Genomic DNA, 57,671 nt, shown 5'->3' with positions numbered 1-57,671 from the left:
CTCGAGCATAAAAAGGAGTGCCCCCTTGGCTAACGATCTCTTGAAAGAAATACGCGAGGCCGAAAGACAAGCGGCGGAGATGATAAAGACCGCCGAAGAAAAAAACGAGAACCAGATGAAGGAGTTTGCCGAGCGCTCCGAGAGGGAACTTCAGTCACTCTCTCAAGAGCGCGACAAGGCTCTGGATGATGCGCGGAAGCGGTCGGAGGAAGAGGCAAAAGAGGAAGCCCTGAGAATCAAAAAAGACGCCGAAAAGGAAGCGGAGGAACTCAAGAAACGTGCATCTAAAAATCTCTCGGAAGCCGCCGAGTACGTTACCGAAAAAGTTTGTGAGTTGTGGGAACAGCAAAGGTAGAAAAAGTCCTCATTGCGACTCATATAGAGGAACGTGAAGCACTTCTTAAAACGCTCCAGGAAGAGGGCATACTTCATATCTCGGAAACATCGAGCTTAACAGAGGAAGGCGAGGAGGGCAAGGAAGGCTTAGAGCGCACTACGGAGGATAAGCAATCCGAAGAGGTCAAGGACACCCTTACAAGGCTTAGCCAGGCAATAACTTTTCTTACGAATTACGCGGGAAAGCGTAAAGGCGGAGGATTGTTTTCCCAAAAACCGCAACTGCCTCTCGACGAGTTCAACATCCGTGTCACAGAACTTGACATTCCCCGAAAGATAAGGCGTGTTGGAGAACTTACCGAGATGTCTTCGGCTCTTGAGAAGGAGGAGCGCACACTAAGGACAGAACTCGAACTCCTGGAACCGTGGACCGGTCTCAAGAATGCTCCTGCAGATTATACGAATCTCAAGAAAACGTCTGCAAGATTCGTTCACGCTACCACAAAGGATGAATTCTTAACATTTATGAGAATGCTCGAAGCGACCGCGGCGGATGTGGAGAGTGTTGACGAGTCCAGGGGAATGCACGTCGTTCTCTTCCATACTCAAGAAACAGAAAGGGTCGAGGACGCCATCAAATCGGCAGGACTCAAGACTTTTCAGCTTGAAAGATTCGCGAAACCAATCAGGGAGGAGATAGAACACCGCCGCTCAAGGATGGGAAACATCAAGGAGAGACGGGAAGGACTGATCACAGAGGCGCGCCAGATGAGCGCGGAGCTTTCAGGATTCGAGACCGCTCTTGATTTTTACGACAACGAACGACTCCGCAAGGAGGAATCGGGAAGGCTTGCAAGAAGCGAAAAGGCGGCCTTCATAGAAGGATGGGTTCGTTCCCGCGACCGAAAAAAACTCGAGAAGATTGTACATGAGTTTTCCGCCTCAGACGTAGTTCCTCTTACACCGGCTGAGGATGAGCAGTATCCTGTGGCGCTCGATAACGCCCCTGTTATCAAGCCTTTCGAGATGCTCATGAATCTCTACGGCTCGCCGGACGGTTCGGAAGCAGACCCCACGCCCTTCATGACCCCTTTCTTTGCCGTATTCTTCGGGCTCTGCATGACGGATGCCGGCTACGGCTTGATAATCACATTGACCGCCGCTTTTCTCATATGGGTAAAAAAGATAAGGGGAAACCTCATATGGATACTCTTCTATGGAGGCATCACGACCATCATCGGCGGCGCGCTGACATCCTCATGGTTCGGAAACCTGCCCGACATGCTGGGCATGCCGTGGCTCGTCAAGTTCCGCGACGCCTTGACATGGTTCGACCCTATAAAGGATCCCATGCCCTTCCTTTACCTGTCCCTTGCCGCAGGCTATCTTCAGATGGTCTTCGGGGTTGCGATTGAGTTCTTCGACAATTTGCGGCTCAAGAACTTAGCCGCCGCCCTTTTCGAGGCTCTGCCCTGGCTCCTCATCTTCATCTCTGTGCCCCTTCTTGTAGCATCGGGAATGGCCATAATCCCCGGATTCCTGTCAGTGCCGTTACTTATTCTCATACTCGTGAGCGCGGGCGTATCCATTGTTCTTTCGAACAGGCCCGGACCCACTTCGGTGACCAGCGCCATTCTCTTCTGGGCGGTCGTGACGATGGGGCTGGTCGCGCTTGCCAAGGCGGCAGGCGGCCTGCCCTTCCCTGGAAGGCTCCTAAAGGGACTCCTTCTCGGCTCACTCGGAGCGCTGTGGCTCTACACAGTATTCAAAGGCCTGTCAGAGAAAACATTGAAAGCCGCAGGGATAATCATCGGCGCGCTCGGACTCGCCTGCACTGTCCTTTACGTTACGGGATTACTTGGTTCGAACGGATTCCTTATTGTCGTGTTTATCATCAATATTCTTTTCCCGATGATGGTTCTCAAGGGCTGGGGAACGAGAATAGCGTGGGGAGCCTACGGAATCTATTCAAATGCAACGGGCGTGCTCGGCATCGTCCTTTCCTACGTGCGTCTGATGGCGCTCGGGATGATGACGGCCGGCATCGCGACAGCATTCAACCTTATAGCCTGGATGCTGGGCGGTATACCCGTTGTTTCCGTTATACTGATACTCGCCGTACTCGTCATCGGGCACGGCTACAATCTCGTGATGAGCGCCCTGGGAGCGTTCGTTCACTCCCTGAGATTGCAGTACGTTGAATTTTTCCCCCGCTTCTTCTCCGGAGGCGGCTTGAGATTTGAACCTTTTGAATTGAAAACTCGTTACATCAACGTAACAAGGAGGACTTAGATGGGATTTGATCCAATCGGTCTGGCTGCAGTAGTATTCGGTGCGGCATGCGCCGCAACACTTGCCGGAATAGGTTCGGCGCTCGGAATCCGATATGCGGCAAGCGTAGCAACAGGAGTTCTGGCTGAGGACCCATCCAAATTCGGGTCGGTATTCATTCTCGTGGCTCTTCCCGGCACACAGGGTTTCTACGGCTTTCTTGGCGCATTCCTGGCCATCCAGAAGCTCGGATTTCTGGGCGGGGCAGGGCCTTCAGCTCTCACGCTTTGGCAGGGAGTTCAGATACTTTTCGCCTGCCTGCCCGTAGCCTTCGCAGGCCTTGTTTCGGCCATATTCCAGGGCAAGGTTTGCGCTGCAGGCATCGAGATGGCCGCAAAGCAGCCCAAGGAATCCATGAAGGGCGTCATCTACGGCGCATTAGTCGAGACCTACGCCGTTCTCGGTCTTCTCATAACAATCTTCCTTCTGCAGGGCATCAAGCTGGCATAAGCAATGGCCGATAAGGTAAGCTCAAAGATACTGGCTGACGCGGAAAAACAGGTAGCAGAGATAACGGCGGAGTTCGCCGAGGTCAAGTCGCGATTCCAGGCCGAACTGGACGCTAAGAAGAAGGAATACGCCCAGGAAACTGCACGACTTGTAGAAGCAGAGAAGGAACGAATCCGCAGGGAGATACTTTCCGAAGCAAGACTCCAGGCAAGACGGATGATCCTTGAAGCAAAGCATGAAATGATTAGAGAAAGCCTTAAGGAATCCCGTGAAACCTTCACTAAATCGAAGAAGTATAAAGACCTTCTGGAAAAGATAGTCACGGAATCCGGAAAGGATTCCGTCATCCTGCTTTCTTCGAAGGATAAGGATACTCTACCCTATCCCTGGGCGAAAAAAGCCGATGAAGCAAATATTTCGGGCGGGGTAATAATCCGAAAGGGCTCCAAGGATTCCAACTTCAGCATCGATGCTGCAGTCGAATCCCTAGGCGAGGCTCTAACCCTGGAACTAGCGAAGATCCTTTTCGAGGAACATCCTGTTAAACCGGCTGGAGAAAAGATGGATTGAATTTGGTCTTCTGCATTTTAAAAAGGCCCGCAGGGGCCTTTTTTATAACCTGAAAAAAAGATTGACAAATCAGTCTGAATAAGTATTCTCGAGTAATCGAGTTATACGATTCGCTCCATCTTTAAACAATTAAAGGAGACAGTTATGACAACTAAAGCTAACAGACGAATTATTTTTTTCCTGACGACAATATCGGTCCTTGTGACATCGGTCGGGCTCAACTGCACCCCTGAAGCACCAGCCGAGGTTTTGTGGTTTAAGACCTACGACTCGGGTACGAATGATGCGGCTCATGCCATCGCGGCTGACGCATCAGGCAACGTTTACGTTGGCGGAAGCTCGAAGAATGGAACGTACTACGATTTCCGAACTCTCAAGTACGACTCCGAAGGAACCATCATCTGGGACAAAGCCTACGACAGCTCGAACAACGACGAGGTGTTAGGTCTGGTCGTATCAAGCGCAGGTGACGTTTATGTTACCGGAGCTTCGGTATGTCTGGATTCCAGCGTCAACTGCATCAGGCTCATAAAGTACGACGCTTCGGGCAACATGGTCTTGAATAAGGAGCTTATGTCACACGCCTACGCCTACGACATTGCCTCAGACGCTTCAGGCAACCTGTACATCGCGGGCCGCAAGGTCAATGCGACGAGCGCGGATATCGCACTTATCAAGACGGATGCCGACGGCGACATCCTCTGGTCGAAAATCTACGATTCAGGCAACAACGAGCAGGCGCACGGCGTGGCCGTGGATGATGCAGGCTCCGTATACGTTGCCGGTTTTACCAAGCCTGAGGGAGCGGGCGCTAGTTCAGATTTTCTCACATTGAAGTTCGACACAAACGGTAACCTGCAGTGGAACAAAACTTATGATTCGGGCTCGGATGACGGCATATACGGTCACGGCGTAGCGGTTGACCTTCAGGGCGACGTATACGTGGCAGGCTATACAATGGTCGCGGCCCCGGCAGGCGAGTACGCGATAGTGAAGTACGATTCCGACGGCAATGTGCTCTGGACGAAGACAAACGCGTCGGACAACACTAACCCGACAGCAAGTATAGCAACTAATGGTTCGGGCTCGGTCTATCTCCTGGGTACGCACCTTTCGACGGATAACTACGACTTCATGATAGCCAAGTACGACTCAAAAGGAATCCTGGTCTGGGATACGCTTTTCGACTCGGGAGGGAATGATTACGGTTATGATATCTGTCTTGGCAATGACGGCAGCATTTACGCTACTGGAAATACCTTGAATGCCGATGCCGTATCGGACTTCCTTACGGTAAAACTTAAGCCATAACATGGCAATTGTATACCGAAGTTTACCTGCGGGTATGCACTTGACAACCCGCCCTCTTTGACGTAGACTTCGCATCAAACATAACTCTTTAAGGAGGAAGAATAATGGCTCTATTTGACGACGTGAAAAACATAATAGTAGAACAGCTTCACGTGACCCCTGAAAAAGTTACCACCGAAGCAAAGTTCATTGATGACCTCGGCGCCGATTCACTGGACACCGTCGAGCTTATCATGGCTTTTGAAGAAAAGTTCTCCATCGAAATCCCTGATGAAGACGCCCAGAAGCTCGAAACTGTCGGAAAGGCAATGGAGTATCTGGAGTCCAAGCTTAAAAATAAGTAAGACCTATACCGGCAAAAGGATATCTTTCCTATGAACCGCCGAGTAGTAGTGTCGGGCGTCGGGATGATTACGTCTTTAGGCCACGACGCCCCCACCACCTGGGAAAAACTTCTTGCCGCAGAAAACGGCATACGCAGAATAGAGAATTTTGACCCAAGCGAGATAGAAGTTCAGATAGCGGGCGAGGTCCGTGACTTCGACCCCACGAAGCGGCTGGACTTCAAGCAGGCCAAAAGAATGGACCGCTTCGCCCAGTTTGCCGTCTGGACATCCAAGGAAGCGGTCGCCGATTCCGGTCTCGATTTCGGTAAGGAAAATCCTGAAAGAACGGGAGTCCTTATCGGTGCCGGGATGGGCGGAATAATAGTCTGGGAACGCGAACACGAGAAGTTCGTCAATGCAGGTACAGCAACGGGCGCTAAAAGGGTCTCCCCTCTTCTTATCCCGATGATGATACCGGACATGGCTTCGGGCCTTGTTTCTATTGAATTCGGAGTCCGTGGACCCAACTACTGCACAGTCTCCGCCTGTTCTTCTGGCGCACATGCCGTAGGCGATGCTTTCGAGATAATCAAGCTCGGCAAAGCCGACATCATGATAACGGGCGGAACCGAGGCGGCAATCACCCCTTTTTCGATTTCCGGGTTTTCGAATATGATGGCATTGTCGAAGCGCAACCACGATCCCGAGCATGCCTCAAGACCCTTCGACGCAGAACGCGACGGTTTCGTCATAGGAGAAGGAAGCGGCATCCTGATTCTTGAGGAACTGGAGCATGCAAGAAACCGCGGGGCAAAAATATATGCCGAAGTAGCAGGTTACGGTCTTACAGGAGATGCGTTCCATATGACCGCTCCGGATCCCGAGGGCAGGGGACCGATTCTTGCCATGCGCATGGCAATGGAAGAAGCGGCCGTTAATAAGGAAGATGTAGAATACATCAACGCTCACGGAACCTCAACCGACCTTAACGATGCGATGGAGACCAGGGCTATAAGGAATGCTTTCCAGGAGCATGCCGACAAGCTCTGGATATCCTACTCGAAATCGATGATAGGCCATCTGCTGGGCGGAGCCGGCGGTGTAGAAGCGGTAATATCAGTGCTTTCAATTCGGGACGGCAAGGTTCATCCCACGCGAAATCTTGAAAAACCGGACCCCGCCTGCGACCTTGACTACGTACCCGGAGAAACGAGAGAGAAGGAGATAACATCCGTCATCTCAAACTCATTCGGCTTTGGAGGGCACAACGTCGCTCTCCTGTTCAAGAGATTCGAAAACTGATTCCAAGAGAGATTTGAACATGAAATTCATCGTATGCATTAAACAGGTGCCTGATACTACCGAAGTTCGGGTAAATCCGGAAACTAATACCCTCGTGCGCGAGGGCGTGCCTTCCGTAGTAAATCCCTTAGACCTCTATGCGGTCGAAGAGGCGCTGCTTCTAAAAGAACAGGTTGGAGGCGAGATTGTAGCCATATCGATGGGGCCCCCCCAGGCGGAGGAAGCCCTGAGAGAAGTCATCTCGATGGGTGTAGACAGCGCGATTCTCATATCCGACCGCAAGTTCGCGGGCGCGGATACCTGGGCAACATCCTTAACTCTTGCCACCGCAATCAAGAAGATAGGCGGTTTCGACCTGATACTGACAGGCAAGCAGGCCGCTGACGGCGATACCGCCCAGGTAGGCCCTGGGATAGCGGAGTTTCTCGACCTTCCCCAGGCTACCTTCGTGCGGAAAGTGGACGCTCTTGATTTGCAATCGGGAAAGATAACGGTTGAATCCATGTGGGAGGAGGGTTCCGAAAAACTCGAACTCCCTCTCCCCTGCGTTGTCACGACAGTCAAGGAGATAAACGAGCCAAGGCTTCCGAGCCTTAGAGGCAAGATGGCGGCAAAGAAAGCCGAGATACCTGTATGGAAGTTCGAAGACCTCGGGCTCCAAGAGAACGAAATAGGGCTTGCCGGATCGCCGACGCAGGTCGTAAAGGTCTTCCCCCCTCCGCCGAGAACGAAGGGCGAGCTTTATGCTGACAAAGAAGCGCCTGATGCAGCAAGGATTGTGGCCGATAAGCTCAAAGAGAAAGGGTTCTTCTGATGGCTCTGAAGATTGATTACGATTTATGCACCCTTTGCGGAGCGTGTGTTCCCGCATGTCCATTCGCCGCGTTGGAGCTAAAGGACAGGCTTTACGTTTTAGAAACATGCACCCTTTGCGGAGCGTGCGTGCCGGTTTGTCCGGTCTCAGCGCTCTCTCTGGAGGAAGTAGGACGTTCTGGAACGGTTGATACCGCAGACTGGCACGGTGTATGGGTCTTTGCCGAACAGAGGAACTCCGTGATCGAGCCTTCAACCTTTGAACTTTTGGGCGCCGCCCGAAGCCTGGCATCCGATTTAGGAGAGAAGGTTACAGCCGTTCTGCTTGGAGCGGATGTAAAGTCGCCCGAAACGCTCCTCAAGGCAGGAGCAGACGAAGTCCTGTACGTTAAGAACGCGACGCTTGCCCATTTCGGACTCGAACCCTATGCGGCGGTGATAGCAAGTCTCATTTCGGAAAGAAGACCCGAGATAATGCTCGGCGCCGCAACATTCATTGGCCGCTCGCTTCTGCCGAGGATTGCAATTAAGGTCCACGCCGGTCTGACGGCAGACTGCACCGGTCTGGATATCGATAAGTCCAAGCGCCTGCTTCTGCAGACGCGGCCCGCTTTCGGCGGAAACATAATGGCCACAATCATCTGCCCCAACCACCGTCCCCAGATGGCTACGGTAAGGCCCAAGGTGATGAAGCCCCTTGCCGAACCTTACGATTCCAAGGGAACCGTAACTGAGATTGCGGCTGATTTGCCAGAAAACCGGGTTAAATTTCTTGATTTTATAGTTGACCAGAGTTCTCACGTAAACATTGCAGCGGCCGATATAATAGTATCAGGAGGAAGGGGCCTTAGCGACCCGAAGAACTTCGCGCTTGTGGAAGAACTGGCCGAGATACTGGGAGGAGCGGTCGGAGCGTCCCGCTCGGCAGTCGATGCAGGCTGGATTAATTATTCTCATCAGGTCGGCCAAACAGGACGCACGGTGGGCCCCAAGCTGTATATCGCGCTCGGGATATCTGGTGCAATCCAGCATCTTGTAGGAATGCAGTCTTCGGATTTCATCGTCGCAGTCAACAAGGACCCGAATGCGCCGATATTTAAGGTCGCAGACCTCGGCATAGTCGGCGATGTATTCGAAATTGTTCCCAAACTTATTGCCGAGATTAAAGCCCGCAAGGGCGCCTAGCCTCGGCATTCTTTTTAGCCAAATCCTTCCGGCAGGGAGGAATTACGCCTGATTCTCTGGGAAAAAAGAAATTCTTTATTGGAGTTACCGGACGTGCAGGCTCAGGCAAAACAACATTTTCGCATATCCTTAAGCAGATGATAATCTCCGAAGGATACGCCTGCGATCTGATAGATGCCGACTCCGTTGCCTGGAAATTGTACGAGAAACCCGACTTGAAAATAAAAATGCTTGAATCCTTCGGGAATCGAATTTTTTCTCGCAAGAAACTGGACAGAAGAAAACTGGGTGATATAGTATTCGAGGACGCCGCAGCCTTAAATCTCCTCGATTCCATAATCCGACCTCCCCTTGTTAAAGAACTTACAAAAATGATTGCATCCTCGAAACGAGAAATCGTAATACTCGATGCCGCCTTGCTGCTTGACTGGACTCTCGCCGCAAAGTGTGATCTCCTTATTGGGGTTCTATCTCATAACGACTTATCCCTCGAAAGACTCGAAAAGAAAGGAATCGACTTTTCGAGAGCGAACCGGATGCTTTCCCTTCAGCGTTCTGAGAGAGAGTTCCGGGACACCTGCAAAGTGATTGTAGAAAACTACGCTGACCTTAAGAGGCTGACTGAACAGGCTAAGATTATATGGGCGAACCATATACTGCCAGTGATATCTAAAAGATAAATCCTCTGAATTCGCATAACGATATAAGTGCTAACATCTTGACAAGATTAAGAAGTTGAATAAACTGACACAACAAAACTAAGGAGGATGCATGAAAAAACTGCTCATTCTTATCCCCGTCATAGCCATACTGACTCTTGGCGGATGCGCCTGGCAGGCTGTATCAAAAGTCCCGCCACCATCTGACGTATTCTGCACAACAGGCGACATGAAAGACGGCGACTATACGCCGATAGGCATGGTTCGCGCCATGAAGATAAATCTCGCCTTCAGCTGCATCGGAGTGATACCTCCGCTTTACCCGATGTTCGGCCCGCAGATCCAGGATGCATTGTACGAACAGCTGGCAAAGGAAGCCAAAGCCCTGGGCGCTAACGGCGTAATAAACATCACCACTGCAATGATGCCTATGGCATTGATTCCGGGTATTATCTGGATTCCGGTGGTCGAGATGAGCGGCATGGCGATAAAGAAATAGAGCCGAGATCTTTTCACAAAGAGGGTGCTTGCACCCTCTTTGTCTTTTTACAACCCTCGATTATTTTAAACTTGCATCATTTGATAGTATCGACCAGAACCGTTGACAAAAAGCCTAATCTGAATAGTATCGTTGAATGAAATTGCTTTTTGAACTCTCCGAACCAAATCGCAAGGGTTATCAATTTCCTAAACCGGATGTTCCGACAAGACAGATAACCGATTACATCCCAGAACGCTATCTCAGAAAAAAGGAAGCAGGTCTTCCGGAGGTTGCAGAACCTGAATTGGCAAGACACTTTGTAGCGTTATCCTATCTCAATCATCACGTCGATAAAGGATTCTATCCGCTCGGATCGTGTACGATGAAGTACAACCCTAAGATTAACGAAAGCGCTGCAAGAATGCCCGGATTTTCAGGAATACATCCCATGGCTCCTGAATCACTCGCACAGGGCGCTCTGGAACTTATCTATGATCTTGAAAGACTACTGTCCGAAATCTCGGGATTTGATGCCGTTACACTCCAGCCTGCGGCAGGCGCGCAGGGGGAGCTGTGTGCCAATCTTATCACAAGGGCTTATTTCAAGAATAAGGGAGAGAGACGGACAAAAGTCCTGATTCCCGATTCCGCGCACGGAACCAATCCGGCGAGCGTTACGCTTGCCGGTTTTGAGTCCGTAACCGTTTCCTCGACCTCAGAAGGACTTATCGATATTGAAGACCTTGAGCGAAAACTCTCGCAGGATGTAGCGCTGATAATGGTCACGAATCCCAACACACTTGGGCTGTTTGAAAAAGATATCTGCAAGGTTATTGAAAAAGTTCACAACGCCGGAGCGCTTGCCTACATGGACGGCGCTAACCTTAATGCGCTTGTCGGAATCATCAAACCTCGTGAAATGGGCTTCGACCTCATGCATTTCAACCTGCACAAAACCTTCTCGACCCCTCACGGCGGAGGCGGTCCGGGTTCGGGTCCTGTCGGCGTTACAAAAGAACTCGAGCGGTTTCTTCCTGTTCCGCGTGTCGGGAAAACCTCAGATGGATACCGGCTCGACTACGACAAACCGCTGTCCATTGGCAAGCTTCTCGGTTATTACGGAAATTTCTTAATCCTTGTCAGGGCATATACTTACATAAGAATGCTCGGAGCGGAAGGAATGACCGAGATATCGAAGAATGCAATTGTCAATGCAAACTATCTTCGCAAGCTCTTCGAAAACATACTAGAAATTCCATTCAACAGGGCTTGTATGCACGAATTTGTGGCTTCAGGAAAACCGCTGCGCCAGCACAATCTCAAAACGACCGATTTCGCCAAAAGACTTCTTGATTACGGCTTTCATGCTCCGACTATTTATTTCCCCCTCATCGTGTCGGAAGCGTTTATGGTCGAACCGACAGAAACGGAATCCATTGATACTCTCAACAGCTTTGCCGAAGCGTCGAGACGGATTCTCGAAGAAGCCCGGATTAATCCTGAGATGCTTCGCAAAGCGCCGCATACGACGCCCGTAAAGAGACTCGACGAAGTCAAGGCGGCAAAGGACCTTGATGTTTGCTTCAGACCTGACTGAAGAGCGAAAGAACGAAATCTGCACGAAGATTGCAGAGCGTATCGTCCATTTCCGTCTGAGCCCAATAGCGATAATACTCCTGGAATCGGTAAAGCCCATAAGCTTCCTGGGAAGCCAGCTCATGGTTTTCTTTGCACCCATGATTACGGCTTTCACGACAGGCAATGGGTACGACGAGATGACGGCGTTTCTTGAAGACCGGCCCAATCTCGAGATGCTTATCCAGACTATTGAAGCTAAGGAGGCGGAGAGGAACCAGAAGGAAAAGGAGATTAAGAAAGCAAGGAGCGAAAAGCGTGGCAAAAGAAAGTAAGACATTCGACAAGGGAAAGGTCGAAACGATACTTGCAACCGATTGCGGTTCAACGACCACGAAGGCGATTCTTATCGAAAAACAGGGAGATGAATACCGTCTTGTAGTGCGCGGCGAAGCGCCGACAACGGTCGAGGCGCCTTTTGAGGACGTTACAAGAGGCGTTCTTAATTCAATCCGGGAGGTGGAAGAACTTACCGGAAAGAAGATACTTGACGGTGAAAAGATAATCAAACCGGCAAAAAACAAGAAAGAGGGTGTTGACGTTTATATTTCTACGTCTTCTGCAGGCGGCGGACTCCAGATGATGGTCGCGGGCGTGGTATTATCAATGACCGGAGAGAGCGCAGCGAGGGCGGCACTGGGCGCAGGAGCCATAGTGATGGACGTTATAGCCTCGAACGACGGCAGGCTTCCACACAAGAAGATTGAACGCATACGTCATCTGCGGCCGGATATGATTCTTCTCTCAGGCGGAGTTGACGGCGGAACGGTCTCGCACGTTGCAGAACTCGCCGAATTGATTCGTGCGGCAGATCCGCGACCGAGATTCGGAACCACCTACAGCCTTCCGGTGATATACGCCGGCAACAAGGATGCGCGAAAGATAATCCTCGATACGCTTAAGGACTCGACCGAACTTGTGGTTGTAGAAAACCTAAGGCCAGTGCTCGAAAGAGAAAATCTCCGGCCAGCAAGGGACAAGATACACGAGCTCTTCATGGAGCACGTCATGGCTCACGCACCAGGATACAAGAAGCTTATGGAATGGACCGACGTACCTATAATGCCCACGCCCGGCGCGGTGGGATTATTGATAGAACGCCTGGGAAAGCGCGAAGGCATAGACGTGCTTGGAGTCGATATAGGCGGAGCAACAACTGATGTGTTCAGCGTTTTTGGAGAAAAGCAGGCCGAAACCGACAAAATCGAGCGTGTATTCAACAGAACCGTCAGCGCCAATCTGGGAATGAGCTACAGCATATCGAACGTTCTCGTAGAGGCCGGAAACGATAATATACTCCGCTGGATACCGTTTGACGTGGATATAACCGATTTGAGAAACAGAATCCGCAACAAGATGATAAGACCGACAACCATTCCCGCCTCTCTTGCCGACCTCAAGATGGAGCATGCCGTCGCCCGCGAGGCGTTGAGGCTCGCTTTAGTCCAGCACCGCACAATGGCAGTTGGACTTAAGGGCGTTCAGCAGGAACGCTCGATTGCGGACGCTTTCGCACAGACATCTTCGGGCGCTACGCTTGTCAACATGATGTCCCTTTCGCTCGTTGTAGGTTCGGGCGGAGCGCTTTCCCATTCACCAAGACGCTCACAGGCGGCAATGCTCATGCTCGATGCGTTCCTTCCAGAAGGCATAACCCAGCTTGCAGTGGACTCAATCTTCATGATGCCCCATCTCGGAGTTTTGACCGAGGTAAACGAGGCTGCTGCGGAAGAGGTCTTCCAGAAGGACTGTCTAATCCGCTTGGGTACCGCGATTGCGCCAGTCGGACAGGGGAAAGAAGGAGCTAAATGCCTGAGACTCGTCTTAAAACCCGCCAAGGGAAATGAAGAGGAAGTTTCAGTCAACTTCGGAGAGATGGTCAAACTCAAGCTTGGCGTGGACGAAAAAGTAAAGGCTGAGATTTATCCCGAAAGAGGGTTCGATGTCGGGGCAGGCTCCGGCAAGAGCGTCGAAACCGAGCTGGTAGGCGGCCAGGTAGGGCTTATTTTAGATTGCCGAGGAAGACCATTCAATCTTCCGCAGGAACCCAAAAAACGCATGCAGTCCCTTAATAAATGGGCAAAAGCACTGGAGATGTACCCGGAATGAACCTTTTCACACTCCTCGTTTTCTCAGGAGTGGGAGTTCTTGGGCCTTATCTGACTTCTTACAAATCCGAGCCTCTTAAGGATTCAAACCTTCTTTTACTTCAAGATGAGACCATCAACACTCTCTCCCGCTCAGGGTCGGTTGACGAATCCGGCCATAGATTCATTATTAAGTTAGATCATCCTATTGCTAATACCGATATTGCCGCCATCCAGCGTACGGGAATCCGTATCGAAGGCTATCTTCCGCATTATGCATTTCTTGTTTCCTCAAGCTATAGCGATGTCTCAGCTCTTCTGAACCTGGGAGCCATCTCATGGTGTTCTGCATACGAGCCCCGCTGGAAGCTCGCACCATCCTTAATCGACCGTTCAGCCGCTTCTGATACTCTTCACTTATGGCTTTTCGATGATGCTGATATCAACACGCTCCGACTGAGGCTGGAAAGCGACTTCGGAGCAAGGATATATTCCATCCATAATGGACGGAACAAGCTTTTGAAGATTTCCATGGATAATCAATTTCTATACGAACTTGCAGCCATTGACGATATAAGATGGATTGAGCCGTTTTATTCGCCCGAATTCTTTAACGACCAGGCTCAATGGGTTCTGCAGAGCTGGAAAGAGGATAAGCGCGATTTGTGGAGCAAAGGTCTTGACGGCTCAGGCGTTGTAGCAAGCACCGGTGACGCCGGAATAACAACCAGTCATACTGCGTTCAAGGATTCGACAATCGAGATTGCGACCTGGGGCAATTTCCCCAACCACAGAAAGATAATAGCCTATCAGCCTTCGGCTCCAGGCGCGAATTTCGGAGATGACGGCACACCTTACGTCCAGTACCACGGAACCCACACCGGCTGCACGGTTTGCGGAGACGATTCATACTGGAACGGCGATTCACCATACGACGGTATGGCCAAGGGTGCAAAACTTTATTTTGTGGATGTAGGCACCAATTCAGGCGGAATAGCATATCCAGCTGATTATAACGACATGTACGAGCTTCCCTGGCAGGGAAATCAGGGTGGCAGTGCTAAACTAATGTCGAACAGCTGGGGCTCCGGTGGTTCATACAACACTTACGACCTCGCATCAAGGCAGACGGATGAGTTCATGTGGAATCATCCCGATTTTCTCGTTCTTTATTCAGCCGGAAACTCCTCAGGTTCAGGCATTAGCCCCCCTTCTACTGCAAAGAACGTAGTATCCGTGGGGGCGACGTTGAACGGTACATCGGCGACGATTCCGGCCGGGTTTTCAAGTCAAGGTCCTACGGCTGACGGTCGAATAAAGCCGACGATAACGGCGCCCGGTTATCTCATGTCTGCAGACGGTGCCTCTACGTCGGGCTATAAATCCATGGAAGGAACAAGCATGTCCTCCCCTGCTGTTGCTGGGATTACTGTTTTGCTCGCACAGTACTTCAGAGAAGGCTGGTACCCTTCAGGCTCTAACTCTTTGGACGCAGCTGATGGTTTTGACCCTTCGGCGGCTCTTCTCAAAGCCCTGCTCATCAACTCGGCCGTTGCGGATTTCTCTTCGAATCCTATACCGGATATGAAGGTGGGCTGGGGAAGAGTGTGTCTCGATTCAGTTCTTTATTTCGAAGGAAACACGAAGAAACTGTACGTAAGTGATAATGTCATTGGTCTTGAAACCGGTGATGACGCCTTATACAAGGTCGAAGTTTCAGGAAAGAACTGGCCATTGAGGGCAACGTTAGTCTGGTCCGATTTTCCTGGAGATATGGTTTCCTCAAAAAAACTCGTTAACGATCTTGACATCAAGGCTGTATCGCCATCCGGAAAGATATACCTGGGAAATGTCTTCTCCTCAGGCTTTTCAGTCACTTCAGGCGCCAAAGACGAAACTAACGTCGAGGAATGCCTTCGAATCAATAATCCTGAGCTAGGCACGTGGGAGATTCACATACTGGCTGCAAATATTCCGCAAGGTCCTCAACCTTATGCCCTCGTAATCAACGGTGTAATCGAAAATAAAGAGCCGCATATTTCCGCAGAGGGAATCAGGATCGACGATTCTTCTAACCCGCAACCAAATAACGCCCTTGACCCCGGAGAAACCGCGATTCTTTATCCAAGAATAATGAATGAAGGTGACGAGGATGTATCGAATGCCAATGCCCTGCTTTCGTCACCGGATACCTTTGTAACAATCTTGGATTCGGATGCCGACTACGGCTCCATATCTGCGGGTCTTACATCTGAAGGTCAAGGATTCTCAGTAACTCTTGAGCCGTACGCCAAGAAGGATGATGCAATGACTTTTAATCTTACCGTATTCCAGAACGGCGGTTCAAAGATTGACACCCTTGTTTTTCATACTATAGTAGGTCTTAGTGGAATAAACCAACCAGGTACCGAATGTCCCGTAACTTCGATTCAATGCCCGGCTGTAGCCATGGAAGGTTCTGGATTTACACTAGAACTTACAGGAAATGAGAAGGTTGTCCTTGAGTTGTTTGACGTCACCGGAAGAAAGATTGAGACTCTGTATAATGGAAAACTTGATAGCGGTATCCACCAGTTTTCGATACCCTCCTCATGCAAAGCCGGAGTTTATTTTATAAAGCTCGACACGCCAGATATTCACAGGAAGGTCAAGGTAGTCGTAATCGGCGGATAAACTTTCTAAGTGGTTTAAAAGAGGATAGCTAGGATTAAACCAAGAAATTCAATTCGAGTATATCGGATTGCTTTTGAATTAATAAAGAAAGGAACTTGCAGGAGATGTACATGGTTCTGTTTTTTTGGATTCTAGGAGGACTACCGCAAAAGGGCGTTTTTGTACCGCTACCAAATCCGGAGATTAACTCAATCACTCTTATCTCTGAAACCATTGATATTCGCAAAGCCAAGCTTTTCACAGAAGAAACCAATGATCTTAGAACACCTTGTCGCTTCATTGTTCATCTAAACCACAGACTCAGCAAAGATGACCGGGATGTTCTTGAAAGAAATGGACTCAAAGTAGAAAGCTATCTGCCGAACTCGGCGTTTCTGGTAAAAGGATTGCCCGAAAAAGCTCGCGACCTGCTCGCGAACGGTATCATCAACTGGTTCGGAAGCTACAAACCCGATTACAAGCTAGATCCTGTATTACTGGATAAAACAGAAGAAACCAAGGTCGAGATAATGCTCTTCCCTGGTGTTGAACTTGAGGAAGTAACGAACGCACTAGAGACCATGGGTGTAAATATCATTTCGGCAGAAGACAACGAGTGGAACGGAAAGATAATTGCATACGTTAAACCTTTAGATTTCCTTAAAGCAGCTTCTCTCGATGGAGTGCGCTGGATAGAACCTTTTTACGAGCCTGTCCTTCACAACAACCAGGCACAATGGATCATTCAGACCTGGAAGGACGACAACAGGCGTATATGGGATAAGGGATTGCACGGCGAAGGAATAATCGGTTCCACGTGCGACTCTGGAATCAATACCGATCATGTGATGTTCAAAGATTCTTCTATCCAGATAACAACATGGGGCGACTACCCGAACCATCGAAAGATAATCGCTTACAAGCCCACAACCGGTTCGGTCAGCTTCGGAGATGTGGGCGGAATAATCAGCTTTCACGGAACTCACACCGGATGCACCGTAGCAGGCGACGATTCGTACTGGGGCCAATCTTCACCTTATGACGGCATGGCTCCGAAGTCGCGGCTTTATTTCATGGACTTTGACGGATACGAATACGGTTTTACAGCTGATTATCGAAGCATGTACAATCAGCCTTACCTGGGCAACCAGGCAGGAAGAGCCAAGTTCAGTTCCAACAGCTGGGGTGACAGGGGCGGAGGTTACACGTCCCATTCCTGGGAATCGGACCAGTTCATGTGGCAGCATCCGGAATTTCTTCTTTTGTTTTCAGCCGGAAACAGCGGTGGAGCAATAGGTTCTCCGGCAACAGCCAAGAATATGGTCACCGTTGGAGCAACGCACAACGGCGAGGCAGCCACCATGCCAGCTGATTTTTCAAGCATCGGACCAACGGCCGACGGACGCGTAAAACCTGAGGTCATGGCTCCAGGCGTTGGCGTCATATCGGCTAACGGCGGCACAGCAGACAGCTACAAACCTCTGGATGGAACCAGCATGTCCTGCCCCGTGATTGCAGGTGCCGCGGCTTTAATTACCCAATACTTCAGAGAAGGCTGGTACCCAGGCGGAGTAAAGAATCCATCGGATTCGCTGGAACCATCGGCAGCGCTTCTTAAGGCCGCACTTATTGTCTCTACCGAAACTGACTATTCTCAAATGCCCATACCGAACTCAAAAATAGGATGGGGCCGTCCGGATCTTGACTCTGTTCTATACTTTGCAGGTGATAGCCAGAAGCTTTTTGTATTTGATGAAAGCGAAGGCCTATCGACCGGTGATTACGTGAGTTTCGAAACTTCGGTAAAGACCAGCGGCTGGCCTTTAAGGGTAGCCTTGGTCTGGACGGATGCTCCGCCTGAGCTTTCTGCAGAAGCGAAACTCGTCAACGATCTGGACCTTGAAGTTATTGACCCATCTGGAAAGATATACAGAGGTAATAATTTCAGCGACAATTACTCCGTTCAGCAAGGCGACCCCGACTCAAAGAACGTAGTAGAGATGGTAAGGATAAAAAAACCAGCGGCAGGGGTGTGGTCAGTAAGAATAAAGGCTACCGAGGCGCCCGAAGGACCTCAACCTTACGCTTTGCTTATAACAGGTGATATTGAAAACCACAACGTTGATCTTAAGTCTACCGGAACAAAAATCGACGATTCAAGCGGCCCTTCTCCAAATGGGGCGCTCGATCCCGGTGAAACGGTCCTGTTTCAGCCTGAAATAACCAATATCGGCGATTTTACGGCAAGCGGTATCGAGGCTACCCTTTCGACTTCTGAGAAAAAAATTACCATCGAGTCCGATAAAGCGTCTTACGGAAATCTCGGTTATGGAGAATCCTCATACGGCGATGGGTTCACGGTTACCGCGTCCTCCGAAATGCAGGCTAACACCGTCGTACCTTTCAGGCTGGACGTAATTGCTAACGACGGCGGATACGTATGCGTGCTGGAATATCCAGTTACGATCTCGGTTGGTGTATCAGAAAAGCTTCCTGACCCATTCATGTCAGTAGAATTGACGGCGGATGCTTTCAACAAGGACGCTTTAAGCGTTAGATTAAGTCTTCCTGAGTCCGTACCTCTGCATCTTGATATGTTCGATCAGTCCGGAAGACTTGTACGCACCCTTGTCTCGGAATCATACGCAGGGCCCGGAGTAAGGGATTTTCAATTCAAGATGGTCGATTCCAGAGGACGCTCGCTTTCAAACGGGGTTTATTTCTTTCACCTCACGACCGGTAACCACTCGCTCGTGTGCAAACTCGTTAGGATAAAATGATTTAACCGTGGATTTAGAACTCCGCAAGTCGCTTTTTGCTGCAACCTGAATTGATGAGAGAAACGGTTGACAGGGGCTAGACTTATTGTTCTGATTTGCGTATACTTAATCGTTAATTCGGAATAGAAACTTAAAACCATGCAGGTCAAAAACCTGATTTGTGTAAAAAAAGAATTTTTCCAAAAGGAGAATTCTAAAAGATGACGGTGTTAACCGTCTTGAAAAATGCAAGCGAAGCCTAGGAGGAAGTATATGAGGCAAATGTTTGCGCTATTGATGTTGCCGTTCTTGCTCATGGCAGCAGGAGGACCGCTTATAGATGGTAATGTGGTCCCAACGTCAACATATCTGTATGAGAATCCATCTGTAATCAATCTACCGTGCGGAATAAAACTAGATACCCGCGATGCGAAACCCAGTTTGCCTTCAAATCTAATGATTGCAGGCGAACAACAAGGAACCGGAACCTACCTTGTACATTTTGACGGTCCAATATACACCCACGAACGCAGAGCGCTGGAACAACAAGGCGTAATCATAGACGGCTATCTTCCCAATTACACTTACATTGTAAGAATGGAAAAGTCCGCTCTTAATGATGTTAAACAAGTTTCCGGTGTGGATTGGGTCGGAGACTACCAGCCGGGCTACAAAATCTGTCCTGATTTCAACCTTAGCGATAAGGCACCGCAGAAACTGGTGGTCGTATTATACGCCGGTACCGACGCCGAAGTTATCCGCAGCACTGTTGAATCCCTCGGCGGAACAATGCTCGAATGGCAGTCCAGCGAATGGTCTACGCTCGTGCATATCAATCTGGCGCCTGAAAAAATCCCTGGTTTGGTTACGATTCCCGATGTCAAATGGGTAGAGCCTTTCAGGGTAATGTACCTTCACAATGGCCAGGCCCAATGGGTCATGCAAACATGGGACGATGGCAACCGCAAAATCTGGGATAAAGGCATCAAGGGGCAGGGCCAGATAGGCTCCACCCTCGATTCAGGTATAAGAACAAGCCACAACTTCTTCAGAGACCCCTCAAAGGCTATTACCGATTTCGGTGATTTTCCCACTCATCGCAAGATTATAGCTTACCAAAAACCAGCCGTAGACGACCCGGATAACCCGGTAATATCCTTTGGCGATGAAAACGGACACGGCACGCATACGGCAGGGTCAATGCTCGGCAACGACGTTCCTGCAGGAGGCTCAAGCCCTAATATAGGCATGGCCCCGGAAGCTAAGATATTCTTCCTTGACGGAGGCGGCTCAAGCGGCGGAATTATCCATGCCGTAAGCCTTGAATACAGTCTCAGCCTTCCTTACAACGGCAACAGCGCTGGCGGCGCTCGGGTAATCTCCAACTCATGGGGAAACCAAACAACGCGCGCCTATGATGCAAGCTGCAAGGAAGCCGACCAGACCATGTGGAACAGATCTGATTATCTGGTATGCTTTTCGGCTGGAAACACCGACCAGGGACCTTATACGGGTTCTCCTGGCAATGCAAAAGACGTGCTTTGCATAGGCGCATGCCGCAACGGCGTTATTGCCAATAACGCATCCGCTGTGGGTTCTTCAGGACCCACCGCTGACGGACGCATAAGACCGGACGTAGTCGCGCCTGGCGAGGGAGTCACATCTTCGGTAAACACCTCTGACGATGCCGAGCAATCCTACGACGGAACCAGCATGTCTTCGCCCATAGCTGCGGGTAATGCCCTCTTGATTCGGCAGTACTTCACGGATGGATGGTATCCTTCGGGAGCCCCGCAGAACGGCCAGAAATTCACCCCGTCTGCAGCCCTTCTCAAGGCAATGATGATAAACTCTGTGGAGACTGATTTTGCGGCGTTTACCGTACCGGCGGGAAAAATAGGCTGGGGCAGACCTATGCTTGATAATGTACTCTACTTTGCCGGCGACACCCGTAAACTTGCCGTCGTCGATTTCGACGAAGGCCTTGAAACCGGTTATCAATTCACCGGAAAGGTCAACGTAAGCAATTCCGGCGAACCTTTAAGGATAACCCTCAACTGGACGGATTATCCGGGCGTGGAATACGCCAGCCCTGCCCTTGTAAACGATCTGAATCTTGAAGTCGTTTCACCCTCGGGTAAGACTTACAAGGGCAACGTTTTTGCAAGCAACGTCTCGACTGAAGGCGGAAGTTTCGACACAAAGAACCCGGTCGAGAACGTATTCATCGACTCCCCTGAAACGGGCGACTGGAAGATCAATGTTAAGGCTAATAACGTCCCCAAAGGACCTCAGCCTTTCGCTCTTGTGGTATCAGGCGTCTTGAATGCTCTAATTACATCCGCTTCTATCACAAGCACTGAAGTCAACGACGACGGTCAGGCCAATCCTGACGGCAACATGGACCCCGGGGAGAACGTCGTCCTTTACGTTAGCATTAAGAATGCGAGCTCGATACCTCTGACCGGTCTCCAGGCCACCCTCTCCTCCACCTCTCCCGGGATAACCGTAACGGACAATACCGCCGCATACGGCACGATAAATGCAGACGCTATTGCAAAGGGCGACGGTTTCAAGGTTTCCATAGCTTCATCGGCAACCATTGGCTCCTTCGCTGAATTCAATCTTTCAATAACATCAACCGAACTGTCAGGCGAGCTGGGAAGCTTTGAATTGATGATAGGAACTCCCAGATACGACTACGTCAACCATGATGTCGGCAACGTAAAGCTTACCGTGGCTAAACAAGGAGCCGTGGGGTTCCTGGGCGACGAACCGAACGATAAGGGAGACGGATTCCGTTATCCCAAAACCGCTCTTTCAAGCTGGCTTTACCATGCTTCTTTTGCGGCAGGCACATCGGCTTCTTATATCAATGACAGATTTTACGGCGATGATAACAACTACACCAACGCAAAAGACTGGAAGGTGACGACTGACCCTGACGGAAAAGTAACCATAGGCCGTCATGACTATTCCGACCAGGACAGCAAGGCGATATTCGATGACTCCGGAAATCCTGCCAAAAAAGGCCTGAAGGTAACGCAGTACGGATACGCATGGAAAGACAAGGAATACGTATTCCTGAAGTACGTGCTCGAAAATACAAGCTCTTCAGCGCTGAATGGCATGTATGCAGGCATTATCGCCGATTTCGACATGGGTCTTCGTTCGGACTCAAACAAGGTAGGCACGAATCAGACGCTGAATCTTGCATACGTCAAACAGGCATCCACAGACAACCCCCACTGCGGAGTAAAGCTGCTCAAAGGTACAAAGGCGAACGTAAGCGCTCTTGAGAACCCCGTTTACGTCTATCAGGGTCAAGATCACGTCTGGAATGAATCAAATTGCTTTAAGTTCATCAAGGGCGACATAAGCGTCCCGACCTCATCCGGCATCACTGACTGGTCTGTTGCCGTATCGGCAGGTCCTTTCAACCTTGCTGCAGGCAGCACGGATACTGTGGCTTTTGCATTCATTGCGGGCGACAACCTTGCCGATATTCAAGCTAATGCTACCGATGCGCAGACCGTCTGGAATGGACTCGACTTCTTTGCGGTTTCAGAGGATCCTCTTAGACCTGAACCTCTCGACCTTGCTTTCTCCAACGACCTTCTCTCCGGTCAAGGTTCAATCTACTTCTCCATACCGGCCGCTTCGCGGGTAAGACTTGAAGTTTACGATCTCTCTGGTCGTTACGTTAATACCCTCGTAAATGAAGACCTTGCTGCCGGACAACACAAGACCTACTGGAACGGAAAAGATGCCAGTGGTTCAAAAATAGCAAGTGGAGTATACTTTATAGTTCTCAACACTCCAGCCGGAACGGTTGCAGGAAAAGCGGTAATCTTGAAATAACCTTGAAGATTTTTAAACTCGAGGGGCCTTTTGGCCCCTCTTTTTTATACTTGACGATTGTGTTGAAGACTATATACTTCGATGATGACTAAGCTTAAGGACTCGCATGCCGGCTAATCTTACCCCCCAGTACAGGGAAGCGGATGAAAGATACCGCAGAGCGATAACGAACGAAGAAAAGCACGCCGCACTCAAGGATATGATTGCCCTTTTGCCGAAACACAAAGGCACCGAAAAGATGTTTGCCGATTTGAAAAAGAAGCTTTCTGTCCTCGAAAAAGAAATGAAATCCAAACCTAAAACGGCATCATCCCGGCGGGAAAGAATGTTCAACATACCCAAACAAGGCGCGGGTCAGATAGCCATGCTGGGCTCGGCTAACAGCGGCAAATCATCCCTATTCGTTGCACTTACAGGAGCCGATTCGGTTATTGCAGAATGGCCTTTCTCTACCCAGCAGCCGGTCGTGGGAATGATTGCTTACGAGAACATACAGTTTCAGCTTATCGATATGCCTCCGATGATTCTAGAAAACACAGAACCTTGGGAGTGGGGTATCTTGCGCAACGCCGACCTCGTACTTGCTCTTTTCGAATCCAATGATTCAGACTCACAAATTCCCATCCTTAAGCAGGAGTTGGAAAAATACGGAATATCAAAGGTCATTTGGATTGCTACAAAGATTGATTTGCTTCCCGATGGTCCAATCCCTCATTTTGAAACAAAAACCCTTTACGTTTCGGCGGAACAACTAGTAGGTCTGGATGAAATCAACCAAGCTATATTCGAGAATTTGGAGATTGTGCGTGTGTACACCAAACAACCAGGTAAGGAAGCCGATTTCAATGATCCCGTTATCCTCAAGAAAGGTGCAATCCTGATAGATGCGGCCGTTCACCTGCACAAGGATTTCGCCGAGAATCTTACGTTTGCAAGGCTCTGGAATAAAACAATGGAAGGCATTCGCGTTGCGCGCGACCACGTTCTTGAGGATGGTGATATCGTCGAGTTCCACACTAAATAAGCTATATTTGGCAAGCTCTCTCCTACAGTGTCAGGATTGTCCGCAGTTAAATGAATTGCAGATGGATAATGTATTCAAAACGTCCTGAAGCTCATCCATCTCTGAAAAACCTGTAAGATCGAGATGAAGAGGGGTAACCGAAATATAGCCTGTATCGACTGCGTCGGTATCGGAACCCTCCATTGATACTGAGGCCATCTCCCCAGAAAGAATAAGGTGCCACTCACCATTGGAATCCTTGGCTCTGCTCACGATATCCTTGTAGATACGTTTTCCAAGCCGCGTTACCTTGACACCCTTTGGATTGCCCTGAGGAAGATTGATGCTCACGAATCTTGGTTGACCACGTTCGAGTACCATTCGACAGAACTCCTGAATGAATTCCAATGATTGACGGGAAATGGTAGAGTGATCCCTGGCTGCAGATACGGCAACCGAAGGATATCGAAGAATTCGACCCTCCATGGCAGCCGCAACAGTTCCGGAATAAAGAACATCATCGGCAAGATTGTATCCCATGTTTATGCCCGAAACCACCAAGTCGATATTCGATTCCATTAAGGAGTGGTGTGCAAGAAGTACGCAATCTGTCGGTGTGCCGTAGATAGCGATGTGGCGGGTATCCCTTTCCTCTATTTTTACAGGCCTTCCTATGGTAAGGCTGTGAGAGGAACCTGATTGTTCTTCACGCGGAGCGATAACGAATATCTCTCCAAGTCCGGCAAGTGCCTGTTCAAGAGTCTTTATTCCTTGGGCATCGATTCCATCATCGTTGGTTAAAAGGATTCTTTTCCGTGTCATGAGTTATTTTATGGAATATATATCCTCGGTCAACTTTCTGCACATGTAACCGCTTGCATCGTTGGCGCCGATCTGGAGGATGCTTGACAATGATTCCATTAAGAATATGCTCAAGCATGAGCACCTGGGGAATCGTTATCTCGATTACGGCTATTGCGTTCGGACTTGCCGGACTCGTTTTCCTTTTCTGGGGATGGAATCGTCGCAACAGGGGCGAGAAGACTCTGGTTCATTTTATTATCGCTGCAGCAGGCGGCGTCCTTTTCGCAGGTCTGTTATACCTCGGAGGAAGATTAGGGCTTTTGTGGTAAAGTGCTGATTCAATGGCTTTAGCCAGCATCCTCACATTCGCTGCTATCTTAATTGAAGTATAAGCAAACTGGCTGATTTGAAACGATTAGACCTTATGTGCACGGTACACTCCGGGTGCACAAAGGATTTTTTTCGGGGGGCGATGGCAAAGTGGAGAAGTTAGTTAAGTCTTGCGTGAAACCAATCAGTAATCTTTGCAAGACTCCAAACAACAACATGATAACCGTGTCCTCCGTCTTTAACCTCAATAATGGTTTTGTCTCGCGACTTCCAATTGTCATAAAGCTCGATATGGCCGGATTGCTCAATGATCTCGTCTTTTTCACCATAAATTAGGAGTAGAGGTAGATCAAGAGTTCTTGCATCGATAATACACTTGTTCATGATTCTCTTGGATGCCGCCATATAACGCATGCTGAATTTCTTTACTACAAGGTTGTTTTTCATTCTTGAGGCTGTCTCCTTTGCGTCCTCAGGATGCTCTATTAGAGAAGAATCTCCTGCCATATCGACGACAAGGGCGCCAGGCGCGAAGATGTAATAAAAAGCGTACTTGACGTAGTCACCGAATTGCGGCCCTGTTCCCTTGTTTTGTTTGTATTTGTAAGCCGGGTTCACTGCGATGATACCGGCATAGGTACTAGAATTTCGCGCTGCAATCTCTATCGCGAATGCGCCGCTCATGCTGTGTCCGAAGAGAAACAGCGGCACTTCGGGATGCCAAACGCTGAGGGTATCAGCAAAATCCTGGTAATCGGATAAAAAACGTTCGATATTCTCATCTCCCCTCCTGCCTTGTGAGAATCCCGTTCCACGAGGATGAAGAAAGTATACACCTATACCGATGGCAAGCAGCGAGTCAATAAACTCTGTCTGAACACCTGAATCGAGTCCAGTAATACCCGTAACATATACTACTACACCACGGATTGCATAAGGAAGATATCTCGAGTAGTAGAGTGTCAACCCATCCTGGCTGGTAAAACACCCTGAGTTCGTATCAGGTAGCGACGACGAACCTGCATTTGAACCTATGCCGGTTATGCATAAGAGAAGGATTGCAGTGGTTTGCATACGTTTGAATTATAGATGATTTACGCTACCGGTCAATGATTCTTGACTTTCCCCTTTCCCTCCGTATACTCGGCAATGAGAGACCCCCAAAAATTTGTGGATGAATCGATTGAGAAGCTTCGAACAGAGATAAAAGGAACCGCCATCATTGCCTGTTCGGGCGGCGTTGATTCGACAACAGCAGCCGTACTAGTCAATCGTGCTATTGCCGAAAGGCTCGTCACAGTCTTCGTGGATACTGGTTACCTGCGCAAGAATGAAGCAGGACATGTCCAGAATCTGCTTAAAGATATGGGGTTGAATCTTAGATTTGTCGACGCTTCCGAGGAGTTCTACAAGGCTCTGCGCGGCGTTACCGAACCCGAACGCAAACGCAAGATCATCGGCAACATGTTCATCAAAGTATTCGAGCGTGAGGCCGAGAAGGTCAAGGCGGATACATTGATCCAGGGAACTATCGCTCCGGACTGGATTGAGTCAGGCGGTCAGTTAAGGGACGTAATAAAATCCCATCACAATGTCGGCGGACTGCCCGAAAAGATGAAGATGAAGCTGGCAGAGCCTCTTAGAGACTTGTACAAGGATGAGGTTCGCAAGGTCGCAAGACACATGGGTCTTGAAATAGCTGAAAAGCAGCCGTTTCCAGGTCCCGGACTGGCTGTAAGGGTTCTCGGCGACCCTACGAAGGAGAGGACAGCAATACTGAGAGAGGCATGCGCTATTGTTGAGGAAGAGATTGAGCACGCTGCATCGCAAGGAGAATGTGAACTGCCGTGGCAGTACTTTGCGGTACTCTTACCGGTAAAGAGCGTCGGCGTCAGAGGCGACGTAAGGGCATACGGAGAAACCGTTGTTGTTCGCGCGGTTCAAAGTTTAGACGGGATGACGGCTTCAGCCTCCCCGCTCCCATTCTCCCTTTTGGAGCGTATAAGCGTACGTATAACAAACTCTCTTTTAGACGTCGTCAGGGTAGCATACGATATCTCCCATAAACCGCCGGGAACCATCGAATGGGAGTGATGTAATGACTAATGTCAGGATTGACGTTGTAGATAACGGAGGTCAGTGGACGCACCGCGAATGGCGCATGCTGAGAGACCTCGATATTGAAACCAACATAATTCCTAATACAACCCAGCCTAGAGAGATTAAAGCAGACGCGCTTGTTCTTTCAGGCGGCGCACCAAGAATAGGTTCCGAGACCCTCAAACTCGGTTTGACCGGCGATTATCTGGACAAACTTTCGATACCCATACTTGGGATATGCGTGGGGCACCAGTTCATAGCCTTGCACCACGGCGGCAAAGCAGGCCCGGCTAAAGTCCCTGAATATGGAAAAGCGGAATTAATTGTCACGAATCCTGATGATCTTTTCAAAGGACTCCCTGAACGCTTTACTGTTTGGGAATCGCATAATGACGAGATTTACGAACTGCCGCAAGGGTTCTCCTCTCTAGCTCGCTCTAAAGATTGTGAAATTGAGGCTATGAAACATGATTCACGACCCCTGTACGGAGTGCAGTTTCATCCGGAAGTCGAACACACCGATTTCCACTACGAGATATTCGAGAATTTCATAGAGATAGTAAGATCCTTTAAAGAATCAAAGTAACAGATACCTCCTCGAAAAATGCATTTCTGAAATAAAAGCGGACGCTATCCGTAGGACTCTTCCAAACCAGGACGGGATCCGCGCACTTTTATCGCATCAAATTCAGCCTCGGGCTTCGGAAGCAGGAGATACTCCTGGTCTCCGAAATGTACCCCGCCGCCGATTGTGATTTCGTAGATTCTCAACAACAAATGATGAGGATTCAACAGAAAATATTTTGCCCATTCTTTCAGCCTGGGCACAGGTATCTGATTATCATCGTGGGAGACTTCATTTATAAGATTTCTGATATCCAGTTTGTGATTTTGATAAAAGCTCTTCTTGATTTCAAATCCCGTGTTGTAGAACAACTTTCTTGCCGTCGGTTTCGATATATCACGCTTATGATGAGGCGCAGCCCAATCCATAGTAACGACCGAAGGGAAACACACGACTGCTGCCCCTCTTGGGCCTATTGCCTTTCTTATCCAGTTCATGTATGAATAAGGTTCTGCAACGTGCTCGACAGTTGCCAGACTTACTACAGCATCAAAATGACCAAGGGTTCTAAGAAAAGACGCATCATCCGCATTGCCTTCAAGAAAAGCAGTTCGACCATTGCTATAGTTTTTACGCGCGTACTCAACGGTCTCTTTATCAATATCCACACCTGTAACTTCTCCAAGGTCAGAAAGGATTTCTGAACCGTAGCCCGAGCCGCAGGCGATATCTAAAATCCTTATCTCGCGTGAGCCAAAATGGCTCCTTAACCAATCCCTGGCAACTTTGTAACGGGTCGTAAATACTTTATACATAATGCCCTGGATATTATCCATGGCATGGGCATCCATTTCTTTAGGATATACTCTTTCGGTTATTCCAGCCATTCTATAATTTCCTTACTTTAGAAGATTTTATGTTTCAACCATGATGGTTTTTTTTAGGTTCCAAAAGATACTGCTGATGAGCTATCAACACCCCTCCCCCAATACTTATCTGATAGAGCCTCATCAAAAAGAGACGCGGATGTGTCAGGTATATCTTAATCCACTGCTTCAAAGGCGGAGTAGGCATTGCCCTATTGTGCTTTGTCTCGAAGATAACATCCCGCATATCGAGCTTGTAATCTTGCTTATGTTTATCCAGGATCGAAAACTTCCCCTTCTTAAAAAGACGTCTTGCCGCTCTTCTTGAAATATCACGCTTGTGATGAGGTGCAGCCCAATCCATGGTAAGGGTGGAAGGAAACGATACCACAAAAGCGCCGCCTGCTCTGAGCGAACCGGCAACCCATCCTAGATATGCCCGGTGGTCTTTAAGATGCTCGATTGTCTCAAGACTTACTATTGCATCAAATGCGCCGAGGCTTTCAAGAAATTTTTTATCTTCGGCATCTCCCACGATAAAGGAAGTCCTTGATGTTTTATAATGACGATTTGCATATTCGATGGCTTCGGAATCGAAGTCGACGCCCAGAACCTCGCCTGCTTCTGCGAGTATCTCGGATCCGAACCCGGTTCCGCAACCTATATCCAGAATCCTGGCATTATGGCCGTTGAATCTCTTTTTCAGCCATTGAGAGGACACATGGTATCGTTCAAGATGGTTTTTTAGTGAAATGCGCTGAATGTCGCTTGCGACTACATCCATCTCCTTGGGCACCACCCTTTCTGTATTCCAGTCCAATTCTTCCTCCTGTTGAGTTTTCGTATATAATTCACAGGGCTTATCTAGAGAAGATTCAAAGCCGAGTTAATGCCTGAACAGTATACCTCTAGGCTTAAGATTGTCAAGCAGATTAACAGCCTGAATAGTACAGTCGATTAACTTTTGCCTGTCTAAGGCATAAGAGGCAACTCTGGAACTATTCGTCTTCCCTTTGCCTCAGGCTTACCAGGAGAATTATCGTAGACCTCAACAACGTAATAGACAACTGCAGTAAACTGTGTTGCGAAAGAACCATGGAAATATGAATGAACAAGGTTAGCGTATTCGACTTGGAGCCTTTCTATTTCAGTGAGTTGTGGATCTTCCGGATGCATAAGATGTGCAATTGCCTTGAATTCATACGAAGGCATGTCAAGGAAAACGACCGCACAAGCAGGATTAGTCATCTGATTCAGGAATGTAGCTGTTTCGAATTCGGGTGTTGAGTAAAGCTCGAGGCTAACCTGACATCCTGGATCAAAAATCTCACTACCTTGATTGTACAAGGAATCAAGTCTGTTGAGTTTCGAATTGAAGTCATCCCCGGCAGTTGATTCAAGTAGATTTATCATCTCTTCAAGCTTATCCTGACGAGGAAGCCAACCCATCCCCTTAACGGCGTTGTTTACATTGAATCTGCTGTCGTTGCGGGCTACACCGTATGTTGCAACCATCCCGTTGTGCGGACCGGAAAGCTCAGGAGGCTGCTGGTTGCGGAAGCGTTCAAGCGTCTCCAATCTGCGCTCAAAACTCCACTTCTGAAACGATTCAGGCAAATCACGTATTTTGTAGTCTTGCCATTTCCCGTCAACTTCTGCCCGAATAGTACCTTCTTTTATCTTCGAACAGTCAATCTTGTCCTGGTGAAAGGTTCCATCATGCCAAAAGGTTGCGGACGAGTGTTCCTGATTATCGTAGGCAAAACCTTCGATGGCGACGAACAACAGACAAAAAAGAAATCTAATGGCTGCATAGTTCATGGTTTTCCTCCTGCTATTTTTTGATTTTTTTTATTGGAATGTCACGACCTTCCGGGAACAGGAGCTTTAAGGCCGCCTTTATTGTCTTGACGAAATGGAAATCAAGCCCTTTACGCACGTGGTCAGGAATCTCGTCGAGATCCTTCTTGTTCTCCTGAGGAAGAATGATAGTTGTAATACCTGCCCTCTTTGCACCAAGCACTTTCTCCTTGACTCCGCCTATGGGCAGTACGCGGCCGGTCAAAGTAATCTCTCCTGTCATGGCGATACGGGGATCAATGGCCTTACCTGAAAACAAGGAATAAAGCGCAGATGTTAAGGCAAGACCAGCGGATGGACCATCTTTCGGTATCGCGCCCGAAGGTATATGAATATGAAGATCATTTTTAGAAAGGTCAAGCTCATCGAGTCCTATCTCCTCATAGTGACTTCGAAGAAACGATAATGCCGCTTGAGCCGACTCCTTCATAACGTCACCAAGAGAACCGGTCAACACAAGACCTTTTGAACCGGGCATGCAGGTAGCTTCTATGAAAAGAATCTCGCCGCCTACAGGCGTCCAGGCAAGACCGGTAGAAACGCCCACAGTCCCCTCTCTTGCAGCTATTTCTGCATAAAACTTGCGGGGCCCGAGAAAAGAAGCAATACTTCTTGAGTCTGATACCTTGACTTTTCTTTTATTACCTTCCGCATGTCGCCTGGCAATCTTGCGGATAACTGAACCTATCTCCCTTTCGAGATTACGGACACCCGCTTCTCGGGTATAGCCTTTGATAATCTCGAGTATTGCCTCATCATTAAACTCGACATCAGAAGGTTTAAGGCCCACCTGGTCAAGCTGACGCCGAACCAGATAGTTTTTGGCTATCTCAAGCTTTTCAACGTCTATGTATCCTGGAAGCTCGATTACCTCCATACGATCGCGCAGAGCAGGGATTATGGTTTGGAGCACATTACCCGTAGCAATAAACATGACCTTTGAGAGATCGTAGGGAACTTCAAGATAGTGGTCGGAAAAAGAAAAATTCTGTTCAGGGTCAAGAACTTCCAGAAGAGCGGAAGACGGATCACCTCGGAAATCGGCGCCTACCTTGTCTATTTCATCAAGCATGAAAACGGGATTATTGGAACCTGCAGTCCTTATACTCTGAAGAATCCTTCCAGGAAGCGCTCCTACGTACGTTCTGCGGTGACCGCGGATCTCTGCTTCATCGTGTACTCCGCCGAGCGAAAGACGAACAAACTTCCGGCCAAGCGCACGCGCAATGGAGCGTCCGAGCGAGGTTTTACCGACGCCGGGAGGGCCAATAAAGCACAAGATTGGCCCCTTGGAATCGGGTTTGAGTTTTCTTACGGCAAGATACTCAAGCAGACGTTCCTTGATTTTTTCAAGATCGTAATGATCTTCATCAAGAATTTTTCTGGCGCGCTTGATATCAAGATTGTCCTCAGTGGACTCCTCCCAGGGAAGGGCAAGCAGCCAGTCCAGATAAGTTCGAACGACTGTATACTCCGCCGCAGCCGGAGGCATTATTCGCAGTCTGTCCAGCTCTTTCAAAGCCGTATCCTTGGCCTCCTTGGGCATATTCTTGGCTTCAATCTTAGCCCTGAGTTCCTCTACTTCAACGGTTCTTTCGTCCGATTCACCCAACTCCTCTCTTATGGCTTTAAGTTGCTCCCGCAAGAAGTATTCCCTCTGGGATTTGTCTACTTCACCCTTGACGCGTTCCCTTATTTTAACTCCAAGTTCGAGAATTCCTATTTCTTTTGCTAAAAGAGAATCAAGCCTCTTCAGCCTGTCCTTGGCGGCAAAGGTTTCTAAAAGGCTCTGTTTTTCGCTAACGTCGAAGTTTACGTATGAGGCAACAAAGTCGGCCAATTTATTGGGTTCTCTGATATTGAGAACTATGGACATAAGATCCTCTGAAAGGTATGGAACCATTGCCACAAGTTTCTGGAACGAACCTATTACGTTGCGCATCAGAGCCTCTGTGGCCGTATCGTGGCTTTCAACCTCCCTTACGATCTTGACTTTTGCGGTAAGATAAGGCTCACGTTGAATGAACTTTTCTACCTGCCCCCTCTGCATACCCTGAACAAAAATCCGCAGTGTATCATCAGGATACCTTCTCATCTTCAGAACCATAGAAACGACGCCTACCTGAAACAAATCCTCCGGTGATGGGTTCTCGATTTCAGGGTTCCTTTGAGTGACAATGCATACTATCTTATGCGAGGAGAGCGTGTCATCTATCAGCTTTGTTATTGAAGGATTCGAAATCGCCAAACCCGTAGCCAGATTGGGAAATATAACTCCGCCTTTTATGGGCAGGATAGGCAATATCTCAGGTATCGTCAGCGAATCGTTAAAGCTTATACTAGTTTCGTTTTTCACAATACACCTCGTTATTCTACCGGAATCTCTACTATCCGCGGAACATGCCTCGGAATCCTAATCTCAAGAATACCGTCTTTCAATTTTACCTGCGCTTGTGAAGGGTCTACTTCACAAGGCAGGACAATCTTGCGCTCAAATGTGCCGTAAAAGGACTCCAGTTTGTAAAACTGAGTCGCAGACGCGCATGATTCAGGCTCGTGTCTTACGCCTCGAATCTCTACCCGCTCTTTGAGTATTTTAACATCCAGCACCTTGTCCGAAACACCTGGGACCTCCGCTATAAGATAAACCTCTTCTTTAGTCAGGAATAGATCTACTCTTGGAAAGTTCTCATCCTCACCCCTTACCATGGAATCGTTAACAAAGAAGTATACTTGACCCTTTCTCATTTCTTTTTCTCCTCCGTTATATTGGAGTTTACAATCGAAATCTTTTCTCCTATTGTAACGCCCAACATTAATGAGGCTTGCGCCTCTTTAACACATATCTCAATGTAGCCCCAGCTGTTCAACAATGCACCTGGAGCGGTGAAATCCAACTGAGAGTAATATTCCACGATTGGAACAATAGCATCCTTAATGACCAGTGTTGAGTTATTCGTGAGGTGTTCCTTACGAAGGTTGGACACCAGGTTCCCGAAATTATCAATATATAGTATCTCTCCATCGAAACCGGTTTTTGTTTTTACAGGTTCTGGTAGGGCGAGTAAAACCGGATCGATAAACCCGGTCACAAGCTGCCGATATCCTAGATTCAGAATCTTGCCTGCGGCGACGGCGTAAACATCCCTTCCGTGGAATGTGCTTGAAGCGCTTGTAATACCAATACTTGTGAAATCCATTGCCCAAGTTTGTCCATTATGAAGCTTCGCTATCCTGCCTAGAACACCGTTATCCGGACCTATAAAGTAGTGGCCTGCGGCATGAACTAGTATGTGCCGGCGGGAGGAGCCGACCCCGGGGTCAACAATCATGACATGAATAGTACCCTTAGGAAAATACACGAACGCTGCATTAAGAACAATAAATGCCTGTCGCAGGTTAAAGGCCGGAATGTTGTGTGATATATCTACGATACAGGTTTGCGGAGCTTGATTAAGAATGACTCCTTTCATCGTCCCCGCATAACCGTCCTCCTGTCCGAAATCTGTCGTTAGAGTTACAATCCCTGAGAAATCATTATTTAGCATATTCCACGTTCCGAACCTCCCTGATCACTACGACTTTAATATAACCTGGATATTGAAGTTCGGTTTGGATCTGTCTTGCAATCTTGTGACTCATCTCTTCTACTTCGAGATCGGAAACGACCTCAGGCTGAACAAGAACGCGCAGCTCGCGGCCAGCTTGTATGGCATACGCTTTCTCTACGCCTTCAAAACTGGTAGCAATATTTTCAAGCCTCTCAAGTCTTTTAAGATAAGCCTCAAGGGTTTCTCTGCGGGCCCCTGGACGAGAACCCGATATGGCGTCAGCGGCGGCAACAATGAACGAATACGCACTATCCATAGATACTTCCTCGTGATGGGAAGCGACCGCATTAATAACCAACGGGTCTTCTCCGTACTGACTCACTATGCGCGCTCCTATCTCCGCATGGGGACCTTCGATGTTGGAGTCCGCAACCTTGCCTATATCATGCATGAGACCGGCTCTTACAGCCAGTTGCGTATCAAGTTTCAGTTCGCTTGCCATATGCATGCAAAGATTTGCAACTTCTCTCGAATGTTGAAGCAGATTCTGTCCGTAGCTGTAGCGATACTTCATTTTTCCTATGTAGTTATATAACTCCTCGTTAAGCCCTATGATGCCGAACTCGGCCGTGGTTTCTTCACCTGTGATCCTAATGTGTTCAAGCAGTTCCTTGTCGACCTCATTATAGATTTCCTCAATTCGAGCGGGATGTATTCTGCCGTCAACGATTAGTCTTTCCAGAGTGACTTTGGCTTTTTCACGCCTCAAAGGATCGAAGGCCGAGATAATTACGGCGCCTGGCGTGTCATCCACAAGAACCTCAACGCCAGTAAGAGTCTCGAACGTCCTGATATTTCGACCTTCACGTCCAATTATTCGACCCTTGAGTTCTTCAGAAGGCAGCTCGACTACAGACACTGTCGTCTCAGCCCAGTGAGAAAGAGAAACCTTTTGAATAGCCTGGGAAACTATTTCCTTGGCTGCTCTTTCAGCATCCTGGCGTGCATGATCTTTAATATCCTTAACCATCTGAATGGCCTCAAGATCGGCCTGTCTTCTCAAATTGGCAAGTAGCTCGGTTTTGGCTTTTTCCTTGCTGATGAGCGATATGCTTTCGAGCCTTCGGTTTTCTTCTTCGATAAGCTGATCATATCTTTCCATCTTGGTTTTAAGAATCTTCTCTAGATTCGCAAGATATTTCTCGTTGCGGATAAGGGCGCTCTCTCGTTCGGTAAGGTAATGGCTTCGTCTCTCGAGTATCACTTCCCTCTCGGTTATCTTTTTCGATTGTTTGTCAAGTTCCTTTCTTTCAAGAGAAAATTGTTTTTCAAGCTTTTCCCTGGCTTTTAACCAGCGCTCTTTGGCTTCTACATCGGCAGCCTTAAGGAGATTTTCGACCTCCTTTTCGGCATCCTTTATAATCTGAGCGGCCCTTACCTTTGAGTTTGCTATACTTCTTATTCTCATCACCTGAAACAGAAAAAATCCTAAAAGGAAGGCTACAAGAGCCGTGCCCGAAATAATAAGAATCGTCATTGTTGTCATCGCTCCTCCGGTATGCCCTCCGCCGTGCCGTGGAAACGGGTGTCTTTGAACCCAAGAATTACGGAGGGGGTCGGAATACCCATTCCTGAAAGCTCATATCTGAGCTCTCAATTCGTAGGGTCCTCGCCCCAATCCTTGAGCGTTGGCTCAAGACAAAAGCCGCCATCACGCACACGGCAGGGGGCTAAATTACCTCTTCTATTTCCTTGATGAGATGTTGAGCCCTCTCGGCAATTTCTTTTTCAACCGTAAGACGCTTAGAATCAAGTTGTTCGGCTAAATCCAGAGTCACCAGAAGCACCGATCGCATCATTGAAATGTTGCCGAACTTTTCTTTCTTCTCGCGTATTAACTTATCAATCCACGAAGCAAGACGCTCAAGCCTCTCTACAGAAGTATCGTGGCGCACCTGTATTTCGTGGCCGGATATGGTTATCTTATCTATTGGCATTAAGCTCAAATCCCATCTAGGTTATTCCAGTCTTTCCAGTATTAATGCGAGACGTTCTGAAGCTTTCTTTCTCAGGCGTTCCAAATCGCCAATTTCTGCTTCCAGTCTCGCTTTCTCTTTTTCCAGTTCCCGAACACGCTGAATTAATACCCTTACTGCATTTTCAAGCCGGGTAAATTCAGTTTCCATCTCCTTCTCTTCCTCTTATTTGCGCGTTGAACTTAACGGCAACCTTTTCGGACAAATCTGACATAATCCCGTCCAGTTCATCTTTAGAAAAATTTCGATTTTTAGGCACGAATAAAAGCCTTAGTCCAAGATTACGTTTGCCTTCAGCAAGAGGCTTGCCCGAATAATTATCAAAGATGTCTACTCCCGCGCAAATATCACCTGCCTCTCTTTGCACAAATTGCATAACTTGCTGAGCAACTACACTTGCATCGAGAAGCAAGGCTAAATCTCTCTCAGTTGAATGGAATCTAGACAATGGTTTATACAAGTACTTTTTAGAAAAAAGCTTATATAGCTCGGATAAGTCCAATTCAGCATAAAAAATATCTTCTGAGATTCCAGCCTTTTCAAGGTATTGTGGAGCAACCTTGCCGAAAATTCCATGATAACAGCCATTCACTGTTAGGGAACATGCCTCGCTTGTATAAAATGACTTGGTTGTTGCTTCAAACATCATTTCGTCAGGGTTCAGTCCGAAATGAATGCAAAGCATCTCGACAATGCCTTTGATATCAAAAAAATCCACATTTCGAGGCGCTCTATCCCATGACAATGGTTCGCTTTTGCCGCACAAAAGAATTCCAAGGCGAAGCATTTCCTGCGAATCGGGATCCTTTTTGCTGAATACGTTGCCGATTTCATACAAAGCAAGGTTTTCTTCGCCGAAACGGATATTGTTGGATGCTATCGCTAGCAATCCGGATGCAAGGGAAGGCCTCATGACACTCATTCTTTCCGAAAGGGGGTTCGTGAGTTCTATCGTCTCACCGGCAAACTCGTCCTCGATTTCCTTCTTTGATAAAAAAGTCAAGGAGTAGGTTTCACTCAGTCCGAGACCGGAAAGAAAACTGCGAAGATGGTTCAAAAAACGTGATAGTTCGTGAGTTTTGCCTGGTGAATTGGTCTTAATAATAAATCTTGATGGAAGATCATCGTAACCCCTGAGTCTTAATATTTCTTCGATAAGATCCACATCCTCAAGCAAATCGTTTCGGTGTGAAGGAACTTTTGCAAAGAGGGTTTTTCCAGTTATCTCGACCTTGAAACCTATAAGCTCAAGGTTTCTCGACTCCTTTTTGAGGTCGATTCCGGTACTCGCATATGAATCAAGCTTTTCGCCCGCGAGAGTGACAGTATCTTTTTCTATAAAACTGCCCCAGGCAAGTTCTCCAGATACGGTAGCGTCGGCCAGAATATCCTGAAGCATATCGATGAATACCAAGGCGGCATCACGCGTTATAGCGCCATCTATACCGGCTGCAAAGCGCTTGCTCGAATCGCTCTGCAGTCCTGTAGCGCCAATCCCGAATCTTATGGGCTGTGGAACGAACTCCGCGGATTCGAGGAAAATCCTCTTTGTGCCCGCGTTAACTTCAGAACCCTCTCCTCCCATGATGCCGGCAATCGCCAGAGGATGATCCTCATCAGCAATAAGCAGGCAATGCGGTGATAGTTCATAAGTCTTATGGTCGATTGCCGTTATTTTTTCAAGCTCCTTTGCCCTTCTCACTCGAACACGTCCGCCCCTGATTACGGATGCATCAAAGGCGTGAAGGGGCTGACCGGTAATAAACATCACATAATTGGAAATATCTACAATGTTGTTCACCGGTCTTGCTCCGAATGCATGAAGCCTCCATCTCAACCAGAATGGAGACGGCTGTATCTTCACACCCTCGATAAGAAATCCGTAATACTGTCTGATGTCTTCGTCCGCTTCAATGCTCAGCTTGAAGTTATGTTCTTTCTTGACTATGTCCAGCAAAGGCGCCGAAGGAACATTAAAACTCTCGCCTATTAATGGTGATAATTCTCTCGCAAGCCCGTAAAGCGAATAAAGGTCGCCCCTGTTGGGTGTAATTTCAACATTAAGAACAGTACTTTCAATGACTTCGGCCAGCGGTAAGCCCGTCTGGGTCCCCACGGGCAAAATAACCGGATAGTCATCATCAAGCCCCAAGTCCTTTTCTGTAACCACCACCGCTGATACGCCATCCCTGCCTCCAAGATTTTCCTTTACGATAGGGCTACCTTCAAAGGCAATCGCGATAATGCCTTCTGAAGCGATTTCTGTGTGAGAATATGCATGAAACCGCTCTTCCCCGCATTCAACAGTAACGATAATTCCATCATCGAGTCTTTCAACAACGCCTTCAACCATTGCAGTTTTGACCTGCGGGTCAAAAGGAAGGAGCTCGATTATTTCTTCTACGGGAAATCCGACCTTGCTTAAATAGTGGGCAACCGTATGCGCCGAATGCGCGGTCCCAGTCAATTCTTCGAGTAAACGTAAAGGTAATCTCATACCCTAAGTTTAGCAGAAATTTAAGGTTAGTCAAGAGTCGTAAAGATAAATCTCAAGATAAAGGTTTGTTATCTAGATATCTTGTTAATCTGTGTATTCGAAAAAAAAATCTTAGATTGGTGAAATGCTTGGATTACCGTTTTGTTGCATATCGCAAGAGATGGTGCCTGCCATCACGACCCTCTCCTCGTGGTAGATGACGGCAAGCTGACCCGGCGTTATGGCTTCGAGTTCACGGTCGAGCAGCACCTTGTCCGATTCCAGACGGCACGGAACCTGGGGGGTTGCGTAGCGTATCTTGCAGGAGAGGCGGATGGATGATAAGTCCATATCGGTAAAACGGTTAATGCGGGTTATCTTGAAGCAAGTGCCGCAGAGCGCCGAACGCGGACCTACGATTACGCGATTGCTTACAGGGTCGAGCCGCACTACGAACAAGGGTTCACCCACTGCTATACCGAGCCCTTTGCGCTGGCCGACGGTGTGAAACCAGATTCCCTTGTGAGAGCCGAGGATGTTGCCTTCAAGGTCAACGATCTCGCCTTCCTTTTCACCAAGATGTTTTTTGAGAAATCCCTGCGTATCGCCGTCAGGTATGAAGCAAATATCCTGACTTTCGCGGCTTATACAGGGCAGTTTCTCATCGGTTGCGATTTTTTTAACATCGGATTTCATCAGATCACCCAATGGAAAGATGAGTCTGGAAAGCCTCGATTTGGGAATGAGAGCCAGAAAATACTCCTGCGATTTGCGGAGGTCGGCTGCCTTTGTGAGGGAATATTCCTGATTTTTAGAAGATTCGGGGACGCCGGGCAAAATCGAAGATTTTATTTGGGATGTTATTTTTGCATAGTGACCGGTTGAGAGATAATCGGCACCGAAACGTTCGAAATTGTCCCAGAACAGCCCGAACCGGATGCGTTCATTGCATACCGCGCAAGGGTTTGGGGTCCTGCCGTTCCTGTATTCGTCAAGAAAATATTCTACAACTTCGTTCTCAAACTGCTTGCGCACGTCGATTATGGAATGCGGTATGCCCAGTTTTCTCGAGACTTCGACAGCCGCCTCAATAGCGTCTCTTGAACAGCATTTTCCTTCTTCTGACCACATGCGCAAGGTGAATCCGTTGACTTCGAATCCTTGTTCTTTAAGTAGATATGCAGCAACTGAAGAGTCCACCCCTCCGCTCATACCAATCAATACTTTGCGTTCACTTTTCATTGTTTCAGGCGTAACCTGCGAAATTCATAGATAGTCAGGGTTCCCAGCAAATCATGAAGTGACTTCCTGAGATTGATTCATCCTTCCCAGGTTTCAATGAAGCGCAAAAGGGTTCTGACGCCGAATCCGGTGGCTCCTTTTCTGTAACAGCCGTATGTCTTGTCTACTACATCCTTCGCAGCCATGTCGATATGGACCCACGGTTTCTTATCGGTAAAACGTTCCAGAAATTTGGCAGCCGTAATCGCGCCGGCGTGCTGTCCGCCTGAGTTCTTTATCTCGGCGGCATTACTCTCTAAAAGCTCGTTGTACTCGTCAAACATCGGCATAGGCCAGAGCTTTTCTCCGGTTGAATTGACATTTCTCAAAAAAAGGTCTCTCATCATATCGCTCGTTGAGAAAAGACCCGCTACCCTGTGTCCAAGCGAGACGACGGACGCTCCTGTAAGAGTAGCTATATCAATGAGGTATGATGCTCCGAGTTCACGCGCATAGCTTAGAGCGTCTGCCATAATGAGCCTGCCTTCGGCATCGGTAGATATTATTTCAACCGAAGGACCGTCAAAACTCTTGATAATGTCTCCTGGATTCTGCGCTCTTCCGTCTGGTTCGTTCATTGCCGCCGGAATTACGGCAAGAATATTCTTTTTAACGCCCAGCTTGACGGATGCAATCAATGCGCCGGCCACGGCAGCCGCACCCGCCATATCCCCTTTCATGCCTTCCATCCCCTGCGGCGCTTTCAGCGATATTCCGCCGGAATCGAACATAACTCCCTTGCCGATTATGCCTAACCATGGGTCTTCCTTTCTGCCTCCTGAGTACTTGATTACAATCAGCCTTGGCGGGTTTTCGCTGCCTTTCGCCACTCCCCAGAGAAGGTTCATCTGTTTTTTTTGAATCCATTCTTCGTCGAAGATTTCAACAGATGCATTCGAACCTTCAAGATTCAGGGATACTGCTTCGGCAAAGGCGCAAGGTGTCATTACATTGCTCGGTTCGTTAACAAAATCACGCGCTAAATTTTGGGCATTGCTGATTATCTCTCCTCGCAAAGCACCTGATTTGAAAAACGCGAGTTTCTCCTCATCCTGCTCGACCAAAGTGAGTCTTTCAATTGCCGGTTTATTTTTTGTTTCTTCGGGTTTATACTTGTCGAAACGATAGGCAGCAAGCAAGGAGCCTACAACAACACTTTCTGCCGCGGCTTCGAGTTCCATCCCGCCTATCCCTGCCCCATGGACAATGGTAGAGGCTTCCTTAATGGAGTATCTTTCAGCCGACCATACTGCTGAAGCCGCAGCCCTGCGCGCTTCTTCGGCCCCGAACTTTTCGGCATCACCCAGCCCAACAACAAGAACACGCTCCGGCTTAATCTTGCCGTAAGTATGAAATAGAACCGTCTCGCCAAGCTTTCCTTCGATTTCACCAGCACCGATGGCATTGGACACAACTCCATCCAAGGCTTTGTCTATCGCGCCTGTTGCTCCGCCAGGTGACTTTACACCCTTAAACAGATTGACAATTATTAAAGGAGTTGAGATGCTTGCAACATCCCCCCTCTTCACTTCTATCTTCATGGCTTTTTCTTCCTGGTTTAATTGTTTGACGTTCCAGTATAGGCGAAAGAAAGGTGATGTCAATTGAAGCGTAAATGATTGACTTTAAAATATCTATACGTAAAGTGTTCTTATATCTAAGGAGGTTTTAGTGAACGAACAAGCCGGTATTCTACCGCTTCCACGCCGCACCATTCAAGTTTCGGGGACGGCAAAAGTTACGCTATCACCGGACGTGTGCTATATGACTTTTACGGTTGAATCAGAACACAAGAATGCGGCAAAAGCTTATAAAGAAAACAACAAGCTTGCAAATCAGATAATCTCCAGGGTTAAAACGCTCGGCATTGAATCCAGGGATATCAAAAGCTTTTATTTTTCCATAATGCCTTACTACAAGATTATCTCCAACACCACGAGACAGGTAATAGACGGCTACAGAATCTTCCACTATCTAATGATTACCGCCAGAGATCTTGCTCTGGTATCCGACATACTCGATCTTGCGGTCGAAGCCGGAGCAACAGGCGTTCACAGCATCAACTTTACGGTTGAAGAACCTAAAAAGCATACAGCAGATGCCAGAATTCGGGCATTGGAGGCGGCTAAACAGAAAGCCGAAAAAGCCGCAGATATTCTCGGGTTCCGTCTAGGAACACCCGTTTCAGTTTCAGAAAACGAACCGGGGTTTTATCCCAATTACCCTTACTACGCACAATCCACTCAGCCAGGGGCAATGCGGGAGTATGCTGCCGCTCAGCCTCAAGCGCGCCAGGCGAGTGTGGAGCCGGGAGAAACGAGTTTTTCAGTTACCATGCACGTAGTTTACGAAATCGAACCTCTGTAGAGGAATAAATCCTTTTGCAGATTGTAATAAGTTAATATTCAAAATCCTTTGGAGGAAAGATGAAAAGACTTTATGCAATCATCAGCGTTCTTTTATTGACAACAGGTCTCATGTACGCTGAGGAGTCCCAGAAGCCCGAACGACGCACCCTTGCAGTAACAGGTACTGCAGATATAACGGTTTCTCCTGATATATGCTATATAAGCTTTGCGGTCGAAACGAACAACCGCAAAGCAGGAGACGCTTACATGGAAAATGTGGAGCTCATGAACCGCATCAACGCGGCTATAAAAGCCCAGGGCGTTGAAGCAAAAGACATGCAGACAACCAACTTTTCTATCTCGCCCCAATACCAGTACACGGAGAAGCGAAGGATATTTCAGGGATACAGGGTGTACAATACACTTTTTATTGCGGTACGTAATCTTTCAAAAGTACCTGATGTTCTTGATGCTGCCATTGAAGCAGGAGCCCTTGATGTGGGTGGAATAACGTTCACGGTCGAGGATTCCAAGAGGTACACCGAGGATGTTCGTAAACAGGCCCTAAGAGATGCGCGGAAGAAAGCGGAGGAATCTGCACAGATACTCGGCTTCAAGCTCGGCATACCCATCACCGTCAGCGAATCTGAACCCTATGGGTACGACCAATACTATAACAAATCCTTAAGCGGAATGGTGGCAAGAGAGGAAGCCGATATGGCTCCTGCACCTTCAATAGAAGCAGGACAGTTAAAGCTTTCAAGAACCGTATACGTAACATATGAGATTCTGCCTTTGTAACTATCTTCCTTGACGTCGGCGGGAACGGCGTACGAAGTTCTCCGTATCCCGCCAGTCCTTTTTTTGATTTCTATCCAACCCCTGCTGCGTGCATATCGGATAAACAACCAGTACCCGATAGGGACAAAAATAATGAGGACGATAAATAATACATCTCCCAGTCTGATTACTCCCATGCCCCCATTATCCTTCGATTGCTGGCTAATACCATTGAATCGTGACTACATGCACGAAGAACAATGAGATTGTGTCGTGGTTATGATTGATTCGAGGCCTAACCCTGTCGGTTCCATATTATCTTCACCTTACTGTTGACTTTGACGTCTAAACAAGTAGACTTAACGCTTAAATAGAATTTCCTTAAGGAGGATTAATAATGTCGAGAGTTTGCGAAGTATGCGGCAAAGGAGCGCTTAGGGGACACCAGATATCTCACTCCCATAAGATCTCAAGCCGCAGGTATGAAGTAAATCTGCAGAGCGTTAAGGTTCGTAAAGGCAACAAGATAGAAACGATTCTTGTGTGCGCTAAGTGCCTCAAAGCAGGCAAGGTAGCGCGCGTCTAGGGGTTCTCGTGGGAGAGGGATTTGCCATTAATAAAAGACCCTAAGGAGGTCATGATGAAAAAATTACTGGCTGTAGGCTTAGGCTTAGGTTTTTGCCTGACATCCCTCTATGCCGCCGAAGAAAAAACGCCTCGGACAATATCGGTAACGGGAACTTCAGAGATAAGTGTAGCACCGGATATTTGTTATATGAGCTTTTCGGTTGAAACAAGCGACAAGAGCGCCATTAAGGCATACAACGAGAACAACGATATCATGAACAAAGTCAACTCCGCAATCAAAGCTCTTGGAATTGAAGCGAAAGATTTAAACACCAGCTATTTCTCAATAGCTCCCCAGTACTACTGGGAAGAAAAAACCGGCAAGAACGTTTTCGACGGATACAAGGTATACAATTCACTCAACGTAAAAGTACGGGATTTATCGAAGGTAGGGAAAATTCTTGATGCGGCCGTTAACGCAGGCGCTACAACAGTCGGAGGCGTTTCTTTCACCGTGGAGAACCCCAAGAAATACAACGTCGAGCTCAGAGAACAGGCCATCAAGGCTGCCTTCACCAAGGCAACCCAGATGGCGAATCTTACTGGACTCAAGCTTGGCAAGCCGATGTCTGTTTCCGAGAACGAACCAGGCGATTACTACCAGTATTATGCCCAGGCGAACGTTATGACTTCGATGTATCGTGACGGCGGCGAATCCGCACCTTCGATAGAAGCCGGAGAATTCAAAGTCACTCATACCGTGTATATCACGTACGAAGTAGAGTAATGCCCCGAGCTCTTATCACTGGAATTACCGGATTTGCCGGGAGCCACCTTGCCGAACATCTTCTAACAACAAAGGTAGAGGTTTTCGGTATACATCGCTGGCGTTCCAGGATAGAAAACATAGAAGGAATCCGGAAGAGCATCAATCTAATTGAAGGCGACATTCGCGACTATGTGTCTGTAGAGAGCGTTCTCGAGCAGGTTAAACCCGATTGGATATTCCATCTTGCCGCACAAAGCTACGTACCGATGTCCTGGAAGGCTCCTGAAGAGACTCTTTCGACCAACATCATGGGCGAACTCAACATATTCGAGGCATGCCGAAAATCCGGGCTGGCGCCTATCATTCATATAGCAGGATCCTCAGAGGAGTATGGTCTTGTATACCCTGACGAACTTCCCATAAAGGAGAGCAACCCTCTGCGTCCCCTCTCGCCCTACGGAGTATCCAAGGTCGCGCAGGACATGCTCGGCTACCAGTATTTCAAGAGCTACGGATTGAAAATCGTAAGAACCCGCGCATTTAATCATACAGGACCCCGGCGAGGCGATGTTTTCGTTACTTCCAACTTCGCAAAACAGATAGCGTTGATCGAAAAGGGACTTCAGGATCCCGTCATCAAAACCGGAAACATCGAAGCCGTAAGGGATTTCACCGATGTAAGGGATGTAGCAAAAGCATACGCTCTATCTTTAGAAAATGGGGAATCTGGAGAGGTATATAACATCTGTTCAGGCAAGGGATACAAGATACGAGAAATGCTCGACATCCTTCTGTCTCTTTCCGACGCTAAGATACGAGTTGAGCAGGAACCTTCCCGCATGAGGCCTTCGGATGTTGAACTTCTTATAGGCGACTCTTCGAAGTTCAGGGAGAAAACCGGCTGGCGGCCGCAGATTCCTTTCGAGAAGACCATGGCCGATCTCCTTGCATACTGGCGGGAAAAGGTGTAAAGGATAGCTCTGGCTTGAATGCTAGAGGTCTTAAAACACTGATAACGGGCGCCTCGGGGTTTGCAGGCAGAAAGCTTGCAGAAAACGAGGCAAAAAGAGGGTTCGAAGTGGTTGGTCTGCACGACCCCAAAGAATCTCCTGAGCTGGATTTCGAATCATACGGCATCGATATCAAAGATGGAGATGAAGTGAGAGCTTTTGTTAAGAAGGTAAACCCTGCCAGGGTATATCATCTTGCAGCCCTGTCATCGGTACGAATGTGTCAGGAGAACCCATCCACCTGCTTTGATGTCAATATCAAGGGCGCCTTCAATCTTTTGGATTCTCTAGCAAGCACCGGTAGCCAAATACGCGTTGTCTTCAGCTCGTCCTGCGAGGTTTACGGATTAGTGGAATCCAAGGAACAGCCCGTAAAGGAAACCTGCCTTCCTGCACCAATTAATATATACGGCCTCAGCAAACTCCTTGCCGAAATGGCATTCCTCTTTTATTCAAAGAAAGGTCCGGAGAACAAAAAAGATTCATACGACGCAAAAATGACAGGCAAGGCTCATAATTCAAAAGAAAACCTTGAGGTAATGATTGCAAGAAGCTTCAATCATACTGGCCCAGGTCAGGAGGACAGGTTCGTTTTTCCTTACGTCGCAAGAACCCTTGCAAGAATCGAAAAGGGATTGGAGGAACCCTTGCTTAAGATGGGAAACCTGAAAACAAGAAGGGATATTCTCGACGTAAGGGATGTGGTTAAAGCGTATAGCGCTATCATGGACAAGGGACAACCGGGAACGATATACAACGTGACGTCTTCTAGATGCATATCGATTGAGGAAGGCGTAAGAATGCTTGTTGAAATTTCGAAATTAAACGTTAAAATACAAGAGGAAGAATCGCGTATGCGTTCGTATGACATACCCGAACTTCATGGAGACGCAACGCTTGCAAACATCGATCTCGGATGGCGTTCCGAGTTGACGCTTGAGGAGACCATGAAAGACCTTCTCCACTACTGGAGAACAAAGGAAGGCGTTATATGAAATTACATGCTTTCGGGATACGCGGGAGCCTGCCCTCCCCCGCATCGAAGGATTTTGTCACGTCCGATTTCGGTGGAAATACAACCTGCTACTATCTTGAGGCAGGTTCATTCAGAATAATATTCGACATGGGCTCCGGTGCAAGAGCATTGGGAAATTATCTCATGAAGAAAGGAGATGTCGGGAAACCCTTCATCTTTCTTTTGACTCACTACCATTCAGATCACACTCAGGGCATAGGGTTTTGCACACCGCTCTATATTAAGACCAATACCTTTCACATACACGGATTTACTCCTGACGAACGCAGGGGCTCTGACCCCATAAGAAACATAGTCCTGCAGTGTCTGGAGGAACAGCAATCGAGTCCCTACTTCCCAGTCCCTCACATATCGCTTCCCGCTCATAAATTCTACTACGCTCACGACAAGATGTTTTCGGAGATTTTTTATTACACGCATAAGGACAACTCATACAATTACTTCGAGGATGGTGCTTTCGACGAAAAGGGGAAGGATCCAAAGGACACGCTTAAGATAACGACGATACCGTTACATCACCCGAATGGGTGCCTTGGCTACCGCATCGATTATATGGACAAATCGGTAGCTTTCTGTACCGATAACGAACCCCTGGCTTTTCCCAACAACAAAATCAGCACTATCTGCAAGGACTCAGACATCCTTGTTCTCGACGGTCAGTATTCAGCCGAACAGCTTAAAGGCCCTACGCAGACTTACGGACATGGAACTCCTGAACTCTGTATAGATCAAGCGATTGAGTGCAATGCAAAGAAGCTTGTTGTAACTCATATGGACCCTGGCCACGATGACGAGAAAGTAAAAGGAATGGAAACAAGCGCAAAGGAGTATCTGAGAAATAAAAAAACGAAACTGCCTTCGGATTTGGAATTCGCAAGGGAAGGTCATTCCTGGGAGATTTAGCGTTTGTGGGAGGAATTTCTGTATGAAGATACTTGCCATTAACTGGCAGGACTGGAAAGCTCCGCAAAAAGGAGGCGCCGAGTTTTATCTGAAGGAGATTCTTACAAGGCTTGTCGGGTTCGGTCACGATGTTACGCTCTTGTGTTCCGGATACAAGGGTGCAGCCCATCATGAAATTCTTGACGGAATAAGAATAGTCAGAACAGGAAGCCGCAATACATTCAACTTTCATTTGTACGGCTCGCCGATTCGCGCTTATCTTAGGGCTAACGATTTCGATGTAGTCATAGACGACTTGAACAAGATACCTTTCTATACGCCTCTCTGGAGAGGCTCGATCCCGGTTGCAGGAATGCTAATGCATGTCTTCCGAAGAGAGATATTCAAGGAAGCGGGTTTTTTACCAGGCTCCTACGTGTATCTCACGGAATCGCTTATTCCAAGAGTGTACAAAAAAGGGCTTTTCAGCTGCCTTGGCGCATCAGGAAGAGAAGAACTTGCAGGTATGGGGATGGATAGAGAAAAAATAGAAGTGCTTCAAGTAGGAGTCAATCCTGTCTTCAAACCAGGCGGAAAAAAAGAAAAAAACCTGATTGCAACTGTGACTCGACTGATGCAGTATAAGTGCATTGACCATCTCGTATACGCCGTTTCAATGCTCGCGGAGAAGGGACTGGATATACGCTGCGAAATAGCCGGCGCCGGGCCTGACCGAAAAAGGCTCGAAAAGCTGACAACGAGTCTGGGGCTTTCCGAGAGAGTAAGCTTTCTAGGGTGGGTACCTCTGAATGAAGTGGCTGAGCTCTACAGAAGAGCGAGCGTCGCAGTACAACCCTCGGCAAAGGAGGGCTGGGGTTTCCTTGCTACAGATGCAGGGGCATGCGCAACACCCGTTGTCGCGGCAAGGGTTCCTGGGCTTACCGATTCGGTAATAGACGGAAAAACAGGTTTTCTATACGAACACGGCAATATAAAAGAGATGGCTGGATATATTGAGAAGCTTTTGCTTGATGCCTCATTAAGAGAAAAGATGGGAGCCGAAAATCTTGAATGGTCAAAAAGCTTGACATGGGACAAGGTAGCAAGAAGGGTTGAGAAACTGCTTTTTGCTTCAATCGCGAAGGAACGCTCTTGAACCCCAAGCTCCGTCAACATCTTTTTTTCTGGGCAAGAATAGCGATTGCCCTTGTCTTTATCGCCATAATAGTATTGACTGTAGACCTTAAGAAAACCTGGGAGGAACTTAAGGGAACCAATCCGATATACATATCTCTTTCGGTGTTGTTATACGCCGTGTTCATAGGTTTCCTTGCCTTGCGCTGGCTCATATTATCGAAAGCTCGAAACCATCCTTATGGGTTTTTCTATCTATACAGAAGTCTTGCAATACACTTCCTTTTCAACAACGTCCTTCCCACGACCATAGGAGGCGACGTCTACAGGATTATGGACACAGGCGGGCATGAAGGTAAAGGGGTCTCCTTTTCGATAGTCTGGACAGACAGGATGATGGGTTTTATTGGCGTTTTCTCCTTCGCATTTCTTGCAAGCATTTTTTATTTCTTCGCAAGCAAAAGCTACGTACTCCTAATAGTATTCGGGGCCGCCTTTGTGTTTGCCGTAGGAGTCACGACCGCTTTCCTTTCAAAAAAAATAAACGACTGGTTATCGACCTGGCTTCCGAAGGTTAAGGTTTTCAAGTACCCTGTTGGCCAAAAAATAACCTCCGCGTTCAAATCAATAACAGAATTTCAAGATCACAAGACGTCGTTATTTTTATCCGTCCTCGTCTCCCTTGTCATTCAAGTATGCCTCGCGGGAATATGGTATCTTCTCTTCCTTTCGCTCGGCGGCAAAACCAGTTTCTTGCACATCATGGTTACGATTCCGGTCGTTAACACTCTCGCCATGTTTTCGGTAGGCGGGTGGGGTCTGCGGGAACAAACCTTCGTTCAGATGCTTGCAACGTTTGCAGTAGCCAAATCAACCGCCCTTGCCACGTCTGTCCTTTTTGACGTCGTGAACGTCTTCTTCGGCATCACGGGCGGCATCTTCCTTTTGCTCAGAAGAAAACAAACATCCCTGGGAAAAACCTCGACGCCGCAAAACTAAATCCATTCGATTATCCTGTTTCACAATTAATAATCAGCTGAAACATATTGACACTTAACGGCTCAGGCCTATACTCCACGACGGGCGATACCTATTCGTGCCGACTACGGGCCAGAAAGGAGCACTACAATGCATAAGAGCTACAAATTACTCGACGGACGCATCGTTGAGGACAAAAACGAAGAAGATCGCATCTTGATTTACGTGAATCCTGATGAGACGGAAAAAAGATACTTAATTGATGAATTGAAGCTGGACGAACATACGCTTAACTCGGTTGCAGACCCGGACGAGCTTCCGCGTCTTGAGTTCGAGCCGGACCATGTGGCTTTAATATTCAAACGACCGAAGAGTTATCAGGCCAAGGACTTATTCTTTTTCAAGGTAACATCAACCGGTATCTATTTATTTAAGAACCGCCTGGTTGTTGTGTGCTACGACGAAGCGCCTTCATTTGAAGGCAAGCATTTCATGAAGATAAATTCGCTTGCGGAGGTAGTGTTAAAGATAATTTACAGAACCATTTATCATTTCAACGAACACCTGAAGATAATCAATATGCTTTCAGAGGAGCTTGAAGGCAAGATAAACGCATCGATGGGCAACAAATACCTTATAAACCTTTTTACGCTTGAAAAGAGTCTTGTCTACTACTTAAACGCCATAAACGCCAACGGTGTGGTTATAGAAAAGCTCCGTCTCAACTCCGCAAAAATTGGTTTCTCTGCCTTTGAACTCGAGCTTATCGAAGATATCTTAATTGACAGTAATCAATGCTCTAAACAGGCCGAGATATACTCAAACATTCTTGCAGGGCTTATGGATGCGCGGGTATCAATAGTAAGCAATAATCTGAATATAATCATGAAAACGTTGACCATAATAACTCTCGGAATAATGCTTCCGACCTTCGTGGTCAGCGCTTTCTCTATGAACGTGCCCCTGCCATTGAAGGCGGGTCCTTACACATACTGGATAATCCTGGGTATGGCTCTTATTTCAGCAGCCGGAGTATTTCTTTTATGGAAGCTCAAAAAGTGGTAGTAAAAATATACTAGAGATGCCAACTCCTAATAAAAATGTTTTTTACGTCAAAGATAGTGAAGTCGTTTTTTGGGTGGAAAAACTACTCGGGCAAGTACGCCTCAGGCGGCTTTGTAGCGCGCCGAACAAAACCATCGTCTTTGCGCCAGTCCTTCGCCACCTTGATGTGAAGCTCGAGATAGCAAGGCCTTGTGGATAGAGCCTCTATCTTCTGCCTCGCCCTGGTTCCAAGCCTTTTTATTGCCGCTCCACCTTTACCCAAAATGATGGGTCTCTGCGATTCACGCTCGACATAAAGAATCGCGCGAATATAATCCTTGCGGCCCTCCTGCTCCCTGTACTCGTCAATTTCTACGAACACCGAATAGGGAATCTCCTCTCCGTAAAGCTCAAAAAGCGACTCCCTCAGCGCCTCAGCCGCAAAAAATCTCATGGGATAAGTGGTCGGCGCCTCGGCCGGGAAGTAAGGTTCTCCTTCAGGAGCAAGCACCATAAGCGTATTAAGGAGAGGGGTTAAACCGTCGCTCGAAAGAGCCGATACGGGATGAATCTCGAGGAGACCCAGCTCTTTGTAGCGTTCGATAAGAGGAAGAAGCTCAAGCTTATCTTTAACAAGATCGACTTTATTGATTGCCAGAACGACGATTTTTTTGAGCGAACGCACAAATATGGCGAATTCGTCGGAAGGCTCATACCCTGCCTCTACCATGACAAGCGCAATGTCGGCATCAGCCAGAGCCAAGTCTATCTGGCCTCTCATGAATTCGTAAATGGCTCCTGAACGCTGAACAAGCCCTGGGGTATCAAGGAAAACAAGCTGGCCTTCGTTCGTCGTCATGATGCCGAGAATGTTTTGAGCCGTAGTCTGCGGTCGCGGCGATACGGCGGAAAGCTTCATTCCGAGGTATGAGTTGAGAAGCGTAGATTTTCCGACGTTAGGCGGTCCCACAATCGCAACAAATGCTCTTTTACTCAATTATAACCTCCTTAAGACAGGCATCTGCAGTAAATAGAATATAACAAGCCAGAAGAGGCTTCTTCCATATCTCTTGTGCGGCCCTTGCATAGCACCTTATCTGTTCTGTGAGTTTATCTGAATCCTCGAAATTCGACGGAAACGATTTGTAGTCGATTATAACAAGACCTTCAGGTTTTATCAACACCCTGTCTATCCGTCCGGATATCATATTGTTTCCTTCCCTGAGCAGAAATGGGACTTCACTAGCAGAGTTTTCTCCAGGCGTGATAAACCGCTCAAGAAAACCGGACGCCCTGAGAAGTTCCACGTGTTCCATCACACGGCACTGGTAGGCTGGAATACTTGAAGGAGCAAAACCCATTGAAAGCATTATTGACCGCAAACCACGCATGATGTCGTCTTGTGTCGGCTCAATCGTACCCCTTGATATTCTGTCAAGTATAACGTGGATAATCTCTCCGAATCTCAATAGCCCCCCTGACTCGTGGTAGTTTTCCTCATACTCGTCACTGACGCGAGTGTACGTTTTTTCGCCACTTTGCCACAAACGTTCAAGAATAGCTTTGCGTTCAGTTACTTCAGAAGCCTCAGGTTTCTCAGGAATGTGCTCCGGCGGAGGCTTTTTAATGTTCACCATCACGCCTTTCGGCGCTTCGACGAGTTGAAGTCCTTTTTCAGTCTCGCGAAGCCCGAGACCTTCAACCATGTAGGAAAGCCATCCTGTGGCCTTGGATGTCCAGACACCTGAAAGGAAAAGCGCATCTCTTGCTCTTGTTGAAGCGACATAAAAGAGTCTTTTCTGCTCCTCGGCTAGTTTTGCTTCCCAGAGAAGCTTTTCGGGATGCTCTTTATTCAAAGGATCCGTAAACATGAAAACCACCCGCTCACCCTCCTCTCTTCGAGTAAGAAAGTCCTTTCTCTTGGAAAAAGGTTCCTCAAGACCTGCAAGAAATACAACCTTTGAGTCAAGCCCCTTTGCGCCGTGAATGGTCATTATCCTTACGGCATCCCTGCCTTCGGTATTCACGGCAGCCTTAGGTTCATCCTGCCTTGTGCTCATTCTTTCAAGTCTTTCCGAGATGCGTATTAACGACAGCCCCTCCTCATCAAAACCTTCAAGTATTCTCAAAAACTTACGAACGTTCTCTGCCTGTTGGTCGGAATTGAGACAAGACCAAAACCCCCTCTCCTTCAGTATCTCTTCAACCAGCATGGACGAGGGTTCCGAATCGACCTTCTTTGAATATCTTAGGAGGCTCGCGAAGGCTTCCTTTTCTATCGGGGCTGTGCTTATGGAAAGCTTTTCCCAGAGATTCATGCCTTCATGGAATGCCAAATTCATTATCCTTGATTCATCGAGCCTGAAAAGTTCCGAACGGAGCACACCGTACAGGCGAAGAGAATCACAGGGGTTGGATAAAAAAGCAACGAGCTGCCTCAGCAGTATAACCTCAAGTGAAGAGTAAAAACCTGTGCCTCCAACCACGACGAAGGGAATGCCGTAAGCTTGAAGCGCCTCCTCGTATCTTTCAAGATGCGTCCGGCTTCTTAGAAGTATTGTGATGTCTTCGTACCGGCATACCCTTTCTCTCTCTTCCCCTTCCTCTTTATCGTAGACCTTAAGCTTACCTTTGATCTCGTTGATCCTTAAGGCAATGTTGCGCGCTTCAGCTTCTTTTTGCTCTTTTGTCAGTGCTTCAGGTTCCATATTAGTAAGTAGAAGCTCCACATGCCCTTTATCATCGGCTGTTCGTCTCGAAGAAAAATCCTCGTATTTAGTGCGCCAGTCTTCACCTTTTCCGTCCATTATCCTTGCAAAAAGAGCGTTCACGAAATCGACTATCAACGGCAGGCTCCGATAGTTCTCGCGGATGACAACCATCGAAAACGATTCCTGCATCCATTCCTTCATCTGTCTCTTGGCTCGCTCGAAGACCTCAACGTTGGCGCCCCTGAAAAGGTATATGGATTGTTTGACGTCACCTACAAGGAACAAGGTCGGTGTTTTGCCTATCTCCCTTTTTGCTCCCAATCCTGAGCGCCACTCCTCGACAAGCTTTGATGCTATTGCCCATTGAAGCCCGTTGGTATCCTGAAACTCATCCAGAAGGATGTGGTCGGTTTGTTCATCAAAACTCATCAGAATGTTTGACCAGTTGTGGGAGTGATAGAGAACCCAGTAGAGTTTGTATTCAAGATCACCAAAATCAAGCGCCTTCTCCTTTCTCTTCCGCTCTTCATATTTTAAAGACAAGTGGCGAAAGAGCGTTATTATCCCTTTAGTTAAGGAAAAGGAGCGCCAAACGAGATAGACCGCGTAATACCTACCGAAAGATTCGGCCTTATCGGCTACATGAGAATTGTTTCTTGATATCCTTTTTCGCAAGAAACCTTGTTTCGTAAGGAAGTTTGCGGCTATGCCGGGCATTATTCTTCTCAAACCTTGCATATGACCTATCTCGTCTTCCGGAGCAGGAATTGATTCAAAGCCTGAGGCCTGCCAGAACCCTTCACCCCACTCTTGTTTAAGTTGCGCCCATGCAGAATCGTACGCTTGAGGAATTGGGGATTTAACATCCTCAAATGCCAGATAACTCTGCGGAATCTGCTGGAAAAGGGAGCGTATTCGTGAACAAAGCCGCGTCCAGCCCTCCATTAAAGTCAAATGTCTGACCAGTAAAGAGGTCTCTTTTTCACCTGCACCTAACTCGATAAGCCCCTCACGTAAAACCTCATCTCTCACCAGTTCCGCTTCAGGTGCGTCAAGAATCTTAAGGCTTGGTGAAAGATTCAAATCGAAGGCAAAACGGTCAAGAACTGAAAGCGCAAAAGAATGAACAGTCGATATCCTGAAGCGTGAGAACTTGGTTTTCAAGGCTTCATGCAAATCGGGAGCGCTCTCTCTGAGCAGTTTAAGGATGCGCTCCTTCATCTCTGCTGCCGCTTTTTCAGTAAATGTAATGGCGAGTATACGCTCAGGCAGCACTCCTTCCCCAAGAAGCGCCACATAGCGCTCTGCAAGCTTTTGGGTCTTTCCTGAACCTGCGGGTGATGATACAACAAGACTTTTTTTAACGTCCAGGTGGGAAGGGTGGATTGAGCTTGAATATCCCTGTTTCTTCATGAACACATCTCACTGTACTCGCAGAAATAGCAAGCTTCCGGCTTTTTTTCCGGTACGCTGAATAGGCCCCGTCTTATGTCCGAGATGCATTCCGAGGCCACTTGCATAGCTTTGCGGATGAATGCTTCGGGGTCCGCTATCTCCTCGACTCTTGATTCATTAAAATCGTATAGAGCGAATGAAGAAACGTTTGCTTTCGCACTGAGTCTTATCATCTGGCAGTAGAGCGGTAACTGAAGGGATTCTCCTCTTTCCAGCTTTCCTTTGAAACCCTTCTCCTTGCCGGTCTTGTAGTCTATTACCCTTGCGCTACTATCCCTCCAGTCTACCCTGTCCACCCTCCCCTTGAGTGTATATCCCTTGTCCTCGAAATAGAGAGTCAAATCCTTCTCGAGCCACTCTGGATCAAGCATCCATCCTTTATCAATGCGAACCTCCTCCTCGGATATGAACCAGTCCATGCGCGAACGGACCCAATCTTCTATCCATAATTTGACAAACGGGTTGATGTTGAGATTATCGAGTTCAGCAGTCAAGAGTTCCAGAAACTTCTCCTCCATTGCAGACGAGGCTGGCAATAAACGCATTAGTTTCTCAAGCACCCTGTGTACAACGGTTCCCAGGAATCTGGCCTCAGGTTCTTCGCTGGGTTCTTGAGAAGCCTGGAAACCCAGAACGGATGAAAGATAATACCTATAAGGGCACGCACGATAGGTTTCAAGAAGCGTAACCCTGAATGGATAGTTTTTGCCGAATCTCTCCTCAAGCATATTCAACGAATCCGCATCCTCAAAAATAACACCCTGCTTTTTTTCATATTTTCCCCGTGGGTTGAAGAGCAGCTCCTCTTGTATGGAGTAGAGATTCGGGTCCTCAAGATGAGGCGTTTCATCCCGTTCAACGAGCAAAAATGATGTAAGCAAGGGTCTGTCGGCTTCGAGAGCGGGCGCTGACAGGAAGAAGGCTTCGGAAGCCATATTTTCAAGCCTTTTGAGCTCGAACTCCGCGTTAGTGAAAGCGTGTTCGGAGGAGGGAATCGAAAGCGGCTTCTTAAGTCTTTCCGGAAGCAGAATATCGCGCTTGGGATAAGGCGGAAACTCGCCTTCCACAAGGCCTCCAACGAACAGATAGCGGGTTTCTAGCCAGCGGCTTTCGACAAGCGGCATAACCCTGATTGCGTCCGTCTTTTCTTCTTCATCACCCGAATCCAGTTCACGGCGCATCAGTGTATCGAGGGATTCACGAATGAATCGTGGCGACAACTCCCTTTCCTGGGCAAGCTCCGCGATTCGTGAAAGCTTCAGGAAAACGTCTTTAAGACCGCGTTTGATTTCATGGGGAGCGTTCCAGCCAAGCCATTCGAGTGTTTCCAGAATCCTTGCAGAAAAAGCATCCGCGGTCATGGCTCTTTTGAAAACCTCTAACCTTTTAATGAAACCGGAGATGAATCTCTTGATATCGCTTATGATTTGAGCGCCCTGGGGATGTTTTTTGAGTTTGTGCGGAGGTTCTTTCAGAAACCATTGAATCCATGAACTCTCGCCCGCAATAACTCCTTCATCTTTTGAAAGTTCATCCAGCCATATTTTGACGCTCGAAGGAATTTTCGTAAAGCAAGGCGAAAGCAGGAGCGCTACGATATCCCGTCTCCTGAACTTGTTCTCCACTGTAAGGAGAATATCGAGCACAACCCTGGCCGAAGGAAATGAATCGAGTTTCGGCTTCATGGAGATTCTCGGATTGAGATTGTATCTTCGAAAGACCCTTTCCACGAGCGAGCGGTAGGCGCCAAGGTTCGGGAAAACAACATTTATTTCTTCCGGTCTTACCCCCTTGAGCGAAAGCGAACATATTTTTCTTGCAATGGCAACGACCTCGTCTTCACGCGACCGGTAACGGTTCCAGTTTGATTTGGGTGGAGCTGAATCAGAGTATCCTTCCCTCGCTAGCAACCCTTGAGCAGTATAAAAAACTTCCGCTTCTGCTGCAATCGCATCATCTGGGATGATGACGAGTATCTCGGGTATGTTCTTCACGAGTTCTCTTAAGAACTTTTTCTCGGACTCCCATGGTTCGAAATAGCCCTCCGTGATCAGCAGTTTATGACGGTCCTTTTTTATTAAGGATTCAGCCTCTGAAAGAACCCTTTCGTGATCGAGCAGCGCTTCGTCTTTCAAATGCTTTTCGTAGATTTCGAGAAGCCCTACCGCTTCTTGAAGTCTTTTCTCGGTATCAAGGTCGAATATCTCTTGAGTAGCGAGGGAAGATATCTTTTCCCATCCCTCGGGATGATGGCGGCATAGTTCGGAATAAAGTGTAGATAAAAGCCCCAGATGCTCCTCTTTGAACCATTTGCTCTTCGAACCGCGCAGGAGTTTTAGAAGGATAAACCTGCGGTCCAACTCGTCGACAAGACCTTTCCTGGATTCCATGTTTACGAGACTCTCCGCATAGGTCTGAAGCGTAAAGCATTCCGGCGTTCTAAATGCGCTTCCGTTATAAAGGGAGAGTATCTCGAACATTGCAGAGCGCGCCCTGCGTTTGTTAGGCGTCAGGTAGAGTATATCTTCGGGACTGAAGCGCTTGGGTATCTCAAGTTCGGCAAGAAGCTTTCGCGCGAACGAGGGCGAGCGGAGCGGGCGCTTGACAAGCAATTTAAGAGGTTTACCGGTTTCGCGGTTAGATGAGGACATGGTTCAGTTTATGGGAAAGATAAGGGAAGTCAATTCAGAGAAAACTTGCTGATAATATTATTTGATTAGTATAATTTTCTTCGTGGCAGGGTGAGAGGACTCAACCCTCACAAAGTAGACACCTGCACTCACCCCTTGACCCCAGGTGATTGTACCTGATTCTCCCTGGGATCGCATCTCGTCAACCTTGCGGCCAGAAGCGTCAAACACAAAAGCGTGGAACCCCTGGGGCCGGTTTGAATATTTCAAGGTTACGGTTGAGCCGACAGGCGAAACCACCCGCCAGTCTGTCAGGGCAGGCTTTGTTATAGGTTCCTCAACCCCTACATATCCAAGCGAGTCGGTCTTGATGAGAGTCAAGCCCCCACAGATTATATAACCACCGTCCGTGGTTTGCTGTACGCTATGCCCCCATCCAGCGCCTAATATACGTGCCCAGGTGGTATCGCCATTTACATCCGTCTTTAAAAGCCAGGCATTAACCCTTGCTTCCCCGAAAGAACGCGTCTCCGCGCTTATAATATAGCCCCCGTCGGTAGTTTGCTGAACACAGGTGCTTGCGTCATCGTCCGCCCCGCCCCAACTGTGTCCCCACAACGAATCACCTACAGGGTTGGTTTTGATTAAAGTTATATCTGTGTACCCATAGCTATCCCACTTGATGCCTGTAACCGCA

Annotated in this window: 49 protein-coding genes and 1 other RNA gene; 31 read left to right on the top strand and 19 right to left on the bottom strand. The window is 48.0% G+C overall.

Features of this window, described 5'->3' with window-relative positions; translation table 11 throughout:
• Positions 1–25 precede the first annotated feature (25 nt).
• The 18 genes from GX441_00815 (at position 26) to GX441_00730 (ending at position 23,782) form a co-directional block, all read left to right on the top strand.
• Positions 26–355: a hypothetical protein gene (locus tag GX441_00815; GenBank protein NLI97185.1), complete on the top strand. Its 330-nt coding sequence runs from the start codon at positions 26–28 to the stop codon at positions 353–355.
• Positions 337–2,628 (top strand): V-type ATP synthase subunit I, encoded by a 2,292-nt coding sequence (locus GX441_00810; GenBank protein NLI97184.1) that lies wholly within the window; start codon positions 337–339, stop codon positions 2,626–2,628. The genes GX441_00815 and GX441_00810 overlap by 19 nt, the downstream gene beginning before the upstream one ends.
• The gene (locus GX441_00805; GenBank protein NLI97183.1) at positions 2,629–3,117 is read left to right on the top strand and encodes a V-type ATP synthase subunit K; all 489 of its coding nucleotides are present in this window, start codon (positions 2,629–2,631) and stop codon (positions 3,115–3,117) included.
• A gap of 3 nt (positions 3,118–3,120) precedes the next feature.
• Positions 3,121–3,687 (top strand): hypothetical protein, encoded by a 567-nt coding sequence (locus tag GX441_00800; GenBank protein NLI97182.1) that lies wholly within the window; start codon positions 3,121–3,123, stop codon positions 3,685–3,687.
• Positions 3,688–3,831: 144 nt separating this feature from the next.
• A complete protein-coding gene (locus tag GX441_00795; GenBank protein ID NLI97181.1) occupies positions 3,832–4,998 on the top strand; it encodes a hypothetical protein in 1,167 nt (388 codons plus the stop codon).
• Between the two features lie 104 nt (positions 4,999–5,102).
• Positions 5,103–5,342: an acyl carrier protein gene (locus GX441_00790; protein ID NLI97180.1), complete on the top strand. Its 240-nt coding sequence runs from the start codon at positions 5,103–5,105 to the stop codon at positions 5,340–5,342.
• 30 nt (positions 5,343–5,372) lie between these two features.
• Positions 5,373–6,626: a beta-ketoacyl-ACP synthase II gene (gene fabF, locus GX441_00785; GenBank protein NLI97179.1), complete on the top strand. Its 1,254-nt coding sequence runs from the start codon at positions 5,373–5,375 to the stop codon at positions 6,624–6,626.
• A 19-nt stretch (positions 6,627–6,645) separates the two neighbouring features.
• Positions 6,646–7,440, top strand: coding sequence for an electron transfer flavoprotein subunit beta/FixA family protein (locus GX441_00780; protein NLI97178.1), 795 nt, complete (start codon positions 6,646–6,648; stop codon positions 7,438–7,440).
• Complete coding sequence (locus GX441_00775; GenBank protein NLI97177.1) at positions 7,440–8,624, top strand: 4Fe-4S binding protein; 1,185 nt, start codon at positions 7,440–7,442, stop codon at positions 8,622–8,624. The genes GX441_00780 and GX441_00775 overlap by 1 nt, the downstream gene beginning before the upstream one ends.
• A gap of 41 nt (positions 8,625–8,665) precedes the next feature.
• Positions 8,666–9,304 carry a dephospho-CoA kinase gene (gene coaE / locus GX441_00770; GenBank protein ID NLI97176.1) on the top strand — a complete coding sequence of 213 codons (639 nt, stop codon included), beginning with the start codon at positions 8,666–8,668 and terminating at the stop codon, positions 9,302–9,304.
• A gap of 91 nt (positions 9,305–9,395) precedes the next feature.
• Positions 9,396–9,782, top strand: coding sequence for a hypothetical protein (locus GX441_00765; GenBank protein NLI97175.1), 387 nt, complete (start codon positions 9,396–9,398; stop codon positions 9,780–9,782).
• 136 nt (positions 9,783–9,918) lie between these two features.
• Positions 9,919–11,361, top strand: a complete 1,443-nt coding sequence (locus tag GX441_00760; GenBank protein ID NLI97174.1) for an aminomethyl-transferring glycine dehydrogenase subunit GcvPB — start codon at positions 9,919–9,921, stop codon at positions 11,359–11,361.
• Entirely contained in the window at positions 11,339–11,674 is a 336-nt protein-coding gene (locus tag GX441_00755; GenBank protein NLI97173.1) for a hypothetical protein, read from the top strand. The genes GX441_00760 and GX441_00755 overlap by 23 nt, the downstream gene beginning before the upstream one ends.
• Positions 11,658–13,508: a methylaspartate mutase gene (locus GX441_00750; GenBank protein ID NLI97172.1), complete on the top strand. Its 1,851-nt coding sequence runs from the start codon at positions 11,658–11,660 to the stop codon at positions 13,506–13,508. Before GX441_00755 ends, GX441_00750 begins: the two co-directional genes overlap by 17 nt.
• Positions 13,505–16,159: a S8 family serine peptidase gene (locus tag GX441_00745; protein NLI97171.1), complete on the top strand. Its 2,655-nt coding sequence runs from the start codon at positions 13,505–13,507 to the stop codon at positions 16,157–16,159. Before GX441_00750 ends, GX441_00745 begins: the two co-directional genes overlap by 4 nt.
• A 110-nt stretch (positions 16,160–16,269) precedes the next feature.
• Positions 16,270–18,918 carry a S8 family serine peptidase gene (locus tag GX441_00740; GenBank protein NLI97170.1) on the top strand — a complete coding sequence of 883 codons (2,649 nt, stop codon included), beginning with the start codon at positions 16,270–16,272 and terminating at the stop codon, positions 18,916–18,918.
• A gap of 252 nt (positions 18,919–19,170) precedes the next feature.
• Complete coding sequence (locus GX441_00735; protein ID NLI97169.1) at positions 19,171–22,758, top strand: S8 family serine peptidase; 3,588 nt, start codon at positions 19,171–19,173, stop codon at positions 22,756–22,758.
• A 106-nt stretch (positions 22,759–22,864) separates the two neighbouring features.
• Positions 22,865–23,782 carry a TGS domain-containing protein gene (locus GX441_00730; protein NLI97168.1) on the top strand — a complete coding sequence of 306 codons (918 nt, stop codon included), beginning with the start codon at positions 22,865–22,867 and terminating at the stop codon, positions 23,780–23,782.
• A 30-nt stretch (positions 23,783–23,812) separates the two neighbouring features.
• Here the strand turns inward: GX441_00730 and surE are convergent, their stop codons facing one another.
• Positions 23,813–24,583, bottom strand: coding sequence for a 5'/3'-nucleotidase SurE (surE, locus tag GX441_00725; GenBank protein ID NLI97167.1), 771 nt, complete (start codon positions 24,581–24,583; stop codon positions 23,813–23,815).
• Positions 24,584–24,699: 116 nt separating this feature from the next.
• On the opposite strand from surE, the gene GX441_00720 reads away from it, so the two are divergent.
• Entirely contained in the window at positions 24,700–24,894 is a 195-nt protein-coding gene (locus GX441_00720; protein ID NLI97166.1) for a hypothetical protein, read from the top strand.
• Positions 24,895–25,054: 160 nt separating this feature from the next.
• Here the strand turns inward: GX441_00720 and GX441_00715 are convergent, their stop codons facing one another.
• Positions 25,055–25,969: an alpha/beta hydrolase gene (locus GX441_00715; GenBank protein NLI97165.1), complete on the bottom strand. Its 915-nt coding sequence runs from the start codon at positions 25,967–25,969 to the stop codon at positions 25,055–25,057.
• Between the two features lie 75 nt (positions 25,970–26,044).
• Between GX441_00715 and guaA the strand changes: the two genes are divergently transcribed.
• Complete coding sequence (gene guaA / locus GX441_00710) at positions 26,045–26,989, top strand: glutamine-hydrolyzing GMP synthase subunit GuaA (protein NLI97164.1); 945 nt, start codon at positions 26,045–26,047, stop codon at positions 26,987–26,989.
• Positions 26,990–26,993: 4 nt separating this feature from the next.
• On the top strand, positions 26,994–27,581 hold the full coding sequence (locus GX441_00705; GenBank protein ID NLI97163.1) for a GMP synthase subunit A: 588 nt from the start codon (positions 26,994–26,996) through the stop codon (positions 27,579–27,581).
• 44 nt (positions 27,582–27,625) lie between these two features.
• Here GX441_00705 and GX441_00700 read toward each other — a convergent pair whose 3' ends face one another.
• The 13 genes from GX441_00700 to GX441_00640 all read right to left on the bottom strand — a co-directional run bounded on the left by GX441_00700 (position 27,626) and on the right by GX441_00640 (position 41,171).
• The gene (locus GX441_00700) at positions 27,626–28,447 is read right to left on the bottom strand and encodes a methyltransferase domain-containing protein (protein NLI97162.1); all 822 of its coding nucleotides are present in this window, start codon (positions 28,445–28,447) and stop codon (positions 27,626–27,628) included.
• Between the two features lie 34 nt (positions 28,448–28,481).
• A complete protein-coding gene (locus GX441_00695) occupies positions 28,482–29,246 on the bottom strand; it encodes a methyltransferase domain-containing protein (protein ID NLI97161.1) in 765 nt (254 codons plus the stop codon).
• A 152-nt stretch (positions 29,247–29,398) separates the two neighbouring features.
• The gene (locus GX441_00690) at positions 29,399–30,247 is read right to left on the bottom strand and encodes a hypothetical protein (protein ID NLI97160.1); all 849 of its coding nucleotides are present in this window, start codon (positions 30,245–30,247) and stop codon (positions 29,399–29,401) included.
• A gap of 13 nt (positions 30,248–30,260) precedes the next feature.
• Positions 30,261–32,624 (bottom strand): endopeptidase La, encoded by a 2,364-nt coding sequence (lon, locus tag GX441_00685; protein ID NLI97159.1) that lies wholly within the window; start codon positions 32,622–32,624, stop codon positions 30,261–30,263.
• Between the two features lie 29 nt (positions 32,625–32,653).
• Positions 32,654–33,034 (bottom strand): Hsp20/alpha crystallin family protein, encoded by a 381-nt coding sequence (locus GX441_00680; protein ID NLI97158.1) that lies wholly within the window; start codon positions 33,032–33,034, stop codon positions 32,654–32,656.
• Positions 33,031–33,834: an SAM-dependent chlorinase/fluorinase gene (locus GX441_00675; protein NLI97157.1), complete on the bottom strand. Its 804-nt coding sequence runs from the start codon at positions 33,832–33,834 to the stop codon at positions 33,031–33,033. Before GX441_00675 ends, GX441_00680 begins: the two co-directional genes overlap by 4 nt.
• Positions 33,824–35,374 (bottom strand): ribonuclease Y, encoded by a 1,551-nt coding sequence (gene rny, locus GX441_00670; GenBank protein ID NLI97156.1) that lies wholly within the window; start codon positions 35,372–35,374, stop codon positions 33,824–33,826. The genes GX441_00675 and rny overlap by 11 nt, the downstream gene beginning before the upstream one ends.
• 21 nt (positions 35,375–35,395) lie before the next feature.
• Positions 35,396–35,569, bottom strand: a non-coding RNA gene (ssrS, locus tag GX441_00665) — 6S RNA.
• On the bottom strand, positions 35,568–35,834 hold the full coding sequence (locus tag GX441_00660; protein ID NLI97155.1) for a cell division protein ZapA: 267 nt from the start codon (positions 35,832–35,834) through the stop codon (positions 35,568–35,570). The genes ssrS and GX441_00660 overlap by 2 nt, the downstream gene beginning before the upstream one ends.
• Before the next feature lie 21 nt (positions 35,835–35,855).
• Positions 35,856–36,023 carry a hypothetical protein gene (locus tag GX441_00655; protein NLI97154.1) on the bottom strand — a complete coding sequence of 56 codons (168 nt, stop codon included), beginning with the start codon at positions 36,021–36,023 and terminating at the stop codon, positions 35,856–35,858.
• Positions 36,013–38,370, bottom strand: coding sequence for a phenylalanine--tRNA ligase subunit beta (pheT, locus tag GX441_00650; GenBank protein NLI97153.1), 2,358 nt, complete (start codon positions 38,368–38,370; stop codon positions 36,013–36,015). Before pheT ends, GX441_00655 begins: the two co-directional genes overlap by 11 nt.
• A gap of 111 nt (positions 38,371–38,481) precedes the next feature.
• The gene (mnmA, locus tag GX441_00645) at positions 38,482–39,591 is read right to left on the bottom strand and encodes a tRNA 2-thiouridine(34) synthase MnmA (GenBank protein ID NLI97152.1); all 1,110 of its coding nucleotides are present in this window, start codon (positions 39,589–39,591) and stop codon (positions 38,482–38,484) included.
• Between the two features lie 77 nt (positions 39,592–39,668).
• Positions 39,669–41,171, bottom strand: coding sequence for a leucyl aminopeptidase (locus GX441_00640; GenBank protein NLI97151.1), 1,503 nt, complete (start codon positions 41,169–41,171; stop codon positions 39,669–39,671).
• Positions 41,172–41,301: 130 nt separating this feature from the next.
• Here GX441_00640 and GX441_00635 point away from each other — a divergent pair, with 130 nt between their 5' ends.
• From GX441_00635 to GX441_00590, 10 genes are all read left to right on the top strand, one after another.
• Positions 41,302–41,997, top strand: a complete 696-nt coding sequence (locus GX441_00635; GenBank protein NLI97150.1) for an SIMPL domain-containing protein — start codon at positions 41,302–41,304, stop codon at positions 41,995–41,997.
• A gap of 59 nt (positions 41,998–42,056) precedes the next feature.
• A complete protein-coding gene (locus GX441_00630; protein NLI97149.1) occupies positions 42,057–42,779 on the top strand; it encodes an SIMPL domain-containing protein in 723 nt (240 codons plus the stop codon).
• Positions 42,780–43,155: 376 nt separating this feature from the next.
• Positions 43,156–43,344, top strand: a complete 189-nt coding sequence (locus GX441_00625; protein NLI97148.1) for a 50S ribosomal protein L28 — start codon at positions 43,156–43,158, stop codon at positions 43,342–43,344.
• 51 nt (positions 43,345–43,395) lie between these two features.
• On the top strand, positions 43,396–44,112 hold the full coding sequence (locus GX441_00620; GenBank protein NLI97147.1) for an SIMPL domain-containing protein: 717 nt from the start codon (positions 43,396–43,398) through the stop codon (positions 44,110–44,112).
• Positions 44,112–45,065, top strand: a complete 954-nt coding sequence (locus GX441_00615) for a GDP-mannose 4,6-dehydratase (GenBank protein ID NLI97146.1) — start codon at positions 44,112–44,114, stop codon at positions 45,063–45,065. The genes GX441_00620 and GX441_00615 overlap by 1 nt, the downstream gene beginning before the upstream one ends.
• Before the next feature lie 14 nt (positions 45,066–45,079).
• Complete coding sequence (locus tag GX441_00610; protein ID NLI97145.1) at positions 45,080–46,099, top strand: NAD-dependent epimerase/dehydratase family protein; 1,020 nt, start codon at positions 45,080–45,082, stop codon at positions 46,097–46,099.
• Positions 46,096–47,043 (top strand): MBL fold metallo-hydrolase, encoded by a 948-nt coding sequence (locus tag GX441_00605; protein NLI97144.1) that lies wholly within the window; start codon positions 46,096–46,098, stop codon positions 47,041–47,043. The genes GX441_00610 and GX441_00605 overlap by 4 nt, the downstream gene beginning before the upstream one ends.
• Positions 47,044–47,065: 22 nt before the next feature.
• Positions 47,066–48,178: a glycosyltransferase family 4 protein gene (locus GX441_00600; GenBank protein ID NLI97143.1), complete on the top strand. Its 1,113-nt coding sequence runs from the start codon at positions 47,066–47,068 to the stop codon at positions 48,176–48,178.
• Positions 48,175–49,155, top strand: coding sequence for a flippase-like domain-containing protein (locus GX441_00595; GenBank protein ID NLI97142.1), 981 nt, complete (start codon positions 48,175–48,177; stop codon positions 49,153–49,155). Before GX441_00600 ends, GX441_00595 begins: the two co-directional genes overlap by 4 nt.
• Before the next feature lie 129 nt (positions 49,156–49,284).
• The gene (locus tag GX441_00590) at positions 49,285–50,199 is read left to right on the top strand and encodes a magnesium transporter CorA family protein (GenBank protein ID NLI97141.1); all 915 of its coding nucleotides are present in this window, start codon (positions 49,285–49,287) and stop codon (positions 50,197–50,199) included.
• 82 nt (positions 50,200–50,281) lie between these two features.
• On the opposite strand, the gene GX441_00585 is transcribed toward GX441_00590, so the two are convergent.
• The 4 genes from GX441_00585 to GX441_00570 form a co-directional block, all read right to left on the bottom strand.
• Positions 50,282–51,175 carry a GTPase Era gene (locus tag GX441_00585; protein ID NLI97140.1) on the bottom strand — a complete coding sequence of 298 codons (894 nt, stop codon included), beginning with the start codon at positions 51,173–51,175 and terminating at the stop codon, positions 50,282–50,284.
• The gene (locus GX441_00580) at positions 51,168–54,302 is read right to left on the bottom strand and encodes a UvrD-helicase domain-containing protein (GenBank protein NLI97139.1); all 3,135 of its coding nucleotides are present in this window, start codon (positions 54,300–54,302) and stop codon (positions 51,168–51,170) included. Before GX441_00580 ends, GX441_00585 begins: the two co-directional genes overlap by 8 nt.
• Positions 54,299–56,995 carry a Dna2/Cas4 domain-containing protein gene (locus GX441_00575; GenBank protein ID NLI97138.1) on the bottom strand — a complete coding sequence of 899 codons (2,697 nt, stop codon included), beginning with the start codon at positions 56,993–56,995 and terminating at the stop codon, positions 54,299–54,301. The genes GX441_00580 and GX441_00575 overlap by 4 nt, the downstream gene beginning before the upstream one ends.
• 57 nt (positions 56,996–57,052) lie before the next feature.
• A partial coding sequence (locus GX441_00570) for a T9SS type A sorting domain-containing protein (GenBank protein NLI97137.1) occupies positions 57,053–57,671 on the bottom strand: 619 nt, incomplete at its 5' end.

The sequence above is a fragment of the bacterium genome (assembly GCA_012517375.1).
Lineage (GTDB): Bacteria > Hydrothermota > Tepidihabitantia > B3-TA06 > B3-TA06 > JAAYVC01.
The sequence above is the reverse complement of the archived record's forward strand: the minus strand, read 5'-3'. Positions and strand labels throughout refer to the sequence as shown.

Bases quoted from the DNA above. Each gene is read 5' to 3' on its own strand.
- GX441_00805 (NLI97183.1), top strand. From the start codon at position 2,629: ATGGGATTTGATCCAATCGGTCTGGCTGCAGTAGTATTCGGTGCGGCA.
- GX441_00800 (NLI97182.1), top strand. From the start codon at position 3,121: ATGGCCGATAAGGTAAGCTCAAAGATACTGGCTGACGCGGAAAAACAG.
- GX441_00795 (NLI97181.1), top strand. From the start codon at position 3,832: ATGACAACTAAAGCTAACAGACGAATTATTTTTTTCCTGACGACAATA.
- GX441_00790 (NLI97180.1), top strand. From the start codon at position 5,103: ATGGCTCTATTTGACGACGTGAAAAACATAATAGTAGAACAGCTTCAC.
- fabF (NLI97179.1), top strand. From the start codon at position 5,373: ATGAACCGCCGAGTAGTAGTGTCGGGCGTCGGGATGATTACGTCTTTA.
- GX441_00780 (NLI97178.1), top strand. From the start codon at position 6,646: ATGAAATTCATCGTATGCATTAAACAGGTGCCTGATACTACCGAAGTT.
- GX441_00775 (NLI97177.1), top strand. From the start codon at position 7,440: ATGGCTCTGAAGATTGATTACGATTTATGCACCCTTTGCGGAGCGTGT.
- GX441_00765 (NLI97175.1), top strand. From the start codon at position 9,396: ATGAAAAAACTGCTCATTCTTATCCCCGTCATAGCCATACTGACTCTT.
- GX441_00760 (NLI97174.1), top strand. From the start codon at position 9,919: ATGAAATTGCTTTTTGAACTCTCCGAACCAAATCGCAAGGGTTATCAA.
- GX441_00755 (NLI97173.1), top strand. From the start codon at position 11,339: ATGTTTGCTTCAGACCTGACTGAAGAGCGAAAGAACGAAATCTGCACG.
- GX441_00745 (NLI97171.1), top strand. From the start codon at position 13,505: ATGAACCTTTTCACACTCCTCGTTTTCTCAGGAGTGGGAGTTCTTGGG.
- GX441_00740 (NLI97170.1), top strand. From the start codon at position 16,270: ATGGTTCTGTTTTTTTGGATTCTAGGAGGACTACCGCAAAAGGGCGTT.
- GX441_00735 (NLI97169.1), top strand. From the start codon at position 19,171: ATGAGGCAAATGTTTGCGCTATTGATGTTGCCGTTCTTGCTCATGGCA.
- GX441_00730 (NLI97168.1), top strand. From the start codon at position 22,865: ATGCCGGCTAATCTTACCCCCCAGTACAGGGAAGCGGATGAAAGATAC.
- surE (NLI97167.1), bottom strand. From the start codon at position 24,583: ATGACACGGAAAAGAATCCTTTTAACCAACGATGATGGAATCGATGCC.
- GX441_00720 (NLI97166.1), top strand. From the start codon at position 24,700: ATGAGCACCTGGGGAATCGTTATCTCGATTACGGCTATTGCGTTCGGA.
- GX441_00715 (NLI97165.1), bottom strand. From the start codon at position 25,969: ATGCAAACCACTGCAATCCTTCTCTTATGCATAACCGGCATAGGTTCA.
- guaA (NLI97164.1), top strand. From the start codon at position 26,045: ATGAGAGACCCCCAAAAATTTGTGGATGAATCGATTGAGAAGCTTCGA.
- GX441_00705 (NLI97163.1), top strand. From the start codon at position 26,994: ATGACTAATGTCAGGATTGACGTTGTAGATAACGGAGGTCAGTGGACG.
- GX441_00700 (NLI97162.1), bottom strand. From the start codon at position 28,447: ATGGCTGGAATAACCGAAAGAGTATATCCTAAAGAAATGGATGCCCAT.
- GX441_00690 (NLI97160.1), bottom strand. From the start codon at position 30,247: ATGAACTATGCAGCCATTAGATTTCTTTTTTGTCTGTTGTTCGTCGCC.
- GX441_00680 (NLI97158.1), bottom strand. From the start codon at position 33,034: ATGAGAAAGGGTCAAGTATACTTCTTTGTTAACGATTCCATGGTAAGG.
- GX441_00675 (NLI97157.1), bottom strand. From the start codon at position 33,834: ATGCTAAATAATGATTTCTCAGGGATTGTAACTCTAACGACAGATTTC.
- rny (NLI97156.1), bottom strand. From the start codon at position 35,374: ATGACGATTCTTATTATTTCGGGCACGGCTCTTGTAGCCTTCCTTTTA.
- GX441_00660 (NLI97155.1), bottom strand. From the start codon at position 35,834: ATGCCAATAGATAAGATAACCATATCCGGCCACGAAATACAGGTGCGC.
- GX441_00655 (NLI97154.1), bottom strand. From the start codon at position 36,023: ATGGAAACTGAATTTACCCGGCTTGAAAATGCAGTAAGGGTATTAATT.
- pheT (NLI97153.1), bottom strand. From the start codon at position 38,370: ATGAGATTACCTTTACGTTTACTCGAAGAATTGACTGGGACCGCGCAT.
- mnmA (NLI97152.1), bottom strand. From the start codon at position 39,591: ATGAAAAGTGAACGCAAAGTATTGATTGGTATGAGCGGAGGGGTGGAC.
- GX441_00640 (NLI97151.1), bottom strand. From the start codon at position 41,171: ATGAAGATAGAAGTGAAGAGGGGGGATGTTGCAAGCATCTCAACTCCT.
- GX441_00630 (NLI97149.1), top strand. From the start codon at position 42,057: ATGAAAAGACTTTATGCAATCATCAGCGTTCTTTTATTGACAACAGGT.
- GX441_00625 (NLI97148.1), top strand. From the start codon at position 43,156: ATGTCGAGAGTTTGCGAAGTATGCGGCAAAGGAGCGCTTAGGGGACAC.
- GX441_00620 (NLI97147.1), top strand. From the start codon at position 43,396: ATGATGAAAAAATTACTGGCTGTAGGCTTAGGCTTAGGTTTTTGCCTG.
- GX441_00615 (NLI97146.1), top strand. From the start codon at position 44,112: ATGCCCCGAGCTCTTATCACTGGAATTACCGGATTTGCCGGGAGCCAC.
- GX441_00605 (NLI97144.1), top strand. From the start codon at position 46,096: ATGAAATTACATGCTTTCGGGATACGCGGGAGCCTGCCCTCCCCCGCA.
- GX441_00600 (NLI97143.1), top strand. From the start codon at position 47,066: ATGAAGATACTTGCCATTAACTGGCAGGACTGGAAAGCTCCGCAAAAA.
- GX441_00590 (NLI97141.1), top strand. From the start codon at position 49,285: ATGCATAAGAGCTACAAATTACTCGACGGACGCATCGTTGAGGACAAA.
- GX441_00580 (NLI97139.1), bottom strand. From the start codon at position 54,302: ATGAAGAAACAGGGATATTCAAGCTCAATCCACCCTTCCCACCTGGAC.
- GX441_00575 (NLI97138.1), bottom strand. From the start codon at position 56,995: ATGTCCTCATCTAACCGCGAAACCGGTAAACCTCTTAAATTGCTTGTC.